This is a genomic window from uncultured Campylobacter sp., from assembly GCF_938045345.1.
GTDB lineage: Bacteria > Campylobacterota > Campylobacteria > Campylobacterales > Campylobacteraceae > Campylobacter_B.
This window is the reverse complement of sequence record NZ_CALIMS010000050.1, coordinates 1-57,671: the sequence shown is the minus strand read 5'-3', so window position 1 is coordinate 57,671 and position 57,671 is coordinate 1. Positions and strand designations below refer to the sequence as shown.

Below are 57,671 nucleotides of genomic sequence, written 5' to 3'. Positions count from 1 at the left end.
ACGGCTTTTGTTACCCGCAGCTCCAACGGCACGCTTCCGATTACGATGCAAACCGCCGAAGATATGGGAATTCCAAAGGCGATCTACGGCTTTGTTTTGCCCGTGGGTGCTACGGTGAATATGAACGGCACGACCGTGTATTTGGGCGTATGCACGCTCTTTATCGCTAATGCTTGCGGTATCGATCTAAACAGCAGCCACTACCTCACAATCATCATCACTTCGATGCTTGCTGCGATCGGAACTGCCGGGGTTCCGGGAGCTGGTGCGCTAATGCTGCTTTTAGTGCTCGAGTCTATCGGCGTCAAGGTAAGCGGTAACGTAGCGATCGCTTACGGAATGATTTTGGGCATTGATGCGATTTTGGATATGGGGCGAACCTCGATGAACGTAACGGGCGATGTTGTCGCGTCGATCTACGTCGCAAAGAGCGAAAACGAAATGGATATGAGTAAGTGGGAGAATTAGCCCAAGTAAAATTTAGAAAGGACGAGCTATGAAAAGAGTTGGAATTATCGGCGGAATGGGGCCTTTGGCGAGTGCGGATCTGTATATGAAGATCATAGAAGAGACTGCGGCGAGCAGCGATCAAGAAAATATTCCGCTTGTAATCGATAGCTATCCGCAGATCGAAGATCGCACGGCGTTTATCTTAGGCAAAGGTGAAAATCCGCTTCCGCGCCTAAGCGAGAGCGCTGTTAGGCTCAAAAATGCAGGCTGCAAGGCGTTTGCGATGGCGTGCAACACGGCGCATTTTTTCGCAGACGATGTAGAAGCTGCGGCGGAAATCCCGCTAATTCATATCGCTGAGGTCACCGTAAAAGCGATCCGCAAAAATTATCCAAACGCCCATAAAATCGCTGTGCTAGCCACTATCGGTACAAAAAAAGCTAAAATTTACGACGATCCGCTCAAAGAAGCGGGGCTAATCAGCGTGGAGCTTGGTGAAGAAAATCAAGCGGTTTTGATGGATTGCATCTACAAAGGCGTTAAGGCGGGCAAGACTGCCGAATACGTGGGGGCTTTTGAGAATTTGCTAGGCAAAATCGATGCTGATATTTACGTCGTTGCCTGCACCGAGCTGCCGCTATTTTTGCCGTTAATCAAAAGCGATAAAATTTTCGTTGATCCTACTAGAGAGCTTGCCAAAGCGATCGTGGAATTATCAAGATCGTAGAGCCGCAAGGCTTTGCAAGCGGAATTCTAAACCGCAAAATTTTACGATGATTTAAGTCATAGAATTTTGCGGAATTGCGTTGGCTCAAAATTCCAGGTAAGCGGAATTTATATGATAGCAAAATTTCATCACAGCATTTTAAACTTAAAATTTTATCAAAATTTAATCCGCAAAACCCAGAATGTAAAACCTCCGAAGTAAAATTCCGTAACAAAATTTGCTCGTAAAATTTCGTGCTGAAATTTAAGCTAAAATTCCATTAAATTTGACCGTTTCTAAAGCCCGAATTTACTATAATCGCTCCAACCGAAAAAAGGATCAAAATGAGTGACTACACCCACCTGCACCTTCACACCGAGTATTCGCTGCTAGACGGCGCGAATAAAGTAAGCGAGCTCGCCGAGCTTTTGCATAGCCGCGGCACCAAGGCATGCGCGATCACCGATCACGGCAATATGTTCGGTGCGATAGACTTTTATCAGACGATGAAAAAGCACGGCATCAAGCCGATCATCGGCATCGAGACCTACCTGCACAACCACGATGACATCGGCGATAAAAGCGACCGCCAGCGCTATCACTTGATACTGCTTGCCAAAAACGAGACGGGCTATAAAAATTTAATGTATCTTAGCTCGCGCGCGTTTTTGGACGGCTTCTACTACTACCCGAGGATCAACAAAAAAATTTTAAAAGAGCACAGCGAAGGTCTCATCTGCTCCTCGGCGTGCCTAGCAGGCGAGGTGGAATTTCATCTAAATAGAAGCGAGCGAAATTTAAAGCGAGGCGCGGGCGGCTACGAAGCGGCGAAAAAAGCGGCGCTTGAGTATAAGGAAATTTTCGGCGAGGATTTTTATCTCGAGATCATGCGCCATGGCATCGGCGAGCAGTTAAACGTCGATAAGGACCTCATCCGCCTCTCGCGCGAAATCGGCGTCAAGATCATCGCTACCAACGACGCTCACTACTCGCGCAAGGACCGTGCCAAGGCCCACGACGTCTATCAGTGCATCTCGATGGGTAAGACGATCAACGACGGCGACCGCCTAAAACATGTCGTTTCGGAATTTTACGTAAAAAGCGACGAGGAGATGAGGCGGCTTTTCGCGGACATCCCTGAAGTGATCGAAAATACCGCCGAGATCGTGCAAAAGTGCAATCTCAAATTTGCCTTCGACGAGAAGGACTACGCGCCGACGCCGCCGAATTTTAAATTTACGATCGAATATGCCGATAGGCTCGGGCTTTCGCTGCCCCAGCCCTCGGAGCGCTATAGCTTTGCAAACGATGATTTTTTATTCGATCATCTGTGCCGCGAGGGGCTTAAAGAGCGCCTTAAATTTATTGATCCTGCCAATCATGAAATTTATCGCGAGCGCCTGGAAAAGGAGCTTGCGATCATCAAAAACATGCATTTTTCGGGCTATATGGTTATCGTGCAGGATTTCATCAACTGGGCGAAGGATCACGATATCCCCGTAGGCCCCGGTCGTGGCTCTGCGGCGGGCAGCATCTGCGCGTATGCGCTTCGCATTACCGACCTCGATCCGATCCCGTATAATCTGCTTTTTGAGCGATTTTTAAATCCGTCGCGTATCTCGATGCCTGACATCGACGTAGATTTTTGCCAGGCACGCAGAGGCGAGGTGATCGACTACGTCATCGATCAGTACGGCAAATACAACGTCGCGCAGGTTGCGACTTTCGGTAAGCTGCTTGCGCGCGGCGTTATTCGCGACGTAGCTCGCGTCTGCGATATGCCGCTTTCGCAAGCCGATAAGATGGCGAAGCTGATCCCCGACAAGCTTGGCATCACGCTCAAGCAGGCTTACGACGCTGAGCCGAAGCTGAAAGAATTTATCGACGCAGATCCGATCGCGCAGCAGGTTTGGGAGTTTGCGCTGGGCCTTGAAGGGCTAAATCGCAACGCAGGAATGCATGCCGCGGGAGTGGTGATCTCAAACGAGCCGCTGTGGAACAAAGCACCGCTATTTAAGCAGGATAAGGGCGAGGATGCGCGCCTAGTAACGCAATACACCAAAAACTATCTCGAGGACGTCGATCTGATAAAATTTGACTTCCTTGGCCTTAAAAACCTCGATGTGATCGATAATGCCATCAAGCTCGTCAAGCGCCGCTATAATCGCGACATAGTTTGGGAGGAGATAGACTTTAACGATCCGCAAACTTACAAAACCATTCAAAGCGGCAATACGTTGGGGATTTTCCAAATCGAGGGCGCGGGCATGCAGGATCTGGCGATGAACCTGCGCCCCGACCGCTTCGAGGATATCATCGCGATGATCTCGCTCTACCGCCCGGGGCCGATGGATCTAATCCCCGATTTTATCAGGATCAAACACGGCGAGCTGAGTGCTAGCTATATCTTTCCAGAGATAAAAGAAATTTTAGAGCCAACATATGGCATCATCGTCTATCAAGAGCAGGTCATGCAGATCGTGCAGAAGGTGGGCGGCTTTAGCTTGGGCGATGCCGATCTGGTGCGTCGCGCGATGGGTAAGAAGGATGAGAAGAAGCTCGCTCACATGCGCGAGCAGTATCTAAGCGGCGCTAAAGAGCTGGGCTTTGACGTAGCAAAGGCGGATGAGCTATTTGATCTGATTATGAAATTTGCCTCCTACGGCTTTAACAAATCCCATGCCGCGGCGTATTCAATGATTACCTTTCAAACGGCCTATCTTAAGACCTACTATCCGGCGGAGTTTATGGCGGCGCTACTTACTTCGGAGGAGGGCAACACCGATAAAATTTCAAAGTATATCGACGAGGCTAGCCGCCTAGGTATCGGGCTTTTGCCGCCGTCGATCAATCAAAGTTTAAGAGGCTTTAGCGTCGTGGACGACGAAAACTCCAAATCGGGTACCTCGATCATCTACGGTCTTGGCGCGATCAAGGGGGTGGGCGGTGCCGCGATCGAGAATATCTTAGAGCTTCAAAGCGAGGCTAAATTTCAAAGCATCGACGATTTTGCTTCGCGCGTGGATAATTTCCGCGTCAATAAAAAGGTCATCGAGTCGCTGATCTACGCAGGCGCGATGGATTGCCTGGGCAAGAGTCGATTAGCGATGATTCAAAATATGGAAAATATCCTAGACGTGATGAAAAAGATCACCGAGATTAAAAAGGACGCCGCAAGCTCGCTTTTTGGCGAGGATGAGGATATGACGAGCGGCATGAGCGTAAGCTTCGTCGATACCGATAAGGAATTTCCGCAGGGCGAAATTTTGAAATTTGAGCAGCAGACCGTGGGCGTGTATCTCTCTGGGCATCCGCTGGATGATTATAAAGAGGAGATGGAAGGCATCGATTATACGCTATCCTCGGCGTTTAGCGAGATCGAGGGCGATAGTGCCGAGGTTCTTAGCGTGGGGCGGATCGAGGATCTGTTCACGCGCATGACAAAAACGGGCAAAAAAATGGGGATTTTAAACGTGCTTGATCTGCACGGCAGCTTCGAGCTTGCGGTGTTTGATAACGCGCTAAAGGCGATCGAAAGCTTAAGCCCACAGGAGCGGGAGCGTCCGTACGCCTTTATGATTAAAATTTCAAAAAGCGCGGTCGGTGGCGCGGCGTATCAGCTGTCGTTTCTTTCGATGATGAGCTTGCAAAACGCTCGTGATCCGAGTTTCCGTCCGCGCGCGGGGGTATTTCTGGGCGAGAATCCACTCAAAGCCTACGTCGCGCAGCTTGGAGCGATTGCACATACTAAATCGAACGAATTCGACGAACTGGTGGGCGACGAGGACGCGGGCGTTAAAATTTTATGCGTCGGCAAGATCGAAAACGTCCACACCCGCACGACCAAATCGGGCAAGCAGATGGCAAATCTCACGGTGCTCGATCTTGCGGGCAGCTTCGAGATGAGCGCATTCGGCGATATTTGTGATGCGGTCACTGCGCTAACGGACGCGGAGCTGGAGCGCCCGATGGCGTTTTGGGCGCGGCTTAGCAAAAATACATCCCCTTACGGCGGGAAATTTCAAATTTATCTGGATGAAATTTTAACTCTAGATGCCGCGCAAAATATCGACGGCTACGTGCCTAGTAAGGTGCGAGGCTTCGGTGGTAGGGAGCGCGGGGGCTTTAACAGCGGCAATTTCGGCTCTGGCGGAAACTTCGGCGGCGAACGAGGCGGCGGCTACGGCAGCGGGAATTTCACGGAGCGAAGGGGCGGGTTTACTGCGGAGGATCCCGCCCTTAAGGCGCGCAAAGAGCGCGAGGCACAGCGCAAAAACGCGCAGGATTTCGAGTTTGAGCTAAGCTTAGGCGAGCTAAGTCGCGAGAAAATTTATAAAATTTACCATCTCGCATTTTGCGACACGGCGCTAAAAAACACCAAGCGGCTGATTCTGCGGATCCGCAACGGCAGCGAGGTGCTAGTTTATCCGACCGAATACATCGTGAGCGATAATTTCACCGAAAAGGTGCGCGAAATTATCGCAGCGTAAGCGCGGCTCTCTCGCCGCGCTAGGTTGGTAAAATTTTATTCTTGTCCGCCCTGCACGTAAGAGGCTTTTGGCGTCGCAAACAGTCATAGTTTTTTTGGCGCGGTCGAGATAATAAAGCAAGAGGGTTTTCGACGACCAGGCTTGCTTAGCATAAAATTTATTGTGTTGCATGCAAGAACTAAAATCGCGCAGATCGTCCATGATATCTAAATTTATTGCGTTCATCGCGATGGAATTTTATCTGCCACAAATTTACATACACTTAGACCTATTTTGCTTTATTGCGTTGGTGAGGCTTGTAGCATGCCGCTTGAGTTATCACAATAACAGCTCGCCGTTCTCGGTAGAGTATGTATTGTCGCGCTAGCCTACGTTCGGTACAATAAATGGCGCGGACACTTTTAAATTTCTAGCTAAATTTTTGCGAAGTTTTACTTTGGCGAATCTCCACGCAGCTTTAAAATTTTAAACTTTAGCGGATTTGAAATTTTAAGCATAGTTTTACTACGTAAAATTTTATCGTGGTAAAATTTCGCCGAGCAAATTTAGTAAGGCACGCAAAAACAGACCCAAGACGCGCAGAAAAAATCCGAAACAAAGCTGGCGAGTAAACGGTGCCCGAAAAAATCGAGCTAGCGCGGACTGGGTTCGAGCCGAGCCGGGCGCCGGGATGTTACCTGTCCTAAATTCAAAATTTATCAAAATTATTAAACGGCTATATTTGAAATTTTTCGCGCTGTTATATATTGACCATGCTAAGCGTGTTTGTCCTGCCTGAAAATATAAGCAAAACAAGTAGCTGCCTGTACGGGCTTTGTAAGCCTTATGAAGCAGTTTTTCAAATGTCGCCATGGCAGAGATTGGCTTATGCGCAGGATTTGCGGAGCTTTACTTAGCTGCGATGTGGGCGGCTAGCATCTTGATTTTGGCGCGGGCCACTTTCTACGCTTAAAGAGTAGCACCGATTAAATTTTGCACGATTTTTAGCGGCGAAATTTCGCGAGTTGAAATTCCGAAATTCTGCCGTTCCCAAGCCTCGGGAATTTGAGCCTAAATTTAGAACTTGCAAAATTTTGAAATTTGACTGCGCAAAATACGGAGCGAGATTTTGGAATTTTGAAATTCTGCGCCGCGGAGGTTTGTGTTTTGAAATTTCGCGGGCTGTAAATTTAGGGCTAAATTTTAAAATTTGTAGCGATAAAATTTTATTCTGCGCGGCTCGACAGTGCCTCTACTTCTTGATAAATCAAATTTGTAAGCTGGTTTGAAATTTAATCGGTGCGGTTGCCGCCGTAAAATTCTATACGCAGCAGCAGTTTTTTAAACAACAGCGCGCCAAGACGGCGATGATCACCCACGCAAAATATGCCGCGCCGGCCGCAAGCACTGCGTGGCTGGCTAAGCGAGCGTTAGGTGATCGCGCGGGCCAGTCTATCTCGTAGGTTTAAAATTTCATCGCGTTTTAGCACAAAGCTGTTTTTGTTGGCGATGAGGTGCGCGGAGCTTTGCATTACGGTTTCTGCGGGCTGTAGCCCGTTTTGTTTCATCGTAGCGCCGGTCTCCACGACATCGACGATGGCGTCTGCAAGCCCTATGAGCGGGGCTAGCTCGATCGAGCCGTAGAGTTTGATGATATTTACGGCGACGGCCTTGGAAGCGAAGTATTCGCGAGTGATGTTGGGCATTTTCGTAGCGATTTTTAGGCTCGGAGCGCCGTAGTTTAGATGAGTACCCGCATGTACGCCCACGCAGACGCGGCATTTTCCGATTTTAAGATCGAGCAGCGTAAGTACGTCTGGGCGGTGCTCCTCAAGCACGTCAAGCCCCACTACGCCGATATCCGCCGCACCGCCCATAACGTAAGTAGGGATATCTTGGTTGCGGACGTAAAGGAATTTAAAATTGCCCTCTTGCATTATGAGTTTGCGATCCTCGAAGGCGAAATCAAGCCCGAAGATGGTTTTAAAAATTTTAAGCGTGTCGTCGGCTATGCGGCCTTTGGGAAGCGCTATGGTTATCATGCGAGCCCCTTTTTTGCGATCAAGCTTACCATCGATTTAAAGATCAGATCCTTTTCGTAGATCGAGTTGCGAAAATACCGCATCAGATAGGCTCCGTCGCCGCCCGTGAAGTAAATTTTATTATTGCCCGCGATGTTTTCGATCGTAAGCACTATCGGCTTTAAAATCCCGTAGTTTACGGCGCTTACGGTCTTTTGCGGCAGCGGATCCAGATCGATATTGGTTGAAAGCGTCACGTCCAGCACCGGCGCGATGCTCGCGAACGACTTTAAAAGCGTGCCGATACCGGGCATTATGAATCCGCCTAGGTGTGAGCTTTTAAACATCAAATCCACGGTGATTGCGCTGCCCGCATCGACGACGACGCCCGTCGTCACCGCCGAGCACGCCGCTATGCGGTCGATCCCAAGCCCGCGGTAGGCGGTTTTTAGCTCAAAGTGCGGCGCCAGATCGACAAACAGAGGGTTTTTCAGCTTTTTTTTCACGCTTTCGTTCACGCTAATGAAAAAAATTCGCTCTTTCGGCTCATACCGCATAAATTCCGCTATGGGCATGCTTTGCGTTACGCCGCCTTTATAAAATTTAACCCTGGAATTTCCTACATCACACAAAAGCATAGAGGCTAAATCCGTTTTCTTTTAAAAATTTCGTGCTTTTAGAGCACATCTGCGAGTTGTAAAACAGCACGCGCTTTTTTACGACCTTGCCTAGGCTTGCGCTAATGTCGCTTGCAAGCGAGAGCAGAAATTCCGCGTCGCGCATTACAAATCGAGATTTTGCGTCGCGCATAAATAAAAGGACGTTGTAGCTTTTCAGATCCACGCCAAAATACGCGTCGTATGATCGCGAGCGCGTGAAGCTAGCGATATCTAACGTTTGGAATTTTTGAAGCAAAAGGTCTTCGCGAACGCAGAGTTTTGAAATTTTATCTAGCATCAAAATTTAAAATTTTATCGTCATAGTAAAACGAGCTGCCTGCGATAAAAGACTTATCCTCGAACTCGCCATTTAGCTCGTAGATCGCTTGTCCCTCTAAATTTTCGTCCACGCGGATGACGTAGCCGTTGCGCTCGATGATATACAAATAGCCGCCGCTAAGTAGCGCGCCGCTAAACTGCGCGAAGGTAAATTTACGCGATTTGATCAAATTTAGCCCGCGATCCAGTAGCTCGACTCTGCCGTCTTTTAAGAAAAGATAAATTCTATCGCCGCTAAAAATCACGTCTTTGATGTCTACGTTATGGTTTTTATTGCCCGCAGGACTTACCAGCATTAGCCTAGTGGCGGTCACAGCATAAAGGTTATCGCCCTTGTTTTCTAAGGCGATAATGTTGTTAAAAAACGGCTGGTTACTCACGACAAAATCGCGTGCCGAGCGCCCACCTACGTTTTCTGCGATGCTGACTAGTCCGTCTAGCGCAGGATAAGCGATAAGTTGGTTGATAAATAGCGGTGACGCTACGCGCGAATCGATTGCGAATGCATCGCCTACTTTATGATCGAGTACCACTGCGCCAGAGCTTAGCTTGATAAGCATGATCGAGTCATCACTCATTACTAAAGCCAAATCATCGCCGCGTATATTTGCACTGAGCGCTTGTCTGCCGAGGGCTTTTTCAAATTTTACGGCACCTGTGCTACCAACTACTTTAAGCGTGCCATTGATGTCGGCTACGACGAAATTTCCATCATATTCACCTAAAAATTTCTCACTTTTTAGGACTTTGAAATTTTTCACCAATCCGTTTTTAGAGATGACTTCGCCGTCTTTTAGCGTAGCACCATCTTTACTAACCGCTACGATTTCCGATGGCAGTGAGCCGTTAAATTTCATATCGCCTGTGATGTTTTCGTCGCTAGGTTCGAAATACTGGCGCTTCGTCGAGCAGCCCAAAAATAAAAACGATAGTAAAAGCGTAAATATCAGCGTTTTTTTCATTATTTATTGCCTCCATAGTGTTTCAAAGCAAGTGCGATTTGACGAACTGGCGAGTTGAGTGGAATTTTATCTAGCTCTGCGTGAGCTTGCTCGATTTTGCCCTCTTTTAGTAGGTCGTAGCCTTTGAGCAAAGAATCGTAATCGGCGAGTAGCACCCCGCCTTGTTTGCCGTTTTGTAGATTTATTATCTCTTTTAGCACAACATCGATGCCTTGGGTATTTTCTAGCGCCGCTCGCTCGTCTGCAGAGCCGTTTTGCAAAATATAAAGAGCGTATAGATTTATATCTTTTTGCTTAAGCTCGGCTAGCTTAGTGTCATCGCGCTTGTTAAGCAGCTCGTCATAGATCGCATTAGCACTTGCTATACGGCGATCGCTTAAAAATTCATTTGCGTAATATCCGATAAACGCTACGATCAAAACCGCAGCCAAAAATATCAGCGGCTTTTTGTATTTTTTTACGAAAATTTCACTTTTTATGACGCTTTCTAGAAACTGCTCTTCTGTGCCAATCTCTTTTTTCACGCCTTCGATGTCGTCTTTTAAAGCCAAAATTCAGTCCTTTGTTTGAGAAAATCGGCGTAATTGTAGCATAAAAAATTTTAAATACCGCCTAAGATAAAGAATTTTTATGATATAATGTCGCATTTATCAGAAAAAGGAAAGTTATGATAATAGACGACGCCTTGCTAAGTAAGCTGGAAAGGCTATCCGCTCTTAAAATTCCAGATGCTAAGCGAGAAGAATTTAAAGGTCAATTAAATAATATTGTAGATTTTGTAGAAATTCTAAATGAACTGGATTTACAAAGCGGCGAGGCGGCTATCACTACGCTAAAAGGTGGTACTCCGTTTCGCAAAGATATCCCACGCAAAAGCGACGTCGCAGAAAGCGTCTTAAAGCATGCTCCGCAGTCCGAAGGCGGCTACTTCGTAGTACCGAAAATCATAGATTGAAAGGAATTTTATGGAAGAAGTTCAAAGAAATTTAGTAGATATCGAAACCCTACTAAAAACCGTCGTTTTTAACAAAGCGAGCGACCTTCACTTAGTTTCGCGCTCGGCGCCTCAAATACGTATCGACGGAACATTGCGCCCACTTGCCATGGATCCGCTTAAGGGCACGGATATCGAGTATATCTGCTACGCGCTCATTACCGATGCTCAAAAAAGTGCACTCGAGGAAAATAAAGAGCTTGACTTTGCGATCGAGCTTCCTAATATCGGACGCTTCCGTGGTAACTACTACTACACTATGAACGGCGATTTGGCTGCCGCATTTCGTATTATTCCTATCGATATTCCTAGCCTGGACGATTTAAAAGCCCCTACGATTTTTAAAGAGGTAGTCAAGCACGAAAAAGGCATGATTTTGGTTACCGGACCTACCGGTAGCGGTAAATCAACTACTCTTGCTGCGATGCTAAACGAGATCAACGAAAAAGAGCGCAAGCACATCATTACCGTTGAAGATCCGGTCGAGTTCGTCCATACCAATAAAAAAGCGCTTTTCTCTCACAGAAATATTGGCACCGATACCCATTCCTACGCTAATGCGTTAAAATTTGCCTTGCGTGAGGACCCGGACATTATCCTCGTGGGCGAGATGCGTGATAGAGAGACTATCTCGATCGCCATTACCGCTGCAGAGACCGGTCACTTGGTATTTGGTACGCTACACACCAACTCCGCGATGCAGACGATCAACCGTATTATCGATAGCTTTGATGGCGGCGAGCAGCTCCAAGTGCGAAATATGCTCTCTGTATCACTTACCGCGGTCATTTCGCAATCGCTTTTGCCAAAGCTTGGCGGTGGACGTATCGCGATCCATGAAATTTTGCTAAATAACAATGCCGTAGCGAATCTAATCCGCGAAAACAAGGTGCATCAAATTTACTCTCAAATGCAGCTAAATCAGCAATCTACCGGTATGATAACTCAAACTCAAGCGATGGTTAAAGCGATCCGTGCAAATCAAATTTCAAAAGACACGGCATTTAGGTATTCGACTAACCTACAAGAGCTAATAGGCGTGGTGGGTGCTTGATGGAAGGTATTAATTGGTTCGACGTCGGCTGTTTAGTACTCGTAGTGCTCTTTGGACTGCGCGGCATCACCAACGGCATCGTTAAAGAAATTTTTGGAATTTTGGGTCTCATCGGCGGTCTTTTTGCCGCGATGCGTTATAAAACTATGGCGGGCGAGTGGATTGCAGCAAAAATTCCAGCTTTGCAGAATGCAAACGGCGTGCTTTCAGGCGACACGACGCAGGTTCTCATCGGCTTTATCGCTGTGCTTTTTGGAGTATGGATCTCGTGTCTGATTATAGGCGAAATCATTTCAAAATTCTTTAAATGGAGCGGGCTCGGATTTGTCGATAAGATCGGCGGTTTCGTGTTTAGTGTAAGTAAAATTTTCTTGATTTTTGCCGTTATCGTTACGCTTGCAAGCGGTCCTATGTCGATGAACGAACAGACCAAAAGGTATTTTGAAAGCAGCAAAACTGCGCCGATTTTTTTAAAAATCGGAAATTGGATTTTAAATCTCAAAGACGATCCGAAGATCAAACAAAGCTTAGATTCTATCGGTTCTAAGATGGATGATAAACTCTTAAAAGATCAAAATTCTACCGCCCGTATGAACTCGGATCAAAATCAAAGCACTGAACCTAGCGATTTTAACGCCAGTTCAGAAGTAAATTCTACAGAAAGGACAAAATTATGAATGCAAAAATCGAAAATTTAGAGTTTGACGCTCTAATTGTTGAGTTTAAAAAGGCACTTGCCGCTAGCGGTCTAAAATATACCAAGCAGCGCGAGGTTTTGCTCCGCACGCTTTATAACAACAACAAACACTTCACGCCTGAGGCGCTTCACAACGAGATCAAAGCGAAATTTCCGGAGCTAAACGTAGGCATAGCGACGGTGTATCGCACCTTAAATTTACTAGAGGATTCAGGCATGGCTACGTCGATCTCATTTGGCGCGCAGGGCAAGAAATTTGAGCTTGCCAACAAGCCTCACCACGACCATCTAATCTGCAAAAGCTGCAATAAGATCATAGAATTTCAAGACGCCACTATTGAGCGAAAACAGCTTGCCGTCGCCAAAGAGCACGGATTTACGCTTACGGGACATATGATGCAGCTGTATGGAATTTGCCCTGAATGCGCGGTAAAAAGGAAGTAGATTGTTTGATAGCCAGTTAGAGATCCAAAGGATAGACAAGGCGTCGGAACTTCGGAATTTAGGGGCTAATCCCTATCCGCACTTTCTAAAAAAAGATATGAGCATAGCCGAGTTTAAAGAGAAATTCGGCTACATAAAAGATACCGAGGATAAAAAAGCGAGCGAGGAGGTAAGCCTTGCCGGAAGGTTAAAGCTAAAGCGTGTCGCGGGCAAATCCACCTTCGCAAACATAGAAGATCAAAGCGGCAATATTCAAATTTATTACTCTCGCGATAGCATCGGCGAGGAGGATTACGCTAAATTTAAGAAAAATCTCGAAGTGGGCGATATAATTTTGGTGCGCGGATACGCTTTCGTCACCCAAACGGGCGAGTTTTCGATCCATGCTAGTAAAATAACGCTTGCATCCAAAGCGATCTGCCCGCTTCCGGAGAAATTTCACGGCCTCGTCGATATCGAGATGCGATACCGCCAAAGATATCTCGATATGATAATGAACCCCGAGGTCCGCGAGGATTTTATCAAGCGCTCGATCATCGTTAGCAAGATCCGCAGCTTTTTTGAAAAGCACGGATTTTTGGAAGTCGAAACGCCGATGATGCACCCTATCGCGGGTGGCGCGAATGCTAAGCCTTTTATCACTCACCACAATGCCCTAGACGTCGATCGCTACTTGCGTATCGCGCCGGAGCTCTATCTTAAGCGCCTCGTCGTAGGCGGCATGGAGGCGGTCTTTGAGATCAACCGAAACTTCCGCAACGAAGGTATGGATCTGACGCACAATCCGGAATTTACAAGCATAGAATTCTACTGGGCATGGCATGATTATAACGACGCGATGAACCTAACCGAGGAGCTGTTTAAAGCGCTGTTTAAGAGGCTCGGGCTGGGTGAAATTTTAACCTACGATGAGCGCGAGATCGATTTTTCAAAACCTTTTGCGCGCATAAAATATCTCGACGCGCTTACGCAGATAGGCGGCATCGAGCCGCAGATCGTAAATGATCGCGAAAAGATCATCGCCAAACTCAAAGCCGATAAATTTGAAGTCAATGAAAAGCTCGATCTCGGCCACCTGCAGAGCGAACTTTTTGATAATTACGTAGAGGCTAAGCTCGTAAATCCGACCTTCATCGTGGATTTTCCGATCTCGATCAGCCCGCTTTCGCGCAGAAGCGACGAAAATCCGCAGATAGCCGAGAGATTTGAGCTCTACATCGCAGGCAAGGAGCTAGCCAACGCCTTTAACGAGCTGAACGATCCGCTCGATCAATACGCTAGATTTAAGGCGCAAATCGACGCCAAAAACGCGGGCGACGACGAAGCGCACGAGATGGATGAGGATTACGTCCGCGCGCTTAGCTATGCGATGCCGCCGACTACCGGCTGGGGGCTCGGCATCGACCGCTTGGCGATGATTTTACTGAATAAAAAATCTATCCGCGACGTGATTTTGTTCCCTGCGATGAGGCCGCTAAATTTAGAGAAGGAGTGAACGTGTCAAATTTAGAAAAATTCGATAATGAAATTTTTAGTTTAACCAACAGAGAGCTTGCCCGCCAGTGCGATTATTTGGAGATGATCGCGAGCGAAAATTTTACCTATCCCGAGGTGATGGAAGCGATGGGCTCGGTGCTAACGAACAAATACGCCGAGGGCTATCCCGGCAAGCGCTACTACGGCGGCTGCGAGTTCGTAGACGAGATCGAGCAGATAGCGATCGATCGCTGCAAAAAGCTCTTCGGCTGTGAGTTTGCAAACGTCCAGCCAAACAGCGGCAGCCAAGCCAACCAAGGCGTATATGCTGCATTTTTGAAACCTGGCGAGAAAATTTTAGGTATGTCGCTTAGCCACGGCGGGCATTTGACGCACGGCGCGAAGGTCTCAAGCAGCGGAAAGATGTATGAGAGCTTCGAATACGGCGTGGAGCTTGACGGCCGCATAAATTATGATAAGGTGCTTGAGATCGCTCAGATCGTAAAGCCGAAGATGATCGTTTGCGGCGCAAGTGCCTATACGCGCGAGATAGATTTTGCTAAATTTAGACAGATCGCTGATAGCGTGGGTGCTTTTCTTTTCGCCGACGTAGCGCACGTCGCAGGGCTCGTCGTCGCAGGCGAACACACGGATCCGTTTCCGCACTGCCACGTCGTAAGCTCGACCACGCACAAGACGCTTCGCGGTCCGCGCGGCGGCATTATAATGACCAACGACGAGGAATTTGCTAAAAGGATCAACTCGGCGATCTTCCCGGGTATTCAAGGCGGCCCGCTAATGCACGTCATCGCTGCTAAGGCAGTGGGCTTTAAACACAATCTAAGCCCGGAGTGGAAGCTCTACGCCAAGCAGGTCAAGGCAAACGCTAGAGTTTTGGGCGAGACGCTGGTTGGGCGCGGCTTTGATCTCGTTAGCGGCGGCACCGATAACCATCTGATTTTAATGAGCTTTTTAAATAGAGATTTTAGCGGCAAGGACGCTAGCGCCGCGCTTGAAAATGCAGGCATTACGACGAATAAAAATACCGTTCCGGGCGAGACGCGCAGCCCGTTCGTCACCAGCGGCATCCGCGTCGGAAGCCCAGCACTTACGGCGCGCGGCATGAAGGAGAAAGAATTTGAGTTTATCGGAAATAAAATCGCCGACGTGCTAAGCGACATCTCAAATTCCAAGCTTCAGGCGCAGGTCAAAGAGGAAGTGCGAGATTTGGCGCACCGCTTTATCATCTACGACCGCGCGATGTATTAAATTTAATAAATTCGGGTAAGCTTACCCGAATTATTTATTTCGTAAATTTTGCGTGGTAGAATTTACAAAGTAAATAATAATCTTAGGAGAGAGTATGAACGACAAAAATTTCGATATGAGCAGCATAGACGACATAGTGATCAATAACGGCAATGTCGATAAGAATGCAAATTTAAAAAAAGGTCTTACCGTCGCAGCCGGCGTCGTAGTTTTATTCTTAATCATTTTAATCATAATGAAGGCTATTAATAAAGACGATATTGACACCAATGCAGGTCTTACTATGCCTAGTGAAGAAGAGCTTGCCAAAGCGGAGCAAAAGCCTGCCGTGCAAGTTCAAAAACCCGAGCCTTCGCAGCCTGAGCCTGTAGAAGTGAAATCAGAACCCAATGCAGCATCTGCAGCTCCAACCAAAGTAGAGATAAAGACCCAAGAGCCTAATTCCGAAAGTAAGGTTGTTGCAAGCGCTCAGCCTGAAGCGCAGAAAGTAGAAATCCAAAAGCCCGAAATCAAAGAAGAGCCAAAAAAATCCGAAGTTAAAATAGAAAGTAAAAAGATTGAGCCTAAAGACGAAGCCAAAAAGTCTGAAAAAACGGACGTAAAAAAGTCCGAGCCTAAGAAAGAATCTGCAAAAGACGAGATCAAAAAAGAACCTTCTAAAACCGAAATTAGAAAAGTCGAGCAAAAAGTAGAGCCTAAAAAAGAACCTGAAAAACAAGCAAAAACAGAAGTTAAAAAAGAGTCTTCAAAAACGGAAGTTAAAAAGGAACATGCGAAAGCTGAAGCCAAAAAAGAGCCAGCAAAACCTGAGCCTAAAAAAGAAGCCAGCAAGCCGGAGTCTAAAAGCGAGAGCGTAAAAGCTGGCGTTGCAGCAAAGAGCACCAGCACCAGCGTGGCAAACGGCAGTTATGTGCAGGTTTTCGCATCAAATGCCTACGATCCAAACGGGTCTGACACTAAAAAAATCACTAAAAAAGGCTATAATCCGATCGCTCTGCAAACTCACGTCGGCAGCAAGAGCGTGACTAAAATTTTAGTCGGACCTTTTGAGGGCGAGGCGCTACAAAAGGCACTTAGCGATATGCGCAGCATCAATAGCGGAGCGTATATCTACCGAGTGAAATAGTGGACAGATTCGCGGTTTTCGGCAACCCGATCGCCCACTCCCTCTCGCCGCTACTTCATAACTACGCTATAAAATTTCTAGCCCTAGACGCCTACTATGGGCGAGTTTTGCTGCAGCGCGGCGAGGAGCTGCGAGCTAAATTTGAAACTTTAGGGCTTACGGGCGCGAACGTAACCGTGCCTTTTAAGCTCGACGCATTTAAAGCATGCGACCTCCTAAGCGAGGCGGCGCAGAAGATAGGCTCGGTAAACACGCTGATGCTAAAAGGCGGCGCGCTGCACGGCTTTAACACCGACGCCCAGGGGTTTTTCTGCGCGATCTTGGATTTTGGCGAGATTCGCAACGCGCTTATTTTAGGCGCGGGCGGCACGACGCGGGCAATCGGCTACGCGCTAAGCAAAAACGGCGTGAAATTCGACATCCTAAACCGTAGCGTAAAAGATTTTGACTTCGGTTGCGAGGAATTTTTTACCTATGAAAATTTTAGATCCAAAGACTACGATCTGATCGTCAATGCCACTGGCGCAGGGCTAAAAGATGATGCGCTACCTGCGCCCGAAGGGGTAATAGATGAAATTTTATCCCGCGCAAAATTTGCTTTTGATGCGATCTATGGCAAGCAGACTCCATTTTTACAAGCCGCGAGCGCAAAAAATCTACCCGCAAAAGACGGCAAAGAGATGCTGATAAATCAGGGCGCGCTTGCTTTCAATCTCTTTTTCGGCGGCAAATTCGACTTAGTAGAGATTGTGGCGCTGATGAGCCATGCTGCAAATTTACGCTAAATCGGCTCTTAGGCTTTTCAATTATCCGCCCAGTCTAATTAAACGCTTTAAATTTTGCGTCAAGTTAATTATACGTTCTTAAATTTTATATCGTGTAATTCGGGCGTTTAGCCTCAAAATTTTTACGTTTGCTTTCAGCCGAGCCGTATTAATTTGTCTACAAAAAATTCTGTTTAAAATTGCTACGAATTAGGCATAAAGATGCTTGGTAAAGTCTCGCGCATTTTTCTGCTCGTTTCTTGGATGTTCTATTCTAAAATTTTGCGACGAATCTAAACTAAAATTTTGTGCAGTTTAAGTAAAATGTGATTGTTTGTGAATTATACAATAAAACTTTACTTGAGCGAGATGACGCAAGACCGAGGTGTTTATTAAAAAGATAAAATTGCTACCAAAATTTCAAAATTTAAAGCTAAATTTTAATTAATTGTTATACAATAAAAAATATAAACTAATAATTGCTAAAGGTTAAAATTTGATGTTTTTCGGCAAAATTTTAAAATTTTACGCGCACGGATTTGCTTCGATGAAGCTTGGCAAAACGCTATGGGCAGTGATTTTGATCAAGCTATTTATAATTTTTGTGCTACTTAAATTTTTCATTTTCGACGAAAATTTAGATTCTAAATTTAAAACCGATCAAGAAAAAATCGATTTCATCTATAAAAATTTGACTAAGGAGTAGGAATGCAAGAGCTTGCTAGCGTGGATTGGTCGAGGGCGCAGTTTGCGCTCACGGCGCTTTATCACTTTCTTTTCGTGCCCCTAACGCTGGGGCTTAGCTTTATCGTGGCGTTTATGGAGAGCCTATATGTCGCGACCGGCAAACAGGAGTGGCTCAAGATTACTAAATTTTGGCTACGCCTTTTCGGTATAAATTTCGCCATCGGCGTCGCGACCGGTATCATAATGGAGTTTGAGTTCGGTACCAACTGGGCGAATTACAGCTGGTTCGTGGGCGATATCTTCGGTGCGCCGCTTGCGATAGAGGGCTTGCTGGCGTTTTTCTTGGAGGCTACCTTTTTTGCGGTAATGTTCTTCGGCTGGGATCGCGTAAGCAAGAAATTTCACCTTCTCTCGACCTGGCTCGTGGCGATCGGATCAAATTTAAGCGCATATTGGATCCTAATCGCGAACGCCTGGATGCAAAACCCGGTAGGCACGAGCTTTAACCCCGATACGATGCGCAACGAGATGAGTAATTTTTTAGATATCGCGCTATCTCACTTCGGAGTGGCTAAATTTTTACATACCGTCGGCGGCGGTTACATTACCGCGGCGCTTTTCGTGCTTGGAATTTCGGCGTTTTATATGCTAAAAAACAAAGACTTCACGCTTGCTAAAAAAAGCTTCATCGTAGCGGCAAGCTTCGGTATGCTAAGCTCGCTTTTCGTGCTATTTAGCGGCGACGAGAGCGCCTATCAGGTCGCGCAAAAGCAGCCGATGAAGCTTGCGGCGATGGAGGGTCTGTATAAGGGCGAAGTAAATGCAGGCATCGTTGCGGCGGGAGTTTTAAATCCGAGCAAACTTCCCGGAGACGATAAGGAGCCGTTTTTGTTTGAGATCAAGGCGCCTTACGCGCTGGGGCTGATGGCTACGAGAGGGCTTGATAATTTTACTCCGGGCATCGATGATTTGGTATTTGGAAATGAAAAATTCGGCATCGAAGGCGCGGATAAAAAGATCGAAAAAGGCAAAATCGCTCTGCAAGCGCTAAAGGATTATAAGGTCGCCAAAGACGCCAATGATACCGCTGCGATGCAGCAGGCGCGCGAAATTTTATTCGGTAACCAAAATATGCAAAATCTAGGCTACGGCTACCTTGACGACGCGAAGCAGATCGTCCCTCCCGTGGCGCTTACCTTTTATAGCTTCCACGTGATGGTGGCTTTGGGAAGCTATTTTATCTTGCTATTTTTCGTGACGCTATTTTTGGCGATGCGAAAAAACCTCGCCGAATACAAGAAAATTCTATGGCTTTGCGTCTTTAGCATTCCTCTGGGATATGTCGCGTGCGAGGCGGGCTGGATCGTAGCCGAAGTAGGGCGCCAGCCGTGGGCGATACAAGATCTTATGCCGGTGGGCGTCGCAGCTACGAGCCTAGCGGGAACGAACATAATGATCTCGTTTATGCTCTTTGCGGTTTTATTTACGGTTTTATTCATAGCCGAGATAAAGATCATGCTAAAACAGATAAAGATAGGATTTTAAGATGCACGAAATTTTTCAAATTTATTGGTGGTGCGTGGTTTCGCTTCTGGGCGGAATTTTGGTTTTTATGCTCTTCGTGCAGGGCGGTCAGACGCTGCTTTTTACGCTGGCGAAAAATGAGACCGAGAAGGATTTTATAATAAATTCCATCGGCAAGAAATGGGAGCTTACATTTACTACGCTCGTTATGTTTGGCGGAGCGTGCTTCGCGGCGTTTCCGCTATTTTATGCGACCAGCTTCGGCGGGGCGTATTGGGCGTGGATGGCTCTGCTTTTTTGCTTCATAATCCAAGCCGTCGCTTACGAATACAGAAAAAAGCCCGATAATTTCTTGGGCGCCAAAACTTATGAAGCCTTTCTTTTCATAAACGGCTCGCTGGGCACGATCCTGCTTGGTATCATCGTCTCGACGCTTTTTAGCGGCAGCGAGTTCGCGCTAGGGCAGAATAATTTCGTGCAGTGGAAAAACTCCGCTCGCGGACTTGAGGCGCTAGCAAATCCGTTTAATTACATCTTGGGAGTTGCGCTATTTTTCTGCGCTAGGACGGGAGCGAGCTTATATTTGATGAATAATATCGCCGAGCCCGAAATGATCGCTAAGCTCAAAGCCTCGCTTAAATTTAACGCTAGCGCGTTTTTGGTATTTTTCATCGCGTTTTTGGCGTGGGTCTTGCTAAAGCAGGGCTATGCAGTCGGCGCGGGCGGCGTCGTAAGTCTCGAGAGCTTTAAGTATCTGCACAATTACCTAAGCCTGCCTGCGGCACTAATCTTGCTGCTGCTCGGCGTTGTGCTGGTGTTGGTGGGGATATTCAAAGGCACATTTACAAGCAGCGTGCGCGGAGTATTTTTCTACGGCGTAGGCGTCGTATGCGCGGTAACGAGCGTATTTTTGATCCTAGGGCTAAATCACACGGCGTTTTATCCGTCAAATTTTGACCTACAAAGCTCGCTTTCGATAAGCAACGCAAGCTCGAGCCTCTATACGCTTAAGACGATGTTTTACGTATCGTTTCTAGTGCCTTTCGTGCTGGGTTATATCAGCTATGTTTGGCGCGCAATGGATGCGAAGAAGCTTGATAAAGAGGAGCTTATAAACGAGCATTATTAGGCGCGCCCGCTCTAGCGCGGCTTTTGCACGTCGTGTGGCGGCGAGGAGTTGCTCTAGTGCGAGGCACTGCGTGCTTTTGCGCTTGGTTAAATTTCATATCGGTGGCGCTTTTTACGCGCCGCATTTATAAAAAATTTTAAGGATTAAAAATGGTCAAATCTTTAGTTTTCATCGCGATTTGGATGATCTTGCTAATCGCGAGCTATAAATTTATAAAGCTAAACATTACTCATCAAGAAAAAAGAGAGCAGTAAAAGCGTAGAAATTTTAAAAGCTTGCGGCCCGGAATTTCGCTTTAAATTTAGAAAGTGAAATTCCGGCGGAAGATGCGGGCGAAATTTTATCTAGCCCTTGTAGTCGATATTTTTTTCAAACTCTTTAAGTCGCATATGGATTGAGCGCAGCTCCGTGATCGTCGTCCAGTTATCGATAAAAACGCTAAAGCTACCGCGTACTTGGTTAAAAGCATTGCCTACTTGAATCATCACTCCAAGCGTAATCGCCTTAGTAAAAAGTCCTGGTCCCATTATGAGATAGGGCACGATAACTAGGATTTGCGAGAAAGAATTTAGCCATAAATCAAAGTAGCAGTAGTGCAAAAATAGCCTGTAATAGTTGTGCTTTAGTTTGCCAAATAGCGTCTTTGTAGTCTCTTCGCTCGCATATTCCGCCTTATTCTCCTCGGCATAAACCAGCTCTTTACGAAACGCAGCTTCCGCCTTTTGATTGTTGTATTCAAGCCTAGGCAGAAACCAACCTACTAGCCAAGAAATTATCAGTCCGCCGATGCTTACTGCAAGTGCGATCCATACGAGAGAGCCGGGAATTTTTTTGAGCGCCTCAAAAGGTACTTTCTCGCTAAGACTCCACAAAACAGGGATAAACGCAAAAAGAGTCATCGCCGCCGAAAGTACGCGCGTGCCGATATCTTCGATGATTTTTGAGAAGCGGTAGATGTCTTCTTGGATACGCTGCGAGCTTCCTTCGATATCTTTACTTACTTTTTTCCAGTATGAAAAATACGAAAATGTCATCGCCTCTCGCCATTTAAATGCCCAAATTCGCGCCACGTATCGCTCCGAAATAGCAGCTACTACGGCAGGCATCGCTATCCATAAAAAGACCCTCATCTGTGCGTAAAAATCGTTTAACGTATGACGATCTACGTTTTGACATAAATCATAAAATACGCGATACCATTCGTTGAAACGCACGCTCAGCGTAGTTTGGTACCAATTGATAGCGATCAAAAATACTAGCCCTGTATATGCTAAAAGTGCCCATTTTTTGCTTTTAAAAAATGAAACGAACATTAGCGTTTCTCGGAGCTTTTTGGATTTAAAATCGCTGTAAATAGCCTATCGCTTAGCATTTGTGCGGCTTTTTGCACATCCGCGCTTTTTACCGCATTTATGCTTGCCGCGTAGCTTTTTTCATCATAGAGCGGATAGCCGTAAAGCTCGTGTGCAGTGATATTAGCAAGCCAAAAATCATTCGTCTGCGCAGCCCTTTTGGTCGATAGAATTTGAGCTTTTTTAAAATTTGCCAGCTCGCTATCTTTCGCACCGGAGCTTTCGATCTGTTTTAAAATTTCACTCACGCTTGCTGCAACGGCACGGGCATCTTTCGGCTCGGTAGAAAACGATACGTTCAAGCTCGCTGCGATTTGTGGCTCACGCACATAGGCGCTATGCACCATCGCCGAGTAAATTTGTCCGCGCGCCTCGCGGATCTGCTCGACGATGCGATTGCTTAGCACGCTTTTTAACGCTTGAAATTTATAAGTGTCTGCAAAGTCAAAATTTTGCAGCTCATAGTTTGAAAAAATCATCCGAACTTCGCTTTTATCACTATCGCCGTAGTCTTGTACTATCTCGCCGCTAGAAGTATTTAGCATCAAAGTTTTAGGCGTAGCGCTGCTTGTGCCGGGCTTTAGATTGCCGATATATTTGGCTAGAATTTGTTTCGCGCGCGCAGGCTCAAAATCGCCGCTAAGCACAAAGATAAAATCTCCAACACCTGAAAAAATTTCATCCGCATCGCGCTGTAAATCGGCAAGATTTGCGCTCTTTACGTCATCTACGCTAAGCGGCTGCTTGCGAGCCGTATCTCCTGAATATAGAGATTTTAAAATTTGCTCGCCGAATTTAAATTCCGCCGTCTCGTCTCGTAGCGCAATCGCCGAAAGCGCGTCGGTTTTGTATTTTGTAAGCGAGCTTGCATGAATTAGCGGCTCGCTAAATCTTGCGTAAAGCTCGTGCGCCATCGCCTCCAGATCCGCTCCTGCGCCTCTAAAACCGCAGTCTGCGTCATCCATCCTAAATCTTAGCTTATAATCAAATTTTGAGGTCAAGCGTCCCGCCTCATATTCGTTTAGCTCACCTATGGTGCCTGAGTTGAGCAGCGCAGTTAAAATTTCGCCACGAGCCTTGCCAAAGTGCGCGTAACCGCCTTTTTTAACGGCTACGAGGGCGATTTTATTTTTCTCGCTTTTAAGGGGTTTTAAAATTACGCGAGCGCCGTTTTTAAACACCAAAATTTCAGTGCCGCTAGCGCCTTTTTGTGCTTTAAATTCCGTCTCTTTTAAATTTGCTCCCGCAAGCTGCTTGGAAGCAAGCTTCGAAGCAGCGAAATTAAACGGCACCGCTTTTTCGTAGAGCAGCTCCGCGTCTTTTTGGCTAATGCCCAAATCCTTTGCCGAGATAATCTCCGTAAATCTCGCTCCATCCGTTATCTTTGAGAAAAATTTATTAACATCTGCTAGCGTTATTTCTTCTAACGCCTTGAGGCTTAGATCGTGCTCGTCTTGCTTGCTAAGCTTTACATTGCCGTTTTGTACGAAATCAAGTAGCGCTCCTATTTGCGCACTTTGTGTATCGTTTTTAAGCAGATCGGCTTGCACTTGATGTTTAAATTCCGCCTTAACGCTATCAAAATCGTCATTGTTAAATCCGTGTTCGCGTACCCCTTTGATCGCGCTAAAAAGACTATTTAATGTGGCGTTGGTGTCGAAATTAAAAATATTCGCGCTTATGCTGTATAGTCTGCGGTTTTTAAACAGATCGTCCGAGCCGAAATAGGCTTTAAGCGGAATTTTGGCATTTATATTCATCGCCTCGTATCCAAGCTCCATTAGCCTCGATACGTAGGCTTGCAGCCACTCATTTTTAAGCGCACCGTAGCTCCTTAGCGGCTCATATTTGCCTGCGTAAAGCACGCTAGCGACATTGGCGCCGAGCTCGGGCTCTACGGTGCTTACTAGCCCGCCTTCAAATGGGCGTAGGCTAAGATCGCGCGGGATTTTTTCGCCGTGCGCAGAAAGAGAGCTAAAATTTTGCTTGATTAGGTTTTTAATCTGCTCAACGTTTACGTCGCCCACGACTATGATGCTAATGGCGCTAGGAAGGTAGTTGCGCGCGTAGAATTTTTTTAGTTGCTCGCCAGTGGCGCCTTTGATGATTTCATTTTGTCCGATCGGAAAGCGTCTGGAAAATATGGAATTAGGGTATAAATATGTGGCACGCTTTTCATAAAATCGCCTCTCAAAGCCTTTTTTTGCTTCTTCTAAGATGATGCCTTTTTCCTTTTGCGTTTCGTTCTCGTCAAATTTTACGCCGCCTGCATAATCGCGCAGTACCAAAAATACATCCTTTAGTGTCTCGTCGCTCACTTGGGCTTGGATGTTGTAGGTGGTGTTTTCAAAGCCAGTCTGTGCATTGAGATCGGCGCCGAATTTTACTCCCAAGCGCTGCAAGGTATGGACTAGCTCGTTTTTATCGAAGTGCTCGCTGCCGTTAAATGCCATATGCTCGACGAAGTGCGCAAGACCTTGCTCGTCATCATTTTCATCAACACTACCTGCGGCTACGTTGAGGTAAAAAAGCGCGCTATTTTTCGGCACGTCGTTTTTGAGGATATAAAATTTCACGCCGTTTGCTAGCTTGCCGTGCACGACGCTAGGATCGAGCTTAAGCGGCGCATCCGGGTTGGTATCTGCGGAGTAAAGGCTCAAAGAGCAAAGCAGGGCGGAGATAAAAAATATAAGCTTTTTCATAATTGTCCTTGGATTTAAAAACTTGCGATTGTAACAAAAGCTAGTTTAAAGTATGATTTTGCGAGCTTTGTTATGGGTAAAATTTTGCCAAGGATTTGGAATTTTACTCGCGGTTTTGAAATTTTACTTGCAGAATTGAGAGGAATGGAATTTTTGGAATTTTTGGAATCCCGCTGCCGCGACTTAAAATTTTGGCAGCGGAATTTAGAAAGCTTTGCTAGCTTTAACAGCCCATGCAAGGCTAAATTTAAACCTTACGCAGTTAGAATTAGAATTCATACGCTCGCGCGAAGAATTTTACAACTTATAGTTTGCTCGCATTTTTGCCTAGATAATCCGCGACGCCCTTAGGGTCTGCTTTCATCCCTGCGTCACCTTTGTGCCAGCCTGCAGGGCAGACCTCGCCGTGCTCGTTGGTAAATAGCATCGTATCGACCATTCTTAGCATCTCGTCGATGTTTCTGCCGAGCGGTAGGTCGTTGATAACGGCGTGGCGGACGGTGCCGTCTTTGTCAAGCAGGAAGCTGCCGCGAAGCGCTACGGCGTTGCCGAACAGCACGTCGAAGCTGCGTGCGATATCTTTTGTGATATCCGAAACTAGCGGGAACTGCACTTTGCCGATACCGCCTGCGTTTACCGGAGTATTTTTCCATGCAAGATGCGTAAATTCGCTATCGCAGCTAACGCCGATAACTTCGATACCTTTGGATTTGAAATCTTGATATCTGTGATCGAATGCAATGATCTCGCTTGGGCAGACGAAGGTAAAATCTTTTGGATAAAAGAATACGACCGCGCCTTTTTCGCCGATATTTTTATAGAGGTTGAAATCCTCAACTATTTCGTTGTTGCCTAAAACCGCAGTTGCCGTGAAATCAACGGCTTTGTTGGTTACTATCATTTGTTTCTCCTTGTTAATAAAATTTATGATGGCGATTATACATTTTAAAACTTTATATTTGCTGAAATTTGATGAAAATTTTTATATAATAAAATTTATTTGCTTGATAATATTAAATTTTATCATTTTTTAAATTTAGTATGTTATCATCACGCTTCATTTTTTGATAAAGGAGAAACAATGGCTGTAAAAATTACCGATATTTGCATTAGCTGCGGCTCATGCATCGACGAGTGTCCGGTAAATGCGATCGTGGACGATAGCGATAACCCAAGCGGCGAGGATAGCTACTACGTATATGCCGATAAATGCGTCGAGTGCGTGGGTTACAACGACGAGCCTGCGTGCGCAAACGCCTGTCCGACTGATGGCTGTATCGTCTGGAGCGACATCGTGGCGGGTCAACCTAGCAGGGATAGTATAGGTGCGGATCTGCGCAGCGGAGATACCCCGGTATTTGCTTAACAGATAAAATTCCGCGATCAAATGCGCGGAATTTTAATTCATTCAATCCTTAAATAAATTTTAACCTATTTTTCGATACAATCCGCCTTTCACTTTAAGGAGATTATATGCAGCAAACGCTTTCTATTATTAAGCCTGATGCCGTTAAAAAGGGCGTTATCGGCAAAATTATCGATCGTTTCGAAAGCCACGGACTAAGAATCGCAGCGGCTAAAAAATTATGCCTAAGCGCCGAAGATGCGGGTAAATTTTATGAAATTCACAAGGATCGCCCTTTTTATAAGGATCTGATTGAGTTTATGACTAGCGGTCCCGTGGTCGTAATGGTGCTAGAAGGCGATGATGCCGTAGCTAAAAATCGTGCGCTAATGGGCGCTACCGATCCGAAAAAAGCCGATAAAGGCACGATCAGAGCGGACTTTGCAGACAGCATCGACGCTAATGCCGTTCACGGCAGCGACAGCCTAGAAAACGCAAAAACCGAGATCGCATTTTTCTTTGCAAAAAGAGAAATTTGCTAAGAGTGCCACGTGAAGATCGCTTTTGCTAAAATTTCCGCCGCGCCCGTGCCGTTTGAAATTTCGCAAGACAGGCTTAAGCTCAGCGGAAATTTAAAACGAAAGGACTCTAAGTTTATCAAGTGTAAGGGCGAAATTAAGGGTAAAATTCCATACATTTGCGACCGCTGCGGCAAAGAATTCGATCTTGACGTAAACGAGAGCGTAAATTTGCTTTTAAGCGAAGGCGTTTTTAACGACGAAAGGCACGAAAGCTTGGACGTTATGGAGTTTTTCGGCGCCGAAGTTGATCTGGATGAAATTTTAAGAAGCGAAACGGAAGCTTTTAAAAGCGACTATTTTTATTGCGAAGAATGCAAGAACTAAATTTATAAAGGAGAAAAAATGGCAGTTCCAAAGCGAAGAGTTAGTAAAACTCGTGCGGCAAAAAGACGCACTCACTACAAAGTGACCCTTCCAATCCCCGTCAAAGATAAAGACGGAAGCTGGAAAATTCCGCATAGAATAAACAAAACTACGGGCGAATATTAATCCGATGATTTCCGTTGCTATAGACGCGATGGGCGGTGATTTCGGCTGCGAGCCGATAATAAACGGAGTCGTAGATGCGCTGCGAGAGCGTAAATTTAATGCGTTTTTGGTAGGCGACGAAGCGCAAATCAAGCCTTTTATTCCACAAGATCAAGGCTTTGAGAAATATATCACTTACGTAGCTGCAAGCGAAGTTTTCGAGATGAAAGAGGGCGCAACCGATGCTCTCAAACGCAAAGAGAGCAGCATCTTTAAAGCGGTCGATCTAGTAAAAGACGGCACTTGCAAAGCCGTGGTATCCGCAGGACACAGCGGCGCTACGATGAGTCTTGCGACGCTTCGCATAGGCAGGCTAAAAGGCATTTTGCGCCCGGCGATTGCTACGTTGATGCCAAATTCCACAGGTGGACGCACGCTCGTGCTTGATGTGGGCGCTTATGTGGATTGTAAGCCAGAGAATTTGTTTCAATTCGCGATTATGGGCGAAGCATATGCCAAGGAGATTATGGGTTTAAACGCACCACGCATCGGCTTATTATCCAACGGCGAGGAGGATAGTAAAGGCAACGAGGTAACAAAAGAAGCCTTTCATATGCTTAAGAAGATGCAAAATTTTATCGGTAATGTCGAAGGCAATCAAATTTTTGACGGCTCGGTAGACGTGGTCGTGTGCGACGGATTTATCGGCAACATTATGCTAAAATCCAGCGAAGGTGTCGCAAGCGCTATCGGCAAACTTATCAAAAACGAAACAAAAAAATCTCCGATTGCTATCGCTGGCTCCATTTTGATGAAGCGCGTCTTTAAGATAATCAAAAAAAGCACAGACTACGACGAATACGGCGGCGCGCCGCTTTTGGGCGTCAAAGAGTGCGTCATCATAAGCCATGGCAAAAGCACTCCGAAAGCCGTTAAAAACGCGATCTTTCAAGCGCTTAAATTTGCAGATTCTAAAATCAACTCCGCGATAGAAAGCGAAATTTCTTCAAACGAATAGGAAAACGAATGCAAAAAGCCTCGATGATCTCAATCGCAGCATACGCGCCGAGCGAAATTTTAACCAATTTCGATCTTGAAAAGATGGTTGAAACGAGCGATGAATGGATCGTCAAGCGAACAGGCATTCATGAGCGCCGTATCGCGAAGGGCGAGAGTACTAGTGATTTAGGCGTGAAAGCGGCGTTCAAGGCGATCGAGCGTAGCGGCTTACAAAAAAACGAGATCGATGCGATAATTTGCGCCACGATCTCGCCCGATTATTTCTGCATGCCCTCGACCGCGTGCGTTATCGCGGATAAACTGGGTTTAAATTTCGGCATCACGGCGTTTGATATAAATGCCGCCTGTACGGGCTTCATCTATCTTTTAGAGCTTGCAAAATCCCTCATCGAAAGCGGTGCTAAAAAACACGTGTTGATAATCGGCACGGAAAAGTTAAGCTCGATAGTCGATTGGAGCGATCGCGCTACGTGCATACTTTTCGGCGACGGTGCGGGCGCTGCGGTTATCGCGGCGCGCGACGATAACGAAATCATCGACATTCATACCGCTAGCGACGGCAGCAAAGGTGATCTTCTCATTACCCCGGCTCCGGGCAGCGTAAATCCGCTTAGCAGGAAGATCATTGACGAAAAGCTAGGTTTCATGCAGATGGCGGGGCGCGAGGTCTTTAAAATCGCGGTACCGACGCTCAGTAACGACGTCGTGGAGATTTTGGAGAAAAATAAAATTTCGCCCGAGCAGGTCGATCTTTTTATCCCGCATCAGGCAAATTTACGCATTATCGAGGCGGTCAAGGCTAGACTGGAATTTAGCGACGAGCAGTGCGTGCTTACAATCGGCAAATACGGTAACACGAGCTCGGCGTCGATCCCGATGGCGATAAATGACGCTTACGAGAGTGGCAGGCTCAAAAACGGCTCGCTTATGCTACTTGATGCGTTCGGCGGCGGCTTTACGTGGGGTAGTGCGCTTTTGAAATTCGGTGGCAAGAGCGCAAAATAATATCATAGCTTTTAATTTAGCATTTTAATTCTATAAATGGATTGTTTTAATCCCTAATAATATGAAATTATGCTGTATAAATCGGCGGATTTGTAGTTTATAAGCGGAATTTATGTCTAATTAGGATGGAATCAGGCGTATTGTAAAAGCGTAGAATTTTTATCGTTGTGTTGTTACTTCAATTCCCGATGAGATAAAAATTTAATGCATCAAAAGGCATATTTATAGGATGTTATATAGTCTTAATTCCTCAATTCTACCTTTGAATTTAGCACTTTGAAATTCTAAATTCGATGCCGTTTTTTTGCTAACTAAAAATTCCATAAATTCTTATAAATCAAAATAGCTAAAGCAAAATTTATTCACCACCAATTTTTTTAAATCAGAACTACTATTTAGATTTCTTACCTATTAAAGGTTACTATTAATTATAAAGAATTTTCAAGATTTACTTAATTTGCTCAAGATAGAATTTAAATTTTAATTTCTAAAGTTATTTGCTAAATATTTCTACTTTGTTTAAGAATTCCCTCATTTTTTTTTTTGCTATACTCTTTGGTTACTGAAAGGAAAAACATGCCAAATGTTAGAATTTTTATTTCGATTCCTCTAGTGCTTGCATTAAGTGGCTGCGCCGCACTTAACGACAACCTAGGTAAGGTCGGCGGAGTTACTATAGGCTCTGCGGGCGGTGCGGCGATAGGTAAGCAAATAGGTGGTAAGCGCGGTGTGGTTGTAGGCTCGATAATAGGCGGTGCGATCGGATATTTCATCGGAGATTATATTGATCAAAGGAGGGCTGAGCAGAAAAAGATATCACAAGAATACGGCGTACATACGGCATCTGAAGACGTCAAAGCTGGTGATAAAAAAGGTGATAGATTGAGTGTAGCGACCGACGATAATCAATTTGCTGTTGGCAAAAGCAGCTTGAATCCTAGAGCTAACGAATATTTTACTAAAATTGCCCAAACCTACAAAAATAGCGGCAGGAAAATTTTAGTAGTAGGACATACCGATGATAGTGGCTCAAGTGCTACGAATCAAAAATTATCAGAAGAGCGCGCCAAAACTGTAGGAAAGATTTTTGCTGCCAATGGTACCGCGAAACAAAATATCTATTATTGGGGTGCGGGCGAATCTCAACCTATCGCCGATAATAATAAAGCAGATGGCAGGATGAAAAATAGGCGTGTGGAGATTATAGAGCTGGAGAGCGAAGCGGATATCATAAAATATACACAAGGCATAAAGGTGGATCCGAGCTACTTTACTAGATTGCGGCAGCCTGCTGCAACTTTTAGTGGCAAAGGAGCACCGAAGTTGGCGCGGGATTCTAAGCATAGTGGTAAGCTAGCTTCTGATAGTGTTTCTACTAAAGCAAGCAGCACATCTAATAGCTTAGGGCAAGAGCGCAATAGTGATAAGCCAAAAGGTGAAAAAATCGCTAGCGCTAAAATTCAAAGTGGTACGGAAAATCAAGGCGATAAAATTTCAAAGCACGATGAAATTTCTACGCGAGGCGTAAAAACCACAGAGAATACCAAGCTTTCTAAAAACATTGCGGGATCAGGCAATGCGGTAGTAGATTTCGGCGGAGAGCCAGCGCATGGTCAGGCATTTATGCTAGCAAGCGAATACGGTGGCGAGAAACAAGGCTTTTCATTCATCACCAAAGCTTATGCGAGCGATGGCTTTATGTCTAGTTGCGCTTTCGACGAATACCATGCGGATGGCGCGGTTAAGGCTTTAGCTAGCGGTAAAGAGCTACCTAAGACTACCGAGTTTAAAAAGGCTCTAAACGGCGGCGTTTGGAGTGCGACGTTAAATGATAATCTTGTAGCGCTTGCGCCCGTTAGCGTTTTAGCTCAAGATGGAAAGGCTAGCGCAAATCCTAAAATTTACATCTATAAAGGCTATATCCAAGGCAGCAATAGTAAGGCAGACTATCAAATTCAAGGCAAGGTCAATACTTATGAAGGTGAAAAAGGCCTACTTTACCGTGTATTTACTAGTGATAAAAACTCCCCGCTTAAATGTATAGATATCGTTTTTGACGACAAAAATACAATACACTCGAAGGGCTATTTGTATTATAGTCTTTCAAACGGAGCATTATTAGAAAAGGGCTTTGAAATTAAGCCGTTATCAAGGAAATAAAATGAAAGAAGTAATGGATTTTATATCGTTATATAGGCTATGGATTTCGGCAGTTATCGCAACTATAGTGCTGATATTATTAATCATAAAATTCTGGGATAATATCAAGTTCTGGTGGCTTTGTACTTGGACTAGCTTCCCGCTCATAGGGACAATAGCACGAAGTTATAAGAAGGAAAATGGCCTTCCTGATAATTCCGCTTGGTTTAAAAGCGAAACGCAAATTTGTTCTAAATTTTATAGTTTTTATGCAAAATATATGGATGCCGATAAGGATTTTTTTGAAACTTGCGAAAAATATTTAGCAAAAGTAGGAGAAAAAGGCAGGGCTGAATTTCCTATTTTTATGTGGATTGTTGTATTTTTATTAGTAGTTGTGGAGGCTATGGGGTTTGCGTATGTACTCGCAGGATACACCATTCCAGGCGCTAGTGAATCGTTACAGCAAAAAGGTGCAGTAGCTATCGCTTTTGTAATCTCTATAATATTGGTAGGCTTTACGCACCTTACCGGAGGTGAAATTCATAAAAATGAACTTATAAGAGACGCGCGCGAACAGTGGGACAGCGACGATAGCAAAGATAAAGGTAATTTTGTAGCGGATGGTGGCATTATGCTGTCTAACAATAAGGATGATGATGGAAAAAAGCCTTGGAAGCAGCTTATAAATAGACTAAATGCAAATGTGGCGAGATGGTATATAACGACTATTACCGCAATTTTAATCGTATTAATCGCAGTCGGTGCTACCTATGTGCGCGGACAGGTGTTAGAAAAGCAGCTCAATCAAGAAATTTCAAATATCTCTACTAATGTCTATGAAAGCGCCCCTGCAGAACTTGGTCAAATTCAAGCAAATGCAGATAAAAAGGCTTTAATAGAGCAGCAAGAAGCTGATAAGAAAGGTGGTTGGGCTACATTTATAGTTTTAGCTGTACTTTTTGTATTTATTCAAATTTTAGGAATACTCTTTGGCTGGAAATGGGGCTTTGCAGGTAAAGAGAGTGCGGAAGCTTATAGACATATAAGGGGTTACGCTAATGCAAATGATTTTGAGAGAGCTCATGAAAGAAAGAAAGAGATTATAGTAACCAAGGCTGATGAGAAACTAGCCGAACTTAGACCAAGAATATCAGCTCATCTAAAAAAAGTAGGTATTAATAAAGATGAGCAGGATATGTTAAAATCGGTAAAAGATAGAAATTTTAGTAATTATATAGCAGTGAGGATTCAAGATCAAGAAGATAGAAAAAAACATGAAAAGAGTCTTTCGCAATACAATAAGTCTTTAGAAAATGACGACATAAAATCTACGGAAGCAGCACCTATAAAAGAGAATACGACGAAACAACCGCAGCCTGCTATGCAAAATACGCAAAGCCTCGAGCCGAAGCAACCCGCTACAAGCGTTGATTTAAAAGAGGTGCAAGAGCGCGTAGATGAGCTAAGTGATTTTATCAAAGCTCAAAGAGACAAAGGCGATGCTGCAGATATGGCGAAATTGGAAAAATATAAAGCTAAGCTAAATAAAAATTTAGAAATTCTAATAGATCAAACGAAAGCAGAGATCGCTGATAAGTTAGCTCGGAACGAAAGTCTTGACGAGCTAAATGAAAAGCTGAAAGAGCAGCTGTCTATGCTAAAAGCGGAGGATTAAGATGAGGAAAATTCTATTATTTTGCGCCATGATTTGTGCTGTGGCGTTTGCGCTACCTAACTGCTATGAGATCAATAAGATCGAAAAAAAGAGTGAGATTAATGAAGCGGTTTTTGTTTTGATAGATGAGACAACGCCTTTTAACGAGCCGTTAAAAGAGTAAGTGGTAAATAATGCTCTGAGATTTGCGCAGGCTGGAAATTACGTTTTCGTGGCAAAATTTTCCGCTTTTTTGCAAGGACGGTATAACGAAGTAATGTTTGATTTCGCGCTAGATACGCCTCTAAGTGATGATGAGCGATATGATCTGAATAAAAACACCCTTGCCAAATTTGATAAATGTTTAAAAGATCAGGTGAGCTTCGTCAAAAAAACTATGAGCGAAAAGATAAATGAAGCGTTTTTAAAGGAAGGTGATCAAGTCGCTAAGTCAGATATTTTTTATGCGCTCAAGGATTTTGCGGCAAATTCTATTGAGCCGCGTGAAGCGAAAAGCAAGATCGTAATTTTAGCTTCGGATATGCTAGAGAATTCCTCTGTGACGAGCTTTTATACTAAAGGCGCACCTCGCTTGATCGACGGCAAAAAGGAGCTTGGAATTTTAGAAAAGAATGATCTTTTTACAGATTTTACGGGCGCAAAAATTTATATCGTAGGCGCAGGGCTTAGCGAAGGCAAAAAAAGCTATGTAAGTCCTCAGATTCTAAATTCTTTAAGCGCGTTTTGGAGCGAATATTTTACGAAATCGAACGCTACGCTTGTTGAGATGGGCACGCCTGCGTTAAAACGCAAGGTAAAATAGCGCAGAATTTTACGCAGCTCTGTCTTTGCGAAATTTATTAAAAAGCTATTTCGCGGGCATCTTTGCGCTTGCAGCGTGGATTTTAACGAACATTACAATCGCGCTTCAGGCGCATTTAAATTCTAAAGACCTGATTCAAATTTTATTATAGTGATCGCTAAAACTCAGCATCAAAAGCATAAATTTGTATTTATATAACACAGCAAATAAAAATTCTGTTTCATAATTTCAAAACTTAAAATTTTATCTTGTGAGGATTTAAAATTTTAGTGGATATCGCGTTTTACTCGTGCGCTCGGTTTAAAATTTTAAATAACGTAAAATCCCAAATTCTCGTGCTTAAGGATAATTTTTCTGATCTCTTTTAGTAATCTGAGCGAGGCTTCGATTTCGACGCGGCGGGTGCTGACACTCTCGACGTTTGCGCCTACGCTTACGCCTTTTGCGAGGGCGTATTTATAGATGAAATCAAACATCTCTGCGCACAGCGCTGTTGAACTTTGCAAAATATCGACGCTGCTTTGCAGCCGTTGCTGCAAAAAATCGGGCACCGAGATGCCAAGCCATTTCATAAACTCAAGCGTCTTTAGGCTACCGCACGGCGTGAAAGTAAAGATTATCGGTACCTTTTTGCACTCCAAAGTGGCGTAATCGTCGATGAAATCTTTGGCATTTTGCACATTATAAACCGCCTGAGTGATAAAAAATTCGCACCCGTCCGCAGTCTTCTCCGCGATTTTTAGGTGCTCGTCGCGGCTCTTTTCATGGCGTTCAGGAATGCAGATGCCGCCTAGACAAAGATGCGGCGCCACGAGTCGCTTGATCTCATAGGCGCGGCTTAGATGCAGCTTGCATTCTTCGTTTTTAGAGCTCGCCCCCACGAAAACACCCAGCCCGCTTGCGGCATGTCTTAGAATTTCGCAAAATTCCGCCTCGTCGTATTTGCCTACCGCGCGATAGATGATCGCTTCTTTATCGGTGTGTAGATACTGCGTGTAGTAGCGCGCAGGATCGATCGTATGCACAAAAGGGAAGGTCCGCTCATCTTTCGTGCGTGCGCTTTCATCTTGTAGATCGTAGATGACGATGCCGTCGCATTCACATTCGCCTAGGCGCTGCGACCACGCCGTACCTAGGCGCTCGAGCTCGTCTTGAGAGGACGTGATTTTAGGCGGAACGATGCCATAGAGCAAAATTCCGCTTTTTCCGTTTCTAATTTTTTCTTTTAACACTTGCCATTCCTTGATTTTTTGCGCATTTTAGCAAATTTAAATTTAAAAATTTAAATGATATAATGCCGAGCAAATTGCAAATTTAAGGAACGCAATGAAAACGCTTCAAGAAAATTTAAAGCTTTTTTATCTGGGGCTCGAAAACAGCGAGCCGTTTTTGTATAAAAACAAGGATCTGACGACCCACGCGCTTATCATCGGAATGACCGGCAGCGGTAAAACGGGACTTGGCATCACACTGCTAGAGGAAGCCGCGATCGATAATATCCCATCCATCATCATCGATCCGAAAGGCGATCTGACAAATTTAGCTCTTACCTTTCCGCAGATGAGGGCTGAAGATTTTGAGCCCTATATCGACGAGGCCGAGGCGCAAAACAAAGGTCTTAGCGTGCGCGAGTACGCAGAACAGACGGCAACTGCTTGGCGCGAAGGTATCGAGGGCTCATATCAAGATCTGGCGCGAGTACAGCTTCTGAAAAACAGCGCTGATTTTAGAATTTATACGCCCAAATCAAGCGCAGGCCTTGGAATTAGCCTGCTAAGCGACTTTGAAGCGCCGAAGGGCTTAAACGAAGAGGATCTGAACAACTATATCGGCGGTATCGCCACTAGCGTGCTAAGCCTGGCAGGGATTAGCAGCGACAATCTAAGCTCGCCGGAATTTTTGCTGATCAGCCAAATTTTGTCTTATCATTTCGGTAGGGGCGAGGGGGTGAGCGTAGTGGATCTCATCGCGCAGATCGGCAACCCGCCATTCGATAAAATCGGCGTTTTCGACGTTAATACCTTTTTCCCGAGCGATAAGCGAATGGCGCTTGCGATGAAGATTAACGCGCTCATCGCAAGCCCGAGCTTTAAGCTTTGGTGCGAGGGCGAGCGGCTAAATATCGCTAAGATGCTCTTTGATGAAAACGGCAGAGCGAGGGCGAATATATTTTCCATCGCGCATCTAAACGACGATGAGAGGATGTTTTTCGTCACGCTACTTTTGGGCGAGATGATCAAATGGATGCGCACCACCAGCGGCACGAGTTCCTTGCGCGCCGTGCTTTATATGGATGAAATTTACGGCTTTTTTCCGCCAAACGGCAATCCGCCGAGCAAAACCCCGATGCTTACGCTGCTAAAGCAGGCTCGCGCGTTCGGACTTGGCTGCGTATTATCGACGCAAAACCCGGTCGATCTCGATTATAAGGGGCTTAGCAATATCGGTACGTGGTTTATCGGGCGCTTGCAGACCGCGCAGGATAAAGAGCGCGTCATCAGCGGCCTAAGCGGCATCGGCTCAAATCCGATCGACAAAAGCGTGCTGATGGAGAAAATTTCAAACCTCAAAAAGCGAAGCTTTTTGGTAAAAAACATCAACGAGGACGTGCTGCGAGTGATCGAGACGCGTTTTGCGCTAAGCTATCTAAAAGGCCCTTTAAGCAACGAGCAAATTTCAAATTTAATGAAAGACAAAAAGACTGAAATTTCGTCCGTGTCGGGCGCCGCTCAAGGCGTCAAATCCGCTGGTGCCGCCAAACCCGTAGTTTCTGCTGAAATTTCGCAGCTTTACAGCTACGGCGCGAGCCTTGAGCTAAGCCCGTATCTGTATGCAAGCGCGAAGATGCGATTTTGCGACAAGGGAGTCGATTTTACGCAGCAGCGCTCCTTTTTGCTTTCGCTTTCGGACGGGGGCGAAATCGATTGGGGTGAGGCCAGCACGCGAGAGGTTGCAAATTTAAGCGCACAGGAGCAAGCTGGCTCGCTCTACAGCGCGCTTCCTAGCTTCATCGCGGGAGCAAAAAATTTAAACGCTCAGCTTAAAAGCTTTAAGGAGTGGCTATATCGCAATGAAAAGTTAGAACTTTTTAGCGCGCTTGATCTGCTCTCAAAACCGGGCGAGAGCAGGGAGGAGTTTTTTGTGCGCCTAAGCGATAAGGCGAACGAAATTTTAGAGGCCAAAACCGACGAGATCGCGGCTAAATTTGAAAAGGAAAAGGTGCGCCTTGAGGATAAAATTTCGCGCGCTAGCGAAAAGTATGAAAAGGAAAAGGGCGACGTGCTAAGTCGCGGGGTGGATGCGGCGCTAAACATAGGCGGAGCGATCTTAGGCGCGTTTTTAGGCCGCTCGCGCAGCGCTAGCAATATCTCCAAAGCGATCAGCGGCGCCAAGAGCGCGCATAAAATTTTAAACGAACGAAGCGAAGCCAAAAATGCACAAAACAGCCTAAGCGCGCTGCAAGAGGAGCTGGAGGTGCTCACACAGAAATTTGAGGCTGAAGTGGACGCGCTAAAACAGAGCCTGGATCTGAAAAATATTAAACTCGAAACGAAAGAAATTTCGCCGAAGAAAACCGACATCTACGACGAGAAAATTTCACTGCTTTGGAAGAGTTAAAGGGAGAATTTTATGGATAAACTTAGTGAAATTTTAAATATCATATACGCCGCACTCTGCGATCCGAGCTCAAAATATTTTCTAGGAGACGAGCATGGAATTCTAGGAAGCGGAATTCTTGGAATTTTATATAGGACATTTACGGCGCCGAATTTTTGGTGCTACTTTGCTGCGTATCTGATCGCTGCGATCCCCTTTGGGCTTTTGATCGGCAGATACCTAGGCGGCGTGGATATCAAAAGTGAGGGCAGTGGCTCCATAGGTGCCACCAACGTCCTTCGCGTCTTAAAAACTCGCGATCCGCAAAAAGCAAAAAAGCTCGCGATCCTCACCGTCGCCTGCGACGCGCTAAAGGGCATCCTGCCGATACTGATCGCGCGGGCTTTAGGCTTTGATGAAAACGTGCTATGGAGCATGGCTGTCTTTGCAGTACTTGGGCATTGCTTCAGCCCGTATCTGAAATTTAACGGCGGCAAGGGCATTGCGACGGGAGCCGGCGTGCTTGCTTGCTTTATTCCTATCGAGATTGTTATTGCGCTTGCCGTTTGGTTCGTGGTCGGCAAGACGGTTAAAATTTCATCCGTAGCCTCGCTTGCAGCGGCGCTTGCGCTAGTCGTAGCAAGCTACGTGATCCATCCGCAGATGCCAGCAATCAACACTCATGCGCCGATCTTTCTGATAGTTTTCATCGTATTTTACAAACACGCGCCGAATATCGCCAGGCTGCTTAAGGGCGAGGAAAAGCGCGTAGTATGATTAAAATTTTAATCGAAAAGCTGGAATTTGGCGCGATAATCGGGACGCTGGATTTTGAGCGCAAGCGCGAGCAGCGCGTCTGGGTGTGGGCGAAGTTCGGAGCGGAGGAATTTATCGACTATGCGCGGGTTTGCGAATATATCAAAGCGGAGTTCCGCGAGAAAAAATTTCGCCTCGTAGAGGACGCGCTAAAATACTTCGCGCAGGAGTTTCACTCAAAATTTCGATCGATGGATTATTTTTATATGAAAATTTTAAAGCCCGAAATTTTACAAGACGCGAGCGTCGGCGCGGAAATAGAGATAAAATTTTAAAATTTCTTTAAAAAATCTTGAAATTTTGCTTAAAATATGTTAAAATCGCCGCAAAATTTTAAGGCAAGGAAATTAAATGAGAATTTTAATAGTCGAGGACGAGGTGACTTTAAACAAGACGATAGCGGAGGGCTTGATGGAGTTCGGCTATCAGACGGATACTTCCGAGAGTTTTAAGGACGCAGAGTATTATATCGGCATTAGAAATTATGATTTGGTGCTAACCGATTGGATGCTAGCTGACGGTAACGGCATCGATCTCATCGCATTAGTTAAGCAAAAATCCGCGCGCACCTCTGTCGTCGTGCTATCTGCAAAAGACGATAAAGAAAGCGAGATCAAAGCACTTCGCGCGGGCGCGGACGATTTTATCAAAAAACCTTTCGACTTTGATGTTTTAGTAGCGCGCCTTGAGGCTAGACTTCGCTTCGGTGGCTCAAATATCATCAAGATCGACGATCTAATCATTGATCCTGATGAGGAAAAAATTACTTATTTAGGCCAAGAGATCGAGCTTAAGGGCAAGCCGTTTGAGGTTCTAACGCACCTAGCGCGCCACAGCGATCAGATCGTAAGCAAAGAGCAGCTGCTAGACGCCATCTGGGAGGAGCCCGAGCTTGTTACGCCAAACGTCATTGAAGTAGCGATCAATCAAATCCGCCAGAAAATGGATAAGCCTCTAAATATCTCTACGATCGAGACCGTTCGCAGACGCGGATATAGATTTTGCTTTCCACAAAAAGCCTAAGAGTCCGCTTTGTAATACAATTAGCATCCGCTTCGTTGATGCTAATTGTCATTTTTTCGGTAATGCTCTATAATTATATGAGAATTACCATCTTCGAAACTCCCGTTCAAAATTTAATCCAAAGAGCACAAAAAATCGTAGACGCCTCCGTGACGCCTGAGAAAATTTCATCTTTTTTGCAAAACACGCCGGGCGAATACGAGAGCAAAATCATCGAAAACGAAAGTATCAATAAGCCTAAATTTATCGAAAGTTCCGAGGGCGGCAGGAGCTATTTACAGCTGCACTACCCTTATGGTAAGGATAAAATTTTAAGCATCAAAGCAGACGTGAGCGTCTATGCAAACATCGTAAATCAAATACTCATCGACATCATTTTGGTAAATTTGACGATGATATTTTTGGTGGTATTTTACGCGATGTTTCTTTCTCGCATGCTGTTGATGCCGATTAAGCTGATCAGCCAAAGGCTCGCTTCGGTGGATGAAAAATTTCTAAAGCCGATCGACGCAGCGGAAATTCCAAGTGAATTTAGCCCGCTTTCAAACAGCATTAACCGCCTACTTGAGCGTATCGAGACCTTCATTTTGTATCAAAAAGAGCTTTTTATCGGCATCGCGCACGAGCTTAAGACTCCACTTGCGGTTATGAAAACCAAAAACGAAGTTACGCTTCTTAAGCCGCGCGAGAGCGAGAAATATATCGAGGCGCTTAAAAATAACAACGATTCGATCGATAATATGAATAAAATGATCAGCTCCATCCTAGAGATCGGGCGGCAGGAGGGGGCACAGTTTGAGGCGCCTGAGCAGACCGATATGATCGCGTATCTACGGGAGCTATGCGTAGGCTTTAAAATTTTAGCGCGTACGGCAGGCAAGGACTTGACGATGGATCTTAAGCCTGAACAGCTTGAAATTTCGGTGCAGAAAAGCCTTTTTATGCACGTGATTCAAAATTTTATCCAAAACGCCATAAAATTTTCTCCGGACGGCGAAAAGGTACTGATCGAGAGCGAAATTTCGGACGGAAATTTCATCGTGCGGGTCGCAAATAAGGGCGAGCCGCTTAACGAAGAGATCGATTATTTCGCCCCTTTTAAGCGCTATGGCGGCAAACCGGGAGCCGGACTCGGGCTATTTTTAGCCAAAAATGCTGCTCAAGCGATGGGCGCGCAAGTAGATCTTAAAAACGACAAAGGGCGCTCGCTAATCGTCGCGATTTTCAAACTTCCGCTAAAAAATTTAAGAAATAGCCTGAAATTCCGCTATTTTAAAACAAAATGAAGCTTTTTATGGTATAAACGCCATAAATTTTTTCGTAAGGTAAAATTATATGTCATTGTTGATTACAAAAGAATGCATCAGTTGCGACGCTTGCCGCGAGGAATGCCCTAATGAAGCGATTTTTGAGGATGAGCCGATATACATCATAGATGCCGATCGATGCTGTGAGTGCGTAGATGATTACTCTGAGCCCGCCTGCATCGTGGTCTGCCCGGTCGAGTGCATCATCACCGATCCCGATAATATCGAGACGGCAGACGAGCTGAAATACAAACACGTCCATATGGAAATTTAAATGCCCAAGCGCGTCGCAGTCATAGATCTGGGCTCAAATTCCGCCAGAGCCGTGATTTTCGAGCGCACGAGCAGGCTCGGGTTTTTTATCTTGGCCGAGCACAAGATCAAGATCCGACTAGGCGAAGGCGCCTACGAAAACGGCGGAATTTTAACCACCGAAGCGATGCAAAAATGCCTGCTGGCGTTTAAAAAATTTAAAACCCTCGTATGCAATTACAAGGCCAAGCGCGTGCTTTGCATCGGTACATCTGCGCTTCGCGATGCGCCAAACGGAGCCGAGTTTATAAATCTCGTCCGCAAGCAAACGGGCATCACGATCCGCAAGATAGACGGGCAGATGGAGGCGTATCTAGGCGCCTATGCGGCGCAGAATTTGCTTAGCGACTTTTACGAGGGCGTTACGCTGGACATCGGCGGCGGCTCGACCGAGCTTGCTTACATAAAAAACGGCAGGATAGAAAATAAAATTTCTCTAAATTTAGGCACGGTGCGGCTAAAGGAGCTGTTTTTCGATCGCGGCGACACGAAGGGGCTAGAGAAATACATAAATAACGCGATCTCGCAAGTAGGCACCGAGTTTCGCACGCAAAATTTAATCGTAATGGGCGGCTCTGCGCGAGCGCTATCGGGCGCCGTGATGAGCCTGCAAAACCACCCGCTAAAAATAGTGCATAATTTCAGTTACGATTACGAAAAATACGCGCCATTTTTTGCCAAGCTGATGAGCGCAAAGACGCTTGATCTGGCGAAATTCCCGATCAAAAAAGACCGCTACGACACGATAAGAGAGGGCGCTATCATCTTTGATAAGATCGTAAGGCGCCTAGGGGCGAAAAAGATCATCACCAGCGGCGTAGGAGTGCGTGAGGGGGCGTTTTTAAGCTCGATTCTGCGCGGCGCAAACCTGCCTAGAGGCTTTAATCCGAGCCTAAGAAGCCTTAAAGATCGCTTCGCTTCCGAGCCCAGCGAGGCTCCTAAGTTCGCAAAGGTGCTGTTTTGCGCGCTATCGCCTCTACACGACTTGGGCGAAAAATATATTAAAATCCTGCAGACCGCGGCATCGCTTTGCGAGATCGGGCGGGCGATCGGTTTTTATGCCAAGCACGAAACCAGCGCGGATATGGTGCTCGGCGGGCTGAACTACCGCACGACGCACAAAGAAAAGGCACTCATAGCCGCGATCATCTCGATGCACGGAAAGCGCGAGCTGGGAGCTACGTTCGCGCCTTTGAGCGCGATTTTGCCGGACGCCGGCAAGCTTGCCTGGCTCAGCTATATTTTGGAGCTTGCGCGCCTCTTAAGCGAAAACGCGCTAAAAAATTTAGAATTTAACTTTGAAAATTCCACTCTTAAAATCTCCGGCGCGGATAATTTGATAATGCTTAAAGGAAGCCTTAAAAAGCTCTCAAAGCCCGCAATTTTTGCGATAAAATTCCTTTAAATAGCGCCCCTACTTGTCGCGCAAGCTTAAGGCGGGCGGAGTTCGTTTAATTTTAGGAGCTTGAAGCGGGCGATAAATCCCTATCAATAGCGCTTTTTAAATTTTAATTCCATTCTTGGCTAAAGAATAGACGCTAAAAAATCCGTAGTCGGTGCGGACGTAAAGGCGCTCGCCTGCGATTTCAATAGCAGCAGTTTTGACGCAGTGCTCACATTCAAACTCGCCTAAGAGGCGAAAATCCTCTAAGCTGAATGCTTTAAATCCACCGTAAAAATACGTAAGAAAAATTTGATCGTTTGCGGCAAACCTCATTACGCTTCTTGGCAAGTTTTTTGGTGCGCTTAGACGCTTTTTGCTTGCGACGTCCCAAAAATACAGCTCATCAAAGCCGTTATTTACGATCAAAATCGTGTCATTTTTGATAAGCCCCACGTTTAGGGAGTGGATATAGCCCACGTCGCATTCGATACGGCAAAGCTCGGCGAAGTCTTTTAGGCGGTAGAGCCTGGCGATATTTTTGCCGCATTCATCCCCACAGGCTACGCAAATTTTATTGCCGAAGCCTATTGCTTTTGCCGAAAAATCCGTTTTAAATTTTAGCTTCTTGTCGCTTCCGAAAGCTAAAATTCCATCTGTGCCGCAGGCTAGAATTTCGCCGTTGCCGCTTAGAGTAGAACTAAAGCCTCCTCCTGTGATACCCCAGGCTTCAAAAAGCTTGTTGAATTTTTCTCCATCAAAAAGAAAGAATTCGTGGTCCAAATCAAGCACTAAAGCTTTTTTGGTGGCGGTCATTTTCCACGCTAAAATTTTTGGTAGCTCAATTTGCGCAAGAGTTCTTAGTTCGCCGTCCAACACGATTAAATAATCGCAGCCGTGTTCGTCAAAATTACATTTATAGACGTAAAATTTATCCTCAAACTCGGCAAATCCAAGCGCTCCGCTGTATCCGCCGCCGATATAGGCATGCGCTAGTGCCTCGCCGAATTTCGCTTTTTTGTTTTCATAGATGAAGCCCTTTTTTAGGGCATCAACTTGCTTTTTTACGAAAGCTTTTTGCAGAGCATCGCAATTTGCGAATTCTTTAGAGCTCAGCCTTTCTTTGCCGTTTTGTAGCGTCTTTGAAATCAAACTAAGCCCTTGCGTTTGAAGCAGGATCTCTTTCTTGCCGTCGGTAAATTTTTTCATAGCAGCCCCTAAGTATAAATTTTAAGTCTAATTTTAGAATTTCAAAGCTTAAACTGCGGGGTGCGGCAAAGCTGTTTAAAATCTACCGAGCGCTTCTTTGACGTGATCCTCCGCCATATCGATATTCCACATCGGCTCAAAGACGAGATCGATCTCCACTTCGCCGACGCCCTCCACGCTCTCGGCACCCGCGCGCACCCATTCCACCATCATCTCATGCAGCGGGCACGACTGAGTCGATAGCGTCATCGTGACTTTGGCGTTGTTTTCGTCGTCCACGGCGACATCATAAATGAGCCCCAGCGACACGACGTCAAAGCCCACCTCGGGATCGACAACGGCGCGAAGCGCGTCGTAAATTTGCTCTTTCGTTACTTTCATTTTTCCTCTCCGAATTTTATGTAGTTAAAGATATTTACGGTGTTGATTAGCACCAAAATTATGCTTGCTGCTTGCAAGATCACCGCAGGCGTTAGCGCTCCAAGGCTCGCGCACGCAAGCGCTAAGACGTTCGGCACGCAGGCTGCGTAGGCGATCTTTTTGATTATCATATCCTCTAGCATAGGGATTTTGCGCTTGCCGACGAAGGGCGAGACGTAGTGATACCAGATGAGAAAGGGCGCGATTTTATAAAGGTGCGCGACGATGAAGGCGAATAAAAAGCCGTATAGCAGCCAAAACGCCGCCAAATCCGCGCGACCTGCGAGCCAAAATGCCGCGCTAAAGCCCAGAGCCGCCAGCGAGATATAGACGTTTAAATTCCAATAATCGATCGCTTTTCGCACCCGCCTGGCTAGGATATAGATCGCCTGAGCCACAAAGCTCGCAAGCGCGGCAAAGGCGATGAAAATTCCAAAATCTTTTAGCAAAAACGGCCCCGCGAGCAGATACAGCGCCAGTGAAGCTTTTGCTAGCGCGAAGCTTAGATCGTGCGCCAGGCTAAACATCGGCAGCAGCACGCATGCAGCGCCTACGATGACGAAAAACACAAAGCCCAGCACGAAGTATATGTGATAGGATAAAATTTCTGAAAAATATACTCCGAAAATCTCCACGCCGCTAAGCGCTAGCACGAGCGCGAAGCCAAGGCTGATCCCTACCGCCAAAAACGCAGCCGAGATCGCAAGCGCAACGGCGGGGAAGCTCCATTTGGGCGTGCCGATGAAGCTTAGCGCGTAGCAGATCGTAAAATAAAATAGGCTAAGCAGCAAAACGGCGCCGCCTGCGTGCATCAAAGGGATGCTTGAAAGCAGCAATCCCGCGCTTAGCAGCGCCACGCCCGCGCCGTAGGCGAGGAGATTTAAAAACGCAAATTTGACGGTGAAAAATTCCTTTTGTATAATGACCGAAGTAAGCTGATAGAGCGCTCCGATGATTATGCTGATTACGAAACCCAGCAAAAATACATGAAAGAAGCTCGCCGTCTGCGGCGCCTGGATCGCGCCGAAATCGGCCTTTAAAAAGCTCGCCGCGCTTAGAAGCAAAAAGATAAAGCCGCAGATGAAATAGCCGCCTACGATGCGAAACGGCGGCGAAAAGGTCGTGATATTCATCTAAATTTTAAAGCTATTCTAGCCGTGGCACTTCGCGTCGGTATCGAAGCCCTCATTGACCGCGCCCGGTTTTAGGCTGATGGTGAGCTTGACCGCGTCGCCGTCCAGATCCTCGCGCACTATGTCAAATTTAGACTCGATTTTTGGGATCAGCCCCATTGGGAATTTATGATTTACCATGACGACCTTTTTGGTGCCGTCTTTTACGAAATTTAGCGCCACCAGCGCATTTACCATAGGCTCGGGCGGAATGCATTTGCGCGAATCAAAGCCGATGTACTCCACGCCGCCTTGCGATTTTTTGTAAAATTTCAACGTAGCGCCCGCCGCGTCGAATTCCTGCCAGTCTGTGAAAAAATCCATACTTGATCCTTTTTTAAAATTTCGCGCGATTATATAGCAAATTTTAAAATTTTGAAATGAGGCAGGTCAAGTCCTATTCGGAATTTGTAAATTTAGCCGAATTTTAATACACTACGCGTTAAAATTTTAAATCCGAGGACCATTATGCAGACCATCACGATCATCGATACGTTCGGCTTTTTTTTCAGGCTCTACTACGCTATGAGCGGGCTTAAGACCAAAGACGGCAAACCCAGCGGCATGGTGAGCGGATTTGCGAGCTTCATCGCAAATCTTTCGAAGGAATTTAAGAGCGATTATATAATTTTCGCTCTGGATAGCAAGGGCAAGACCTTCCGCTCGGATATCGATCCGAACTACAAAACCAACCGCCAAGCCCCGCCGCCCGCGCTTTTGCAGCAGCTACCGGTCTGCATCGAGATGATCGAAAAGATGGGGCTTTACTCGCTCGGACGCGAGGGTTACGAGGCGGACGATCTCATCGCAAGCGTCGTTAAAAAGCACGGCGCCACGCATAAAATCAATATCGTTACCTCTGACAAGGACCTGTATCAGCTCATCGGCGAAAACGTTAAAATTTACAGCCACGGCAAAAAGATGCTTTACGGAAGAGAGGAGTGCTTGCAGCGCTACGGCGTCTATCCCGAGCAGATCGTGGATTTTTTGGCGATCTGCGGCGACAGCGCCGATAATATCCCGGGCGTGCGCGGTATCGGCGACAAGGGAGCGAAGAAGCTTTTGGACGAATGGGGCTCGCTCGACGCAATTTATTCAAATTTAGACCGCCTGCCGCAAAACAAACAGCGCGAGTATCTGATAGAAGGGAAGCAGAGCGCCTATATAAGCAAGCGCCTGGCTACGCTTTACGACGAGCTGGAAATCCCGCCTTTAGAGGACGCGAAATTTCCGCAACAAAATCCGCTTTTTAAAATCCGCGAAATTTTAAAAGATTACGCGCTAAACAGACTGCTGTCCGCGTTAAGCTTGCAAGAGCAGAACGGACTTGATCTTTGGAGCGAGGGCAAAAGCGCGGGCGCAAAAAGCTCCGTTTTGGGCGCGGGCGGCAAAGGTTTCGGCGCAGAGCCGTCTCGCGGTGGCTCTATCTTGGACGCTGTCGTAGGGGGGCTAGAGGGGCAAAATTCTATCCCGGGCGGCTCCGCTTGCGGCGGGCAAAGCTGCGAGAGCGCTTTTAAAACGCCATTTGAGCCTATTTGCATTACCGATGCCGCGGAGCTTGCGAGGCTGTGCGATGGCGTCAGCGCCGAGACCTTGGTGAGCTTCGATACGGAAACCACTAGCGTCGATAGCAAAAGCGCCAAGATCGTGGGCTTTTCGTTTGCGTTTAACGAGGAGTGCGCCTATTATGTTCCGCTCGCGCATAGCTATTTGGGCGCTCCGGCTCAAATTTCTTCGGACGCCGCAAAGGCCGCGATCAGCTCGCTGTTTCGCGGTTATGTAGTGGGGCAAAATTTAAAATACGATTTTGAGATCGTGAAAAATAATTTTAATATCGAGCCGCCCGCGCGCTTTGCCGATACGATGGTGCTAGCGTGGCTGCTCGATCCCGCAAACGCCGTGGGGATGGACTCTATATCGCCGCGATATCTTGGGTATGAGACCGTGCATTTCGGCGATGTCGTCAAAAAGGGCGAGACCTTCGCCTCCGTGGAGCTGGACGCCGCTACGATCTACGCGAGCGAGGATGCATGGGTGACGCTGAGGCTGTATTTTAAGTTAAAGGGGCTGCTTGAGCCTGCGCTTTTTAAGCTCGCGCAGGAGCTTGAGTTTCCATTCGTGCGGGTACTTTGGCAGATGCAAAGATGCGGCATCAAGATAGACGCGGAGATGATAAAGCGCCTAATCGCGCGCAACGAAAAGTCCCTGCGAGAGCTCACCGATGAAATTTACGAGCTTTGCGGCGAGCAGTTTAACATCAACTCTCCCGCTCAGCTCGGCGCCGTGCTTTTCGAGCGGCTAGGACTTCCTGCGGCGAAGCGCACCAAGACGGGCTATAGCACCGACGAAAGCGTGCTAAAGGATCTTACGGCGCTGCATCCTGCGGTGGGTAAAATTTTAGACTACCGCGAGCTGTTTAAGCTGCAAAGCACCTACTGCGAGCCGCTGCTACAGCTTGCTCTGGCCGATCCGCAAAACCGCGTCAGATCGAATTTCTTGCAGACCGGCACGGCCACCGGGCGGCTAGCGAGCAAAAATCCGAACCTGCAAAATATCCCCGCGCGCGGCACGTTTGCGAAGGACGTGCGGGACTGCTTCCTAGCAGAGGGGGGCTACTCGCTGATCTCGCTTGATTACTCGCAGATCGAGCTGCGCCTGCTCGCGCACTTTTCGCGCGATCCTGCGCTTTTGGCGGCGTTTAGGGCGGATGAGGACATTCACGCGCGCACGGCGATTAGCATTTTCGGCGACGCGCAGCCCGCGCACCGCACGATCGCAAAGAGTATAAATTTCGGCCTCATCTACGGCATGGGCGCGGGCAAGCTAAGCGATAGCCTAGGCATCGCGCGCGCCGAGGCGAAGAGCTATATCGAGCGCTATTTCGCGGCGTTTTCCACGATCAAGGAGTTTTTGCAAAGCATAAAATCGGACGCGAAAGAAGGCGGCTACGTAAGCACGCTTTTTGGGCGTAGGCGCTATTTCGATTTCGCAAACGCGCGAAACAACATGGTCTATGCAAGCTACGAGCGCGAGGCGGTGAATACGAAATTTCAAGGCTCCGCCGCCGATATCATCAAAAAGGCGATGGTTGAGATTTCGCCGCTGTTAAACGATGAGGCGCGGCTGATATTGCAGATCCACGACGAGCTGATCTTCGAGGTGCGGGACGAGGCGGCGCAGAGCTTCGGCGAGCGCGCGCAGGAGATAATGCAAAGTGCGGCGAGCCTAAATGTACCGCTAAAGACTAGCCTAAACATCGCCAAGCGCTGGGGCGAGCTGAAGTAGCTCCGACAAATTTAAAGTGCGGCTAAAATTTAAGCGGAATTTAAACGGCGCGTAGAATTTTAAATTTTGAGCAGGACGGAGCTTAAATTTGCCCGTTTGATAAATTAATCGCGTCGAATTTAGATCGAGTAGCTACGAGCGGTTGGCGTGGTGCGGCACAGATCGCCGACGCCTTTAAAATTTTGATTAAATTTAAGCTCTCCGCTCGGCAATATCAAACGGCGGTTAGATAGATTTATCCGAATTAAATTTAAACGATGCGTTTTAGCAAGAGGTCTGGGTAAATTTTGCCGTGCGTATAAATTAAAATTTCATTTCAGCGGCGTAGTGGCGGAATTTTTAAATTTAAATTTTACACAAAGCCACGCGCCTCATGAAATTTAACGAGTGAAAATCCATACAAAATTTAGCCCGCGAGAAAATGGACATAGGTTTTGCGAAAAGCGATTTTTGTAAGATGAGATGATCGGCGGCGGGTCTTTTTAAACCCGCCCTGCGCGCCGGTTCGTAAAAACCGACGCCCTTATAGCCTCACGAGCGAAGCTATAAGGATTTCGGACTAAATTTTGGCATGAATTCTGCCCGCGTAAATTTTACAAGCCTGCATAGAAATTCCGCGAGCTAGCGCAAATTTCGCGCCGCCTATTTTTTAGATTTTTCTAGCGCGGCGGCAAGGTCCGCTATGAGATCGTCCGCGTTTTCGATGCCTATGGCTAGACGCAGCAAATTTTGACTGATACCGATGCGCTCTTGCAGCTCGCGCGGATAGCTCTCGTGCGTCATCGACGCGGGGTGGCAGATCAGGCTCTCTACGCCGCCCAGGCTCACAGCTAGATCGAATAGCTCAAGGCTGCGCGCAAAGGTTTTATAGTCGTATTGCGGCTTAAGCACCAGTGAGATGACCGCTCCTATGCCGCTGGCTTGGCGATTTTGTATCTCTTTTTCGTTAGCCGAATGCGAGCCTGCAAAATTTACCGCCTCTACCGCAGGATTACCGCGTAAAAATTCTATTATCTTTAGCGTATTTTCGCTCTGACGGTCGAAGCGCACGCTTAGCGTTTTAAGCCCGCGTATGAGCGAATACGCGTCGGTAGGCGATAGCGTCGCGCCCAGAGTGTTTTTCATAAACTGAATTCTTGCGGCAAGCTCGTCGTCATTCGTCGTAACGATGCCGGCGATCAGATCGGCATGCCCGCCTATGTATTTGGTCGCGCTATAAACCACGATGTCTGCGCCGTGCTCTAGCGGGCGCTGATAATATGGGGTCAAAAAGGTATTATCCATAACCACAAGCGCGCCGTTTTTGTGCGCGAGCTCGCTGATACGCTCAATGTCGGTTACTCGTAAAAGCGGATTTGATGGCGTTTCGATGAAGACCATTTTGACGTCGCTCGGAATTTCGCTGATCAAATTTAGATCATCCACCAAGTCGTAATTGATCCCTTGATTTTTAAAAATCCCGCTTACGTAGCGATAGGTGCCGCCGTAGACGTTGTTATTTAGCAGCACGCGATCGCCGCTTTTAAGCAGCGCGAATGCAGCGCTCGTAGCCGCCATACCCGAGGCTAGCGCGAAGGCGTATTTGCTGCCTTCAAATTTTGCGAAAAGTTCCTCGAAGGCGTTGCGCGTAGGATTTGCGCCGCGCGAGTAGGCGTATTTGCCGAAATCATCCAGGCTTTCTTGCACGAAGGTGCTGGCTAGATATATCGGCGGAATGACCGCGTTGTGGGGGTTGGACTTGGCCTCTATGCCCTTTACGATTAGGGTATCTACTTTCATCTTTTCTCCTTGAAATTTAATGGATTTAAAAGCTCATCGCTCCGATAAATTTAGCTATGCGCTCGTCGCTGCTACCGAAGAATTCCTCTGCGTCGCCGTCGAATGCGATAACTCCGCCGTCTAAGAATAAAATTCTATCTGCGATCTTGCGTGCAAAGCCCATATTGTGCGTGACGATGATAAGCGAGCGATCCTCTGCGGCAAGCTCGGCGATAGTTTTTAACACCTGCGCCTCAAGCTCAGGATCAAGCGCGCTCGTAGGCTCATCCAGCAGCAAAAACTCAGGCTGCATCGCAAGCGCCCGCGCGATCGCTACACGCTGGCTCTGACCGCCGGAGAGGCGAGCCGGATACGCGCTAGCTTTATCCGCCATACCGACCTTTTTTAGCAGCGCCATTGCATTTGCCTCGGCAAGCTCGCGTGGCTGCTTTAGCACGTGTACGGGTGCTTCGATGACGTTTTGCAAGACGTTGAGGTGTGGAAAGAGATTGAAGCTTTGAAAAACCATGCCCGTATGCGCGCGGAACGGATGATACTCGCTTGTTTTATGCGGAGCGTCGAAATTTATCTTAAACTCGCCTAGCTGTAGCTCGCCGCCGCTTGGAATTTCGAGCAGATTTATGCAGCGCAGCATCGTGGATTTGCCAGAGCCGGAGCTTCCTAAAATCACTGTCGTTTGCCCGTCGCGAAATTCTAAGCTTAGCCCATTTAGCACGACGTGATCGCCGAAGCGCTTAGTTAAGTTCGTAAATTTTATCATCACACGAACCTTGAAAATCGTCGCTCTAGCTTGGATTGTAAGAACGTAAGAAGGGTGCAGACCGCTAGATAAAATAGCGCCGCCAGCACGTATAACGTGAGCGGATCGAATGCCCGCGCAGCAATACGTTGAGCGACCATAAACATATCGACCATCGTAATCGAGGCTACGAGCGAAGTGTCTTTAAGCGTAGAGATAAATATATTTGATAGCGGCGGCAGCGATATGCGCGCTGCTTGCGGAGCGATAATACGGCGCAGAATTTGAGCGTAGCTCATGCCTAAAGACGTAGCCGCCTCCCATTGTCCCTTTGGCACCGATAGGATCGCAGCTCGCACCGCCTCTGAAGCGTAAGCGCCGATATTGAGGCTAAAGGTAATGATCGCAGCAGCCCAAACATCAAGTGTGATCCCGATGATTGGAAGCCCGAAATAGACGATAAAAAGCTGCACCAAAAGCGGAGTGCCGCGAAAAATCCAAATATAAATTTCGCTTAGCTGCTTTAAAATTTTAAAATTTGCGATGCGTGCGACCGCCGTCAGCACCGCAAGCACGAGCCCAAGCAGAAATGAGATTATCGTAAGCGGGATCGTAACTTGCAGCAGGGCTAGCGCCATCGGCTTTAGCGAGCTGCTAACAAGCTCTAGAATTCTGCTTGTTTCGTTCATTCACTCACATCTTTGCCGAAATATTTAAGCGAAATTTCTTTTAGCTTGCCCTCGGCTTTGAGTTCGTTTAGGGCTTTGTTGATTTGATCTGCGAGTTCTTTATTGCCCTTCTGCACGATTGCAGCGCTATAATCGACATCTTTTAGCTTTGCGGCGATCTTAATCGGAGCGTCCGGACGTTGTTTTAAAAAGTCGTAAAATACGGTATTATCGCGCACGACGGTATCTACGCGGCGAGCGATCAGCAGCTCCATACTTTTGGCGAAACTATCGACGGTTACGTTTTGCGCGCCGTATTTTTTAGCGACTTGTGCCCAGTTGCTGGTAGCGGAGTCTGCATTTTTCTTGCCTTTTAAATCCTCGAAGCTTTTAATGTCGTTGTTATCTTTATGCACGATGATAGCTCCGTAAACGACGGTGTAGGGCACAGAATACTCATATTTTTTCTTGCGCTCATCAGTAATGCTTACTTGATTAAACACAGCGTCTGCTTTGCCTGCATCAAATGCTGCAAGCATCGCATCCCAAGGCGCAGTTAGAAATTCTATTTTTAGACCAAGCTTTTCGGCGACTGCGCGCGCGACATCTACGTCGTATCCTACGAGCTCATTTTTGTCGTTATAATACGAAAATGGCGAAAAGGTGCCTTCCGTAGCTACTTTAAGCGTACCTTCGCGTAGCGTTTTAGAGTTTGCGCCGCATATTAAAAGTGCGCACGCAAGCAAAGTTTTTATTAAATTTTTCATAATTCCTCCAAAATTTTATGAGCGAAATTTAAAATGCGAAATTCCGCTCAGCTAAGTTTAAAATTCCACGCTTCAACTAAGCGGTCGTAAAATTTACTCCGTAATGTCTTTGCCAAAATATTTAAGTGAAATTTCTTTCAGCACGCCTTTTTGCTTTAGCGATTTTAGCGCGGAATTTATCTGCGCCGTCAGCTCATCATCCTTTTTAAGCAGCACGGCGGAATAGATCGGCTCATTGCCTTGAGCTGCGATCTTTAGCGGGGCGTTCGGGCGCTGCTTCATATAGTCGAAAAATGTGATGTTGTCGTTGATCGTAGCGTCTGCGCGACGAGCTATGATGAGCTCCACGCCCTTGCTAAATCCGTCTGCCGTAACGATCTCGGCGCCATAGCTGCGCGCCATGTCTGCCCAGTTACTGGTAGCGGAGTGAACGCTTTTTTTGCCTTTAAGATCCGCAAAACTCTTAATCTCCTCGTTATCAGCTCGCACTACTAGCGCAGCATAAGCCACGGTATAAGGCTCGCTGAAATTATATTTTTTCTTGCGCTCCTGCGTTATGCTTACTTGATTCATCGCTATGTCTGCTTTGCCTGCGTCAAATGCCGCGAGCATCGCATCCCACGGTGCGGTTAAAAATTCCGCTTTTAGCCCTAGCTCTTTTGCCAGCGCGCGAGCGATATCGACATCAAAGCCGGTAAGATTATTTTTCTCGTCATAGAAAGAATACGGCGAGTAAGTCCCCTCCGTGGCTATTACGAGCGTGCCCTCTTTGAGCGTCTTAGCGCTTAGGGCGGCGGTGATCAGCGCTGTTGCGAGCAGGGCTTTAAATATTTTCATTACATCTCCTTGAAATTTAGCTATCGCTCGCGCTGCGAGCAGATGCGCGATTATATCGTGCGGAATATATAATTTTTATTAAAAATTCTAAATTTTAGTAAGACGTGATACAAAATTTCGCCTGCATGACAAAACTTTAGCTCATATATTTTTAAAATTTTGACAGAGGTGATTTATAAAATTTCAAGTTTATTAGGTAAAAGTCTCACAGAAGGAATTCAGCCTGCGATATAAAATAAAATTTGCAAGTATTTCGAGGCGATTTTTTTGAGTTAGAAGCTAAAATTTTGCGCAAGCTAGACTTCTGCTTGCAGTTGCGAGCGCAAGAGAAGCAAAATTTCTCTCAAAAGCGCTCGCAAGATGATCCTTTTGAAAAAGACGAGCCGCTAGCGAATTTGCCCGCCTCCGCGGACGACGTATTTATAGGTCGTGAGCTCTCTCACCCCCATCGGCCCTCTGGCGTGCAGCTTTTGCGTGCTGATGCCGATCTCGCCGCCGAATCCAAACTCGCTGCCGTCGCTAAAGCGCGTCGAGGCATTGGCGTAGACGATCGCGCTGCCGACTTCGTTTAAAAACCGCTCGATGTTTGCATAGTTTTCACTCAAAATTGCGTCCGAATGTCCGCTGGAATGCGCGTTTATAAAGCTGATCGCCTCACCCGTATCCCGCACCGCGCGCACGGCTAGCACGAGATCCAAAAACTCGGCGCCAAAGTCGCTCTCGCCTGCAAGTTTGACGTTTTTTGCGCCTCGCAGATCCGCGCACGAGCCCAAAAGCTGGTCGCTCACGCGAAACTCGACCTCGGGCATCTCGCGCACAAGCTCCGGTAAAATTTTACCCGCCACGCGCTCATGCAAAAGCACGCACTCAACGGCGTTACAGACGCTTGGACGCTGGATTTTGGCGTTTTTGATTATCTTTGCCGCTTCGCTCAAATTTGCGCTCTCATCGACAAAGATGTGGCAAACTCCCTCACCCGTCATGATGATCGGTACGGTCGCGTTTTGCGCGATAAAATCTTTTAAGCTCTTGCCGCCGCGCGGTATCAAAACGTCGATATACTCGCTCATTTTCGCCATTTGCGCCACTACTTCGCGATCTGCGCTCTCCACGAGCTGCACGGCGCCTTTTGGAAGGCCAAATTTAGCCCCCGCCTCGTTAAATAAATTTACTAAAAAGATATTCGAATTTAGCGCACTAGCACTGCCTCGCAGGATCGCTGCATTGCCGCTTTTTAGCGCCAGAGCCGCCGCGTCGATGCTGACGTTTGGACGGCTCTCATAGATGATACCAAGCACCCCCAGCGGCACTCGGACGCGGTTGATTTGCATGCCGTTTGGATGGCTCCAGCCGCCTAGATTTTCGCCCACGACCTCTGCAAATCCCGCCACTTCGCGCACGCCCTGCGCCATCGCCTCGATACGGGCGTCGGTTAGCCTTAGACGGTCTAGCAGCGCTGCGTTCAAGCCCGATTTCTCGCCGTTTGTAAGGTCTTTGGCGTTTGTCGCTTTTATCGCGTCCTTTTGTGCGAGCAGCTCATCCGCCACGGCGTTTAAAATTTCAAATTTAGCCTTGCTACCAAGTCTCAAAAGCTCGCCGCAAGCGGCCTTTGCGCGCTTACAGATATCTAAAATTTCGTTCATTTTCGCTCCTTAATCTATAAATCAAATCGCATGCTGCGTATAAAAATGCCGCGAGCGTCGCTTCTATCGCGTCTAAAATTCCAGTGCGTCTTATTTTTATCCGCGCACGACGGCTTAAATTTAGCGCGCTTTGGGCCATTTTATTTCGGATTTTCTTGCGTCAAAATTTCGCTTACTCGCCAGGCATTACGCCCAACCTTCTCATTTCAATTCGCACTGGCGCTTTTACGTAATCCGCCAGCTCATATCCGCGCAGTTCAAAAACGTCTAGCTTGCCGTTTTTATCGGCGTCCAGTTCGTCAAATTTCGCCGTCCAAGCCGCACCCGTCAAAAGTAGCGCAAAAAATATAATCTTTTTCATCTACGTCCTCCGTTTAAAATTTTAAACGCGCGAACACGGCTAAAATTTCATTGCAGCGCGATATTATCCGCGTGGATTGCGTCATCGTCGCTTTTGTAGCCTAAAGCTTGCTCTATCTCATCGCTTTTTACCCCCGCTATGCGCGCAAGCTCGCAGCTTGAATAGTTGCTAATACCGTGCGCTAGCAGCTTGCCGTCGGTCGCGCAGACGTTTACGATCTCGCCGCGCTCAAACTCGCCGCGCACCTCGGCAATCCCGACCGCAAGCAGGCTTTTGCCCGATTTTATCGCCTCTGCCGCCCCTGCGTCGATAATCACCGCGCCTTTGCTAATCGCGCCGTATGCGAGCCAGTATTTACGCGAGCTAAGCCGCGCCGCGCCCGCGCTAAAGAGGGTGCCTACCTCCTCGCCCGCCGCTATTTTAAGCAAAATTCCGTCCGTACGCCCGTTTGCGATGATCAGGCTAGTGCCGATCTGATTTGCCATTTGCGCCGCCGCGATCTTGGTCGCCATGCCGCCCGTGCCGAATTTACTGCCCTCGCCGCCTGCCATTTTGACGACGTGCTCGTCGATTTTTTCGATAAAGCTTAAAAGTTTTGCGTCCGCGTGCTCGCTCGGATTTTTGTCGTACAGCCCGTCGATATCGCTTAAAATCACGAGCAGATCAGCATCGATTAGCCCCGCAACGAGAGCGCTTAGCGTGTCGTTGTCGCCCACTTTGAGTTCATCTGCTACGACGGGATCGTTTTCGTTGATGATCGGCACGATGCCGCGCGAGAGTAGCTCCGCGCAGACGTTTCGCACGCTAAGATAGCGCGCTCTGTCGCTAAAATCGCCGCGGCTTAGCAGCAGCTGCGCGATAATGCGGTCATGCGCCCAAAATAGCCGCTCGTAAAGATGCATCAGTGCGACCTGTCCGACCGCCGCTAGAGCCTGCTTGCGGCTTAAAATTTTAGGTCTTTGCACGATGCCTAGCAGCCCCATGCCCGCGCCCACGGCACCCGAGCTTACCAAAGCCACGCAAAAGCCCGCATCTTTTAGCTTGCAAATTTGCGCGACTAGACTTTTGATGAGCCGCTCATTTAGCGAGCCGTCTGCGTTCGTAAGCGTTGAAGTACCGATCTTTACGACGATACGTTTTGCGCCGCCCAGAAGCTCTTTTCTGTTCATTTTCCGCTCCAAAATTTTTGAAAATTATATCGAAAACGGCTTATTTTAAATTTTATGTTTTGAGCTGTGCGCGGCGCACTTTTGGTTAAAATTTCTAAAGCAGTTCTCTTTTTTTCTAAGCACTATATTTGTGGCGCCTGTGCGCAGGTTTAAATTTATTTGGCGCTGCCGCGCTGCGAGTTTTAAATTTTGGCGGAGTAAATTTTATAAATTTGACTTTAAATTTAAAAGTATCGCAGACCGAATTTTCAAATTTAATCTTAAATTTGACCTGCGATACGAAATAAGATTTGCAAATATTTCGAGGCGATTTTTGGGGTTACGCGGCTAAAATTTTGCGCAGGCTAGACAAAATAGTCTGCCAAGCAAAATTTTAGCAAGCTCCGCAAAAAGCGCTCAAAAGACGCCTCAAATTAGCCTATATTCTCACCGGCTATCATACCAAACGTTAAGCAGTCAGCAATCGCCACGCTACCTAAGCGGCTAGCTCCATGTACGCCGCCGGTGATCTCGCCTGCGGCAAATAATCTTGGGATAGGCATCTCGGTTTGTAAAGAGATAACCTGAGCTTTGGTATTGATATCGATACCGCCCATAGTGTGGTGAAGTTTTGGCGTACCACGCATAGCGTAGAAAGGTGGTTTGGAGATATCTACGCCGTTTGTAGTGGTTTTATCCATTGGTTTGCCAAAGTCTTCGTCTTTACCGTTTTTAACGAAGCTATTGTATCTCTCGACCGTCTTTTTTAGCTCTGCGGCAGGGATTTTATAAAATGCCGCTAGTTCGTCTAGAGTTTCAAATTTCTTTAGTACGCCAGATTCTAGCGGTTTAGTGTAGTGCTCAGGTATAACCATGTTTTTTACGCCATCGCTATCGCAGAAGTTTATCGGATAGATATCGGCTTTTGCGTCGATTACTTTAAACATAGCTTGAGAGCGAGTGCGGCGGTCTGCTAGCTCGTTCATATAGCGTTTGCCGGTTCTTGGATCGACTGAAATTCCGTAGCGGAAACTTCCGTTTACGTTAAACATAGAGCCTACGCCGAAGCCTTTTTCATCAGGGCATGCCCATGGACCAAACTGTATCCAGCTTAGCTGAACTGGAGTTGCGCCGATCCTAAATGCCTCTTTCATAGCGCCTGCTGTTGCGCCCGGGTGGTTGGTGCTATCCGTAGTAGGCAAGATAGACGGATCTTGGACTTGTCTAAAGAATACGTCGCGGCAAAATCCGCCTGCGGCTAGTACTACGCCTTTTTTAGCTTTTATAGTTTTTTTAGTTCCGGTAGTGTTTTCGGCGTCGTCTTTTTGGCTCTTTGGATCAAATT

At 46.7% G+C, this 57,671-nt stretch carries 54 protein-coding genes (1 of these 54 running past the window's edge); 32 read left to right on the top strand and 22 right to left on the bottom strand.

The features are described 5' to 3' along the window. The 3 genes from Q0144_RS08920 to dnaE all read left to right on the top strand — a co-directional run. Positions 1–468, top strand: partial view of a dicarboxylate/amino acid:cation symporter gene (locus Q0144_RS08920; RefSeq protein ID WP_298063466.1) — the end only. The gene continues 843 nt to the left of window position 1, outside the view; only the last 468 of its 1,311 coding nucleotides appear in the window; the start codon falls outside the window, past its left edge; the stop codon is at positions 466–468. 28 nt (positions 469–496) lie between these two features. After that, the gene (locus Q0144_RS08915) at positions 497–1,177 is read left to right on the top strand and encodes an amino acid racemase (RefSeq protein WP_298063464.1); all 681 of its coding nucleotides are present in this window, start codon (positions 497–499) and stop codon (positions 1,175–1,177) included. A 323-nt stretch (positions 1,178–1,500) separates the two neighbouring features. Further along, the gene (gene dnaE / locus Q0144_RS08910; RefSeq protein WP_298063461.1) at positions 1,501–5,646 is read left to right on the top strand and encodes a DNA polymerase III subunit alpha; all 4,146 of its coding nucleotides are present in this window, start codon (positions 1,501–1,503) and stop codon (positions 5,644–5,646) included. A gap of 1,409 nt (positions 5,647–7,055) precedes the next feature. On the opposite strand, the gene hisG is transcribed toward dnaE, so the two are convergent. Genes hisG through Q0144_RS08885 form a run of 5 tightly spaced genes read right to left on the bottom strand, consistent with a single transcriptional unit; the run spans position 7,056 to position 10,157 of the window. Beyond that, the gene (gene hisG, locus Q0144_RS08905; protein WP_298063459.1) at positions 7,056–7,667 is read right to left on the bottom strand and encodes an ATP phosphoribosyltransferase; all 612 of its coding nucleotides are present in this window, start codon (positions 7,665–7,667) and stop codon (positions 7,056–7,058) included. Beyond that, the gene (locus Q0144_RS08900) at positions 7,664–8,284 is read right to left on the bottom strand and encodes a type III pantothenate kinase (RefSeq protein ID WP_298063456.1); all 621 of its coding nucleotides are present in this window, start codon (positions 8,282–8,284) and stop codon (positions 7,664–7,666) included. Before Q0144_RS08900 ends, hisG begins: the two co-directional genes overlap by 4 nt. Next, complete coding sequence (locus tag Q0144_RS08895; protein WP_298063453.1) at positions 8,271–8,606, bottom strand: hypothetical protein; 336 nt, start codon at positions 8,604–8,606, stop codon at positions 8,271–8,273. Before Q0144_RS08895 ends, Q0144_RS08900 begins: the two co-directional genes overlap by 14 nt. Continuing rightward, on the bottom strand, positions 8,593–9,606 hold the full coding sequence (locus tag Q0144_RS08890; protein WP_298063452.1) for an L-seryl-tRNA selenium transferase: 1,014 nt from the start codon (positions 9,604–9,606) through the stop codon (positions 8,593–8,595). Before Q0144_RS08890 ends, Q0144_RS08895 begins: the two co-directional genes overlap by 14 nt. Further along, the gene (locus Q0144_RS08885; RefSeq protein WP_297894158.1) at positions 9,606–10,157 is read right to left on the bottom strand and encodes a hypothetical protein; all 552 of its coding nucleotides are present in this window, start codon (positions 10,155–10,157) and stop codon (positions 9,606–9,608) included. The genes Q0144_RS08890 and Q0144_RS08885 overlap by 1 nt, the downstream gene beginning before the upstream one ends. Positions 10,158–10,273: 116 nt before the next feature. Between Q0144_RS08885 and gatC the strand changes: the two genes are divergently transcribed. From gatC to Q0144_RS08830, 11 genes are all read left to right on the top strand, one after another. Beyond that, positions 10,274–10,561 (top strand): Asp-tRNA(Asn)/Glu-tRNA(Gln) amidotransferase subunit GatC, encoded by a 288-nt coding sequence (gene gatC / locus Q0144_RS08880; RefSeq protein WP_291939991.1) that lies wholly within the window; start codon positions 10,274–10,276, stop codon positions 10,559–10,561. A gap of 10 nt (positions 10,562–10,571) precedes the next feature. Next, the gene (locus Q0144_RS08875; RefSeq protein WP_005871218.1) at positions 10,572–11,654 is read left to right on the top strand and encodes a type IV pilus twitching motility protein PilT; all 1,083 of its coding nucleotides are present in this window, start codon (positions 10,572–10,574) and stop codon (positions 11,652–11,654) included. Further along, a complete protein-coding gene (locus Q0144_RS08870; RefSeq protein ID WP_297901032.1) occupies positions 11,654–12,331 on the top strand; it encodes a CvpA family protein in 678 nt (225 codons plus the stop codon). Before Q0144_RS08875 ends, Q0144_RS08870 begins: the two co-directional genes overlap by 1 nt. Then, on the top strand, positions 12,328–12,795 hold the full coding sequence (locus tag Q0144_RS08865; protein ID WP_291939986.1) for a Fur family transcriptional regulator: 468 nt from the start codon (positions 12,328–12,330) through the stop codon (positions 12,793–12,795). Before Q0144_RS08870 ends, Q0144_RS08865 begins: the two co-directional genes overlap by 4 nt. Position 12,796: 1 nt before the next feature. Then, positions 12,797–14,290, top strand: coding sequence for a lysine--tRNA ligase (gene lysS / locus Q0144_RS08860; protein ID WP_298063449.1), 1,494 nt, complete (start codon positions 12,797–12,799; stop codon positions 14,288–14,290). A gap of 2 nt (positions 14,291–14,292) precedes the next feature. Beyond that, on the top strand, positions 14,293–15,540 hold the full coding sequence (locus Q0144_RS08855) for a serine hydroxymethyltransferase (RefSeq protein ID WP_298063448.1): 1,248 nt from the start codon (positions 14,293–14,295) through the stop codon (positions 15,538–15,540). A gap of 94 nt (positions 15,541–15,634) precedes the next feature. Then, positions 15,635–16,666 (top strand): hypothetical protein, encoded by a 1,032-nt coding sequence (locus Q0144_RS08850; RefSeq protein ID WP_298063445.1) that lies wholly within the window; start codon positions 15,635–15,637, stop codon positions 16,664–16,666. Continuing rightward, the gene (locus Q0144_RS08845; RefSeq protein WP_298063443.1) at positions 16,666–17,451 is read left to right on the top strand and encodes a shikimate dehydrogenase; all 786 of its coding nucleotides are present in this window, start codon (positions 16,666–16,668) and stop codon (positions 17,449–17,451) included. The genes Q0144_RS08850 and Q0144_RS08845 overlap by 1 nt, the downstream gene beginning before the upstream one ends. A 478-nt stretch (positions 17,452–17,929) precedes the next feature. After that, positions 17,930–18,136, top strand: a complete 207-nt coding sequence (locus tag Q0144_RS08840) for a DUF4492 domain-containing protein (RefSeq protein WP_005871229.1) — start codon at positions 17,930–17,932, stop codon at positions 18,134–18,136. A 2-nt stretch (positions 18,137–18,138) separates the two neighbouring features. Continuing rightward, positions 18,139–19,662 carry a cytochrome ubiquinol oxidase subunit I gene (locus tag Q0144_RS08835; RefSeq protein WP_298063440.1) on the top strand — a complete coding sequence of 508 codons (1,524 nt, stop codon included), beginning with the start codon at positions 18,139–18,141 and terminating at the stop codon, positions 19,660–19,662. 1 nt (position 19,663) lies between these two features. Next, the gene (locus tag Q0144_RS08830; RefSeq protein WP_298063438.1) at positions 19,664–20,770 is read left to right on the top strand and encodes a cytochrome d ubiquinol oxidase subunit II; all 1,107 of its coding nucleotides are present in this window, start codon (positions 19,664–19,666) and stop codon (positions 20,768–20,770) included. A gap of 344 nt (positions 20,771–21,114) precedes the next feature. Here Q0144_RS08830 and Q0144_RS08825 read toward each other — a convergent pair whose 3' ends face one another. From Q0144_RS08825 to Q0144_RS08815, 3 genes are all read right to left on the bottom strand, one after another. Further along, positions 21,115–22,083, bottom strand: coding sequence for a putative transporter (locus Q0144_RS08825; protein ID WP_298063437.1), 969 nt, complete (start codon positions 22,081–22,083; stop codon positions 21,115–21,117). Beyond that, entirely contained in the window at positions 22,083–24,824 is a 2,742-nt protein-coding gene (locus Q0144_RS08820; protein ID WP_298063435.1) for a M16 family metallopeptidase, read from the bottom strand. Before Q0144_RS08820 ends, Q0144_RS08825 begins: the two co-directional genes overlap by 1 nt. A gap of 304 nt (positions 24,825–25,128) precedes the next feature. Beyond that, a complete protein-coding gene (locus tag Q0144_RS08815; RefSeq protein WP_005871241.1) occupies positions 25,129–25,725 on the bottom strand; it encodes a peroxiredoxin in 597 nt (198 codons plus the stop codon). 180 nt (positions 25,726–25,905) lie between these two features. On the opposite strand from Q0144_RS08815, the gene Q0144_RS08810 reads away from it, so the two are divergent. The 10 genes from Q0144_RS08810 (at position 25,906) to Q0144_RS08765 (ending at position 33,862) form a co-directional block, all read left to right on the top strand. Continuing rightward, on the top strand, positions 25,906–26,190 hold the full coding sequence (locus Q0144_RS08810; protein ID WP_297903244.1) for a 4Fe-4S dicluster domain-containing protein: 285 nt from the start codon (positions 25,906–25,908) through the stop codon (positions 26,188–26,190). Positions 26,191–26,297: 107 nt separating this feature from the next. After that, positions 26,298–26,711 carry a nucleoside-diphosphate kinase gene (ndk, locus tag Q0144_RS08805; RefSeq protein ID WP_177388469.1) on the top strand — a complete coding sequence of 138 codons (414 nt, stop codon included), beginning with the start codon at positions 26,298–26,300 and terminating at the stop codon, positions 26,709–26,711. A 9-nt stretch (positions 26,712–26,720) separates the two neighbouring features. Next, on the top strand, positions 26,721–27,074 hold the full coding sequence (locus Q0144_RS08800; protein WP_298063433.1) for a hypothetical protein: 354 nt from the start codon (positions 26,721–26,723) through the stop codon (positions 27,072–27,074). Between the two features lie 18 nt (positions 27,075–27,092). Further along, positions 27,093–27,239, top strand: a complete 147-nt coding sequence (gene rpmF, locus Q0144_RS08795) for a 50S ribosomal protein L32 (RefSeq protein ID WP_005871250.1) — start codon at positions 27,093–27,095, stop codon at positions 27,237–27,239. A 4-nt stretch (positions 27,240–27,243) separates the two neighbouring features. Next, entirely contained in the window at positions 27,244–28,236 is a 993-nt protein-coding gene (gene plsX / locus Q0144_RS08790) for a phosphate acyltransferase PlsX (protein WP_298063431.1), read from the top strand. Positions 28,237–28,244: 8 nt separating this feature from the next. Then, a complete protein-coding gene (locus Q0144_RS08785) occupies positions 28,245–29,243 on the top strand; it encodes a beta-ketoacyl-ACP synthase III (protein ID WP_298063428.1) in 999 nt (332 codons plus the stop codon). 576 nt (positions 29,244–29,819) lie between these two features. Further along, entirely contained in the window at positions 29,820–31,403 is a 1,584-nt protein-coding gene (locus tag Q0144_RS08780) for an OmpA family protein (protein ID WP_298063426.1), read from the top strand. Position 31,404: 1 nt separating this feature from the next. Then, complete coding sequence (locus Q0144_RS08775; protein WP_298063423.1) at positions 31,405–33,060, top strand: hypothetical protein; 1,656 nt, start codon at positions 31,405–31,407, stop codon at positions 33,058–33,060. Position 33,061: 1 nt separating this feature from the next. After that, a complete protein-coding gene (locus tag Q0144_RS08770) occupies positions 33,062–33,223 on the top strand; it encodes a hypothetical protein (protein WP_298063420.1) in 162 nt (53 codons plus the stop codon). 93 nt (positions 33,224–33,316) lie between these two features. Beyond that, the gene (locus Q0144_RS08765; protein ID WP_298063418.1) at positions 33,317–33,862 is read left to right on the top strand and encodes a hypothetical protein; all 546 of its coding nucleotides are present in this window, start codon (positions 33,317–33,319) and stop codon (positions 33,860–33,862) included. A 308-nt stretch (positions 33,863–34,170) separates the two neighbouring features. Here Q0144_RS08765 and Q0144_RS08760 read toward each other — a convergent pair whose 3' ends face one another. Continuing rightward, positions 34,171–35,094 (bottom strand): methylenetetrahydrofolate reductase, encoded by a 924-nt coding sequence (locus Q0144_RS08760; RefSeq protein ID WP_298063415.1) that lies wholly within the window; start codon positions 35,092–35,094, stop codon positions 34,171–34,173. A 94-nt stretch (positions 35,095–35,188) separates the two neighbouring features. Here Q0144_RS08760 and Q0144_RS08755 point away from each other — a divergent pair, with 94 nt between their 5' ends. The 7 genes from Q0144_RS08755 (at position 35,189) to Q0144_RS08725 (ending at position 42,322) form a co-directional block, all read left to right on the top strand. Then, entirely contained in the window at positions 35,189–37,480 is a 2,292-nt protein-coding gene (locus Q0144_RS08755; protein ID WP_298063412.1) for a DUF87 domain-containing protein, read from the top strand. Between the two features lie 12 nt (positions 37,481–37,492). Further along, entirely contained in the window at positions 37,493–38,236 is a 744-nt protein-coding gene (gene plsY, locus Q0144_RS08750) for a glycerol-3-phosphate 1-O-acyltransferase PlsY (RefSeq protein ID WP_298063409.1), read from the top strand. Beyond that, positions 38,233–38,550 (top strand): dihydroneopterin aldolase, encoded by a 318-nt coding sequence (locus Q0144_RS08745; RefSeq protein WP_177388069.1) that lies wholly within the window; start codon positions 38,233–38,235, stop codon positions 38,548–38,550. Before plsY ends, Q0144_RS08745 begins: the two co-directional genes overlap by 4 nt. 76 nt (positions 38,551–38,626) lie before the next feature. Next, entirely contained in the window at positions 38,627–39,298 is a 672-nt protein-coding gene (gene hsrA / locus Q0144_RS08740; protein ID WP_005871260.1) for a homeostatic response regulator transcription factor HsrA, read from the top strand. A gap of 38 nt (positions 39,299–39,336) precedes the next feature. Then, positions 39,337–40,584, top strand: coding sequence for a HAMP domain-containing sensor histidine kinase (locus tag Q0144_RS08735; RefSeq protein WP_298063405.1), 1,248 nt, complete (start codon positions 39,337–39,339; stop codon positions 40,582–40,584). A gap of 49 nt (positions 40,585–40,633) precedes the next feature. Further along, on the top strand, positions 40,634–40,879 hold the full coding sequence (locus Q0144_RS08730; RefSeq protein ID WP_005871264.1) for a YfhL family 4Fe-4S dicluster ferredoxin: 246 nt from the start codon (positions 40,634–40,636) through the stop codon (positions 40,877–40,879). Then, entirely contained in the window at positions 40,880–42,322 is a 1,443-nt protein-coding gene (locus Q0144_RS08725; protein WP_298063402.1) for a Ppx/GppA phosphatase family protein, read from the top strand. Between the two features lie 96 nt (positions 42,323–42,418). Here the strand turns inward: Q0144_RS08725 and Q0144_RS08720 are convergent, their stop codons facing one another. The 4 genes from Q0144_RS08720 to Q0144_RS08705 form a co-directional block, all read right to left on the bottom strand. Continuing rightward, on the bottom strand, positions 42,419–43,507 hold the full coding sequence (locus Q0144_RS08720; RefSeq protein ID WP_298063400.1) for a hypothetical protein: 1,089 nt from the start codon (positions 43,505–43,507) through the stop codon (positions 42,419–42,421). A gap of 75 nt (positions 43,508–43,582) precedes the next feature. Then, positions 43,583–43,888 (bottom strand): metal-sulfur cluster assembly factor, encoded by a 306-nt coding sequence (locus Q0144_RS08715; RefSeq protein WP_298063398.1) that lies wholly within the window; start codon positions 43,886–43,888, stop codon positions 43,583–43,585. Beyond that, positions 43,885–45,060 carry a peptidase M50 gene (locus Q0144_RS08710; RefSeq protein WP_298063396.1) on the bottom strand — a complete coding sequence of 392 codons (1,176 nt, stop codon included), beginning with the start codon at positions 45,058–45,060 and terminating at the stop codon, positions 43,885–43,887. Before Q0144_RS08710 ends, Q0144_RS08715 begins: the two co-directional genes overlap by 4 nt. A gap of 18 nt (positions 45,061–45,078) precedes the next feature. Next, on the bottom strand, positions 45,079–45,423 hold the full coding sequence (locus tag Q0144_RS08705) for a hypothetical protein (RefSeq protein WP_298063394.1): 345 nt from the start codon (positions 45,421–45,423) through the stop codon (positions 45,079–45,081). 144 nt (positions 45,424–45,567) lie between these two features. Between Q0144_RS08705 and polA the strand changes: the two genes are divergently transcribed. After that, on the top strand, positions 45,568–48,384 hold the full coding sequence (gene polA, locus Q0144_RS08700) for a DNA polymerase I (protein ID WP_298063392.1): 2,817 nt from the start codon (positions 45,568–45,570) through the stop codon (positions 48,382–48,384). 642 nt (positions 48,385–49,026) lie between these two features. Here polA and Q0144_RS08695 read toward each other — a convergent pair. The 9 genes from Q0144_RS08695 to Q0144_RS08655 form a co-directional block, all read right to left on the bottom strand. After that, the gene (locus tag Q0144_RS08695; RefSeq protein WP_298063390.1) at positions 49,027–50,163 is read right to left on the bottom strand and encodes a PLP-dependent aspartate aminotransferase family protein; all 1,137 of its coding nucleotides are present in this window, start codon (positions 50,161–50,163) and stop codon (positions 49,027–49,029) included. A gap of 25 nt (positions 50,164–50,188) precedes the next feature. Then, on the bottom strand, positions 50,189–50,923 hold the full coding sequence (locus tag Q0144_RS08690; RefSeq protein WP_298063388.1) for an amino acid ABC transporter ATP-binding protein: 735 nt from the start codon (positions 50,921–50,923) through the stop codon (positions 50,189–50,191). Further along, positions 50,923–51,591 carry an amino acid ABC transporter permease gene (locus Q0144_RS08685; RefSeq protein WP_298063386.1) on the bottom strand — a complete coding sequence of 223 codons (669 nt, stop codon included), beginning with the start codon at positions 51,589–51,591 and terminating at the stop codon, positions 50,923–50,925. Before Q0144_RS08685 ends, Q0144_RS08690 begins: the two co-directional genes overlap by 1 nt. Further along, a complete protein-coding gene (locus Q0144_RS08680; protein ID WP_298063383.1) occupies positions 51,588–52,337 on the bottom strand; it encodes an amino acid ABC transporter substrate-binding protein in 750 nt (249 codons plus the stop codon). Before Q0144_RS08680 ends, Q0144_RS08685 begins: the two co-directional genes overlap by 4 nt. 93 nt (positions 52,338–52,430) lie before the next feature. Continuing rightward, the gene (locus Q0144_RS08675) at positions 52,431–53,174 is read right to left on the bottom strand and encodes an amino acid ABC transporter substrate-binding protein (protein WP_298063380.1); all 744 of its coding nucleotides are present in this window, start codon (positions 53,172–53,174) and stop codon (positions 52,431–52,433) included. A gap of 386 nt (positions 53,175–53,560) precedes the next feature. After that, a complete protein-coding gene (locus tag Q0144_RS08670) occupies positions 53,561–54,817 on the bottom strand; it encodes a glutamate-5-semialdehyde dehydrogenase (protein ID WP_298063378.1) in 1,257 nt (418 codons plus the stop codon). Positions 54,818–54,989: 172 nt separating this feature from the next. Next, positions 54,990–55,178 (bottom strand): hypothetical protein, encoded by a 189-nt coding sequence (locus tag Q0144_RS08665; RefSeq protein WP_298063376.1) that lies wholly within the window; start codon positions 55,176–55,178, stop codon positions 54,990–54,992. Between the two features lie 47 nt (positions 55,179–55,225). Then, positions 55,226–56,347: a glutamate 5-kinase gene (proB, locus tag Q0144_RS08660; protein WP_298063374.1), complete on the bottom strand. Its 1,122-nt coding sequence runs from the start codon at positions 56,345–56,347 to the stop codon at positions 55,226–55,228. 413 nt (positions 56,348–56,760) lie between these two features. Next, positions 56,761–57,671, bottom strand: a 911-nt coding sequence (locus Q0144_RS08655) for a flavocytochrome c (protein WP_298063370.1), incomplete at its 5' end; no start/stop codon positions are given.

Coding starts and splice junctions, on each gene's coding strand:
- Q0144_RS08915 (WP_298063464.1), top strand. CDS start 497: ATGAAAAGAGTTGGAATTATCGGCGGAATGGGGCCTTTGGCGAGTGCG.
- dnaE (WP_298063461.1), top strand. CDS start 1,501: ATGAGTGACTACACCCACCTGCACCTTCACACCGAGTATTCGCTGCTA.
- hisG (WP_298063459.1), bottom strand. CDS start 7,667: ATGATAACCATAGCGCTTCCCAAAGGCCGCATAGCCGACGACACGCTT.
- Q0144_RS08900 (WP_298063456.1), bottom strand. CDS start 8,284: ATGCTTTTGTGTGATGTAGGAAATTCCAGGGTTAAATTTTATAAAGGC.
- Q0144_RS08890 (WP_298063452.1), bottom strand. CDS start 9,606: ATGAAAAAAACGCTGATATTTACGCTTTTACTATCGTTTTTATTTTTG.
- gatC (WP_291939991.1), top strand. CDS start 10,274: ATGATAATAGACGACGCCTTGCTAAGTAAGCTGGAAAGGCTATCCGCT.
- Q0144_RS08875 (WP_005871218.1), top strand. CDS start 10,572: ATGGAAGAAGTTCAAAGAAATTTAGTAGATATCGAAACCCTACTAAAA.
- Q0144_RS08870 (WP_297901032.1), top strand. CDS start 11,654: ATGGAAGGTATTAATTGGTTCGACGTCGGCTGTTTAGTACTCGTAGTG.
- Q0144_RS08865 (WP_291939986.1), top strand. CDS start 12,328: ATGAATGCAAAAATCGAAAATTTAGAGTTTGACGCTCTAATTGTTGAG.
- Q0144_RS08850 (WP_298063445.1), top strand. CDS start 15,635: ATGAACGACAAAAATTTCGATATGAGCAGCATAGACGACATAGTGATC.
- Q0144_RS08840 (WP_005871229.1), top strand. CDS start 17,930: ATGTTTTTCGGCAAAATTTTAAAATTTTACGCGCACGGATTTGCTTCG.
- Q0144_RS08835 (WP_298063440.1), top strand. CDS start 18,139: ATGCAAGAGCTTGCTAGCGTGGATTGGTCGAGGGCGCAGTTTGCGCTC.
- Q0144_RS08830 (WP_298063438.1), top strand. CDS start 19,664: ATGCACGAAATTTTTCAAATTTATTGGTGGTGCGTGGTTTCGCTTCTG.
- Q0144_RS08825 (WP_298063437.1), bottom strand. CDS start 22,083: ATGTTCGTTTCATTTTTTAAAAGCAAAAAATGGGCACTTTTAGCATAT.
- Q0144_RS08820 (WP_298063435.1), bottom strand. CDS start 24,824: ATGAAAAAGCTTATATTTTTTATCTCCGCCCTGCTTTGCTCTTTGAGC.
- Q0144_RS08815 (WP_005871241.1), bottom strand. CDS start 25,725: ATGATAGTAACCAACAAAGCCGTTGATTTCACGGCAACTGCGGTTTTA.
- Q0144_RS08810 (WP_297903244.1), top strand. CDS start 25,906: ATGGCTGTAAAAATTACCGATATTTGCATTAGCTGCGGCTCATGCATC.
- ndk (WP_177388469.1), top strand. CDS start 26,298: ATGCAGCAAACGCTTTCTATTATTAAGCCTGATGCCGTTAAAAAGGGC.
- rpmF (WP_005871250.1), top strand. CDS start 27,093: ATGGCAGTTCCAAAGCGAAGAGTTAGTAAAACTCGTGCGGCAAAAAGA.
- plsX (WP_298063431.1), top strand. CDS start 27,244: ATGATTTCCGTTGCTATAGACGCGATGGGCGGTGATTTCGGCTGCGAG.
- Q0144_RS08785 (WP_298063428.1), top strand. CDS start 28,245: ATGCAAAAAGCCTCGATGATCTCAATCGCAGCATACGCGCCGAGCGAA.
- Q0144_RS08780 (WP_298063426.1), top strand. CDS start 29,820: ATGCCAAATGTTAGAATTTTTATTTCGATTCCTCTAGTGCTTGCATTA.
- Q0144_RS08775 (WP_298063423.1), top strand. CDS start 31,405: ATGAAAGAAGTAATGGATTTTATATCGTTATATAGGCTATGGATTTCG.
- Q0144_RS08770 (WP_298063420.1), top strand. CDS start 33,062: ATGAGGAAAATTCTATTATTTTGCGCCATGATTTGTGCTGTGGCGTTT.
- Q0144_RS08765 (WP_298063418.1), top strand. CDS start 33,317: ATGTTTGATTTCGCGCTAGATACGCCTCTAAGTGATGATGAGCGATAT.
- Q0144_RS08755 (WP_298063412.1), top strand. CDS start 35,189: ATGAAAACGCTTCAAGAAAATTTAAAGCTTTTTTATCTGGGGCTCGAA.
- plsY (WP_298063409.1), top strand. CDS start 37,493: ATGGATAAACTTAGTGAAATTTTAAATATCATATACGCCGCACTCTGC.
- Q0144_RS08745 (WP_177388069.1), top strand. CDS start 38,233: ATGATTAAAATTTTAATCGAAAAGCTGGAATTTGGCGCGATAATCGGG.
- hsrA (WP_005871260.1), top strand. CDS start 38,627: ATGAGAATTTTAATAGTCGAGGACGAGGTGACTTTAAACAAGACGATA.
- Q0144_RS08735 (WP_298063405.1), top strand. CDS start 39,337: ATGCTAATTGTCATTTTTTCGGTAATGCTCTATAATTATATGAGAATT.
- Q0144_RS08730 (WP_005871264.1), top strand. CDS start 40,634: ATGTCATTGTTGATTACAAAAGAATGCATCAGTTGCGACGCTTGCCGC.
- Q0144_RS08725 (WP_298063402.1), top strand. CDS start 40,880: ATGCCCAAGCGCGTCGCAGTCATAGATCTGGGCTCAAATTCCGCCAGA.
- Q0144_RS08720 (WP_298063400.1), bottom strand. CDS start 43,507: ATGAAAAAATTTACCGACGGCAAGAAAGAGATCCTGCTTCAAACGCAA.
- Q0144_RS08715 (WP_298063398.1), bottom strand. CDS start 43,888: ATGAAAGTAACGAAAGAGCAAATTTACGACGCGCTTCGCGCCGTTGTC.
- Q0144_RS08710 (WP_298063396.1), bottom strand. CDS start 45,060: ATGAATATCACGACCTTTTCGCCGCCGTTTCGCATCGTAGGCGGCTAT.
- Q0144_RS08705 (WP_298063394.1), bottom strand. CDS start 45,423: ATGGATTTTTTCACAGACTGGCAGGAATTCGACGCGGCGGGCGCTACG.
- polA (WP_298063392.1), top strand. CDS start 45,568: ATGCAGACCATCACGATCATCGATACGTTCGGCTTTTTTTTCAGGCTC.
- Q0144_RS08695 (WP_298063390.1), bottom strand. CDS start 50,163: ATGAAAGTAGATACCCTAATCGTAAAGGGCATAGAGGCCAAGTCCAAC.
- Q0144_RS08690 (WP_298063388.1), bottom strand. CDS start 50,923: ATGATAAAATTTACGAACTTAACTAAGCGCTTCGGCGATCACGTCGTG.
- Q0144_RS08685 (WP_298063386.1), bottom strand. CDS start 51,591: ATGAACGAAACAAGCAGAATTCTAGAGCTTGTTAGCAGCTCGCTAAAG.
- Q0144_RS08680 (WP_298063383.1), bottom strand. CDS start 52,337: ATGAAAAATTTAATAAAAACTTTGCTTGCGTGCGCACTTTTAATATGC.
- Q0144_RS08675 (WP_298063380.1), bottom strand. CDS start 53,174: ATGAAAATATTTAAAGCCCTGCTCGCAACAGCGCTGATCACCGCCGCC.
- Q0144_RS08670 (WP_298063378.1), bottom strand. CDS start 54,817: ATGAACGAAATTTTAGATATCTGTAAGCGCGCAAAGGCCGCTTGCGGC.
- Q0144_RS08665 (WP_298063376.1), bottom strand. CDS start 55,178: ATGAAAAAGATTATATTTTTTGCGCTACTTTTGACGGGTGCGGCTTGG.
- proB (WP_298063374.1), bottom strand. CDS start 56,347: ATGAACAGAAAAGAGCTTCTGGGCGGCGCAAAACGTATCGTCGTAAAG.